Here is a 47,445-nt window from a genome sequence, read left to right as displayed (position 1 = left end):
CGGCCAGCTGCTCGGCGCTGACCAGGCCCTCCCCCCCCATGTTGCGGATGGCGGCCTTGGCGTTCTCGATGTCGCGCTTGCGCTGCCGGTCGCGTTCGCGGGCAGCGGGATCGGGCCGGCCCGGGAAGTCGCCGAGCAGCTCGGCGGCCTCGTCGAGCAGCGGCACGTCCGAGACGGTGAACGGCGCCGAACGGTCGCGCTGGAGGGCGGCGCGCTGCGCGTCGGTCCACCGCGGAGTCAGCTCCGCGAGCCACGCCGGACGTGCGTACAGGTCCTGCAGGAGCTTCTGCGGGGTGAGCGGGAGCCAGGCCGTGTTGAGCAGGACGCGGATGTCGTACGAGGTGCGCAGGTCCTCCCGCAGCACCTTCAGATCCGCGTCGTCGAGCGTGGAGCCGGACGCGCGCAGCTGGGCGGCGAGCTGGTCCGTCAGCTCGGCGAGCGCGTGCTTGACGAACGTGACGCGCGCGACGTTGTGCGGCTTGCCGGAGCGCTGGGCCTTGGCGATGGCGCGCTGGATGAGATCGGGCTGCACCACGAGGCGCTCGTTGTCGACGACCACGGTCTGGGGCTCGTCGGGCGCCTTCTGCCGGGAGCGCACGGCCCGCGAGAGCAGCCGCGCCATCTGCGCCGAGCCCTTCAGGCGCGCGGCCTCGGCCTCGTCGTCCGTCGTCGCCTCCACCCCCGGGAACAGCTCGCCGAGCGTCTGCAGCACGACGCCGGTCTCGCCGAGGGAGGGCAGCACGGCCTCGATGTAGCGCAGGAACGCGGTCGACGGGCCCACCACGAGCACACCGGACGACCCCAGCCGCTGCCGGTTCGCGTAGAGCAGGAAGGCGGCGCGGTGCAGCGCGACGGCGGTCTTGCCGGTGCCGGGGCCGCCCTGCACGACGAGCGCGCCACGCAGGTCGGAGCGGATGATGCGGTCCTGCTCGGCCTGGATGGTCGCGACGATGTCGCCCATGCGGCCGGTGCGCTGCGCGCTCAGGGCGGCGAGGAGGGCGCCCTCGCCCTGCACGCTCTCCCCCGCCTCGCGGTCGCCGGAGAGCAGGGCCTCGTCGAAGACCTCGTCGTCGATCCGGACGACCTCCCGGCCGGTCATGGTGAGGTGGCGACGTGCGCGCACGCCCATCCGCTCGTTCGCGGTCGCCTGGTAGAACGCGCCGGCCTGCTGCGCACGCCAATCGACCAGCAGGGAGCGCTGGTCGTCGTCGCGCAGACCGATGCGGCCGATGTACCGGTGGGCGGAGCCGTCGACGGGCTCCTCCAGCAGCAGGCGGCCGAAGACCAGGCGGGCGTCCACGTCGCGCAGCTGGATGAGCTGATCCTCATACAGCCGGGCGAACGCGTCCCGTTCGCTGCGGGCCTGGTGGTTGCCGCCGACCGATTCGCGGCGCACGCGGGTCAGCCGATCCGCCGTCTCGGCGCGGAGCGCGTCCAGACGCTCGTACAGGCCCTCGACGACCGCGCGTTCGCGATCGAGTTCCGATTCGTGCACCCGATGACCGCCTCTCGATTCCGGGCCGAAAGTCTACGACCTCCACCCGGGACTGCGCTCTCAGCCAGACACGGTAGGATGGAGTCACTGCGAGCCATCCGACGGCTCCTGCGTCGTAGAACGCACCGCGCAAGCGACGGGCCCCGCCCCGCCTGCGCCACTTTCTCACGGCGAACGAAACGTGCATCCCGCACCTTCGCCACTACGTCCCGTGCGTCCGACAACCCGCGCCGGGGCCTTATGCCCGAAAGGCACCAGTGACCACCACGACCTTCGCCGATCTCGGCGTGCCCGCTCCCCTCGTCGCCGTTCTCGCGGCCGACGGCAAGACCGAGGCGTTCCCCATCCAGGCCGACACCCTCCCCGACACCCTGTCGGGCCGCGACGTGCTCGGACGCGGCAAGACCGGCTCCGGCAAGACCATCGCGTTCAGCCTCCCCCTCGTCGCCCGTCTCTCCGACGGCGCGCCGAGCCGCGGCCGCAGCAGCCGCCCGCGCGGCCTCGTGCTCGCCCCGACCCGCGAGCTCGCCACGCAGATCGCCGCGACCCTCAAGCCGCTCGCCGACTCGGCCGGCCTCGCCATCACCACGATCTTCGGCGGCGTCTCGCAGAGCCGTCAGGTCTCGGCGCTGCGCGCCGGCGTCGACATCGTCGTCGCCTGCCCCGGCCGCCTCGACGACCTGATGAAGCAGGGCGAGATCTCGCTCGACCGGATCGAGATCACCGTGCTCGACGAGGCCGACCACATGGCCGACCTCGGCTTCCTGCCCGTCGTCACGCGCATCATGGACAAGACGCCCACCGGCGGCCAGCGCATGCTGTTCTCCGCCACGCTCGACAACGGCGTGGACAAGCTCGTGAAGCGGTTCCTGCAGAACGAGGCGATGCACTCCGTCGACGAGGCCACCAGCCACGTCGCGGCGATGACCCACCACGTCTTCGAGGTGCGGGACGCCGACGCCAAGAAGGACCTCGTGACGGCCCTGGCCTCGGGCCGCGGCCGCCGCATCCTCTTCACCCGCACGAAGCACCAGGCCAAGCGCCTCGCCAAGCAGCTCACCTCGTCGGGCGTGCCCGCGGTCGACCTGCACGGCAACCTGTCCCAGCCCGCCCGCGACCGCAACCTGGCCGCGTTCGGCTCGGGCGAGGTGCGCGTGCTCGTCGCCACCGACGTCGCCGCGCGCGGCGTGCACGTGGACGACGTCGAGCTCGTCGTGCACGTGGACCCGCCGGCGGAGCACAAGGCGTACCTCCACCGCTCCGGCCGCACCGCGCGTGCGGGCAGCGCGGGCGACGTGGTCACCGTCATGCTCACCGAGCAGGCCGGCGACGTGAAGGTCCTCCTGCGCAACGCCGCCATCACCGTGACCCCGCAGAAGGTCACCGCCGACTCCCCCGCCGTCACCGACCTCGTCGGCGAGCGGGCCGAGCGCATCGCCCCCGCCGACGCCCCCGCGGCGTCGGGTGGCGGACGCCAGGGCGGCGCACCGGCCGGCGGCGGACGCTCCGGCGCGCAGAAGTCGGGCGGCCAGCGCCGCACGCAGGCGCCTTCCGGCGAGTCGGCCGGCGGCGGCGGTCGCCGTCGCCGCGGACGCGGGAACGGCTCGGCCGGTGACGGCGCGGGCGCGGTCGCGGGTCAGCAGCGCGACGGTCAGCAGGGCGGCCAGGGGCGTCGCCGCGGCGGCCAGGGCGGCCAGGGCCAGAACGGCCAGGGCGGTCAGGGTCGCGGCGGTCAGTCCGGCAACGGCTCGCACGGCGGTCGCGGACGCGACGCGGTCGACGGCGGCCGTCACGGCACCGAGCGTTCGTCGGCGAAGCAGTCGCCGTCGCGCGGTGGCGACAACCGTCGCTCCGGCGGGCAGATCCGCATGGGCGACCTGGTCAACGGCAGCACCAGCCGGGGCCTCGGCTCGCGCCGCGCGCGCGGCTGAGCCCGGCACCCGGCACTCCACGCAGAGCGGGGTCGCGACACGCCATCCGGTCATCACGACCGGGGCGCGTCGCGGCCCCGCTCTCGTTCGTCTCCGGCCGCTTCGGCCGCTACGCGGGCCGCGGCTCCGCGGCCCGCTGTCCGGCCATCGCCTCCAGGCCCGCCACGAGCACGTCGACCAGACGGTCGAACGTGCGATCCAGGTCGTCCGGGAGGCCGAATCCGCCACCCAGCTCCAGACTGACGAAGCCGTGGAGGGAGCTGCGCAGGATGCGGATCGCATCCACGTTCGAGTCGTCCGGCAGCCCGAAGGCGCGGAGGGCGGCCGAGAGCACCCGCAGGGTCTCCTCCGCCCGGGAGGCGAGCTCGGCGTCCGCCGGGTCGGCGAGGTCCGGTGCGATCTGCGTGGCGGCGTACCGGCCGGGATGCACGCGCGCGTAGCCGCGGATGGCGACGGCCGCCGCACGCACCGCGTCCACGCCCGACCGCCCGATGGTGGCCGCCGCGAGCGTGCGGGTGAGCTCGGACACGGCCTCCGTCGCGACCAGCCGACGCAGGTCGTCGAGGGAGGAGACGTGCTTGTAGAGGCTCGGCACCGCGACGCCCGCACGCGCGGCGACGGCAGCGAGGGTGAGGCGGTCGAAGCCGTTCACCCCGCCCTCGTCGACGAGGTCGAGCGCGACGGCGGTGACCGCGGAGCGGCTGAGGCCGGCCCTAGGCACGCGCGCCCGCCCATCCCGCCGCGCGGCGCTCCTGCAGGAACTCCAGAGTGGCCGGGACGGTGACGTCCGGGCGCTGCGCGTGCGGATAGTGGGCGGCGTCGGAGACGCGGACGACGCGGGCGCCGAGCGACTCGATCCAGTCGGCCTCCGCCGCCGCGTCGGGGAAGTCGGGATCGAACTCGCCGACGAAGGCGATCATCGGCGCCTGCACCTGGGGCAGGCGCGGCTCGACGACGGAGTGCGTCAGCTGCAGGGCGAGCCGCCGGAAATCGCGCAGCCGCCCGGGCTCGCGCAGGTTCGCACGGATGGCGGCGACGTGCTCGTCGAGCCACGGCGCCGCGTGCCCTTTGTTGAGGGGCTTCTTGTAGTAGCCGGCCCAGAATGCGGCGCCCCACGGGCGGGCCAGGACGACGCCGAACAGCGCCTTCTGGAACGCGGCGGTCGCCCGGCTCGCGGCGGGATCGCGCAGCAGCGGCCCGTAGAGCGCCAGCCCCGCGATCGCGTCGGGCCGCTCGGCCGCGGCCCAGGCGGCGGCCGCCGCGCCCATGGAGTTGCCCAGCACGACCGCCGGGCCGCCGAGCTCGTCGATCAGCGCGATCAGATCCTCACCCGTCGCGATGTCGCCGAACGTGCGGAATCCGGTGTCCGAGTCCCCGTGCGAACGGAGGTCGGTGACGGCCACGCGGTAGCCGGCCTGGACCAGGGGTCCGAGCAGCTCGCGGTAGCTGGAGCGCAGGTCGCCCATCCCCGGGACGGCGACCACGAGCGGGCCGGAGCCCTCGACAGTGTAGCTGATGCGTCCCTCGGGGCGCTGCAGGAAGTGGACCTGCGAGGCGATGGAAGTGTTCATAGCCGTAAAGCTAATGCCATTAGCCACGGAGCGCAAGAGCTGATTCCGTGGTCGCGGCTTCCGCGGGCCTCAGCGGGCTTCAGCGGGCTCGGCGGCGCTCAGCTGCGCCCCGTGCCCCTCAGCGGCGCTCAGCGGACCTCGCCGGCGAGCGGGACCGGGTACTCCTCGCCGGGGAGCGGGACCGGGTACTCCTCGCCGCTGTCGGCGGAGATGCTGACGTCGCTCCAGGCCCGCGCCTCCTCCAGCTGCCGCTCGGAGTAGTCGATCGCCATGGCCTGCGCCGTGCGGCCGAGGAGCAGATGCGATGGCTGCTCGTCCGCGTGCGCCACCCGCACCAGGATCTCGGCCGCGCGCACCGGGTCGCCGGCCATGACGCGCGTGCCGCGCATCGCGCCCATCGCACCGACCGTCTGCTCGTAGTCGGCGGGGATGTCGTCCACACCCATGGATGACCCGGCCCAGTCGGTCGCGAACCCGCTGGGCTCGACGACCATCACCCGCACGCCGAACGGGGCCGTCTCCGCGGCGAGCACGCGACTGAAGCCGTCGACGGCGAACTTCGCCGCCTGGTAGGAGCCGATGCCCGGCGACCCGCCGACCCGGCCGCCGACCGACGAGAACTGCACGACGAGGCCGCCTCCCTGCTCGCGGAGCAGCGGGATGGCCGCGGTCGAGACGGTGTAGACGCCCCAGAAGTTGGTCTCGAACTGGGTGCGGAAATCGGCGGGGGAACCCGTCTCGATCGGAGCGACATTGGCGTAGCCCGCGTTATTGACCAGCACGTCGATGCGGCCGAAGCGGTCGCGGGCGGCGGCGAGCGCGGACGCGGCTGCGGCGGGATCGGTGACGTCGAGGGGCAGGGCGACGACGCGGTCCGCGCCGTACTCGGCGACGAGGTCGGCGAGCTGCTCGGGGGTGCGCGCCGTGGCGGCGACGCGGTCGCCGTGGCGCAGGGCGGCCTCGGCGAGGGCGCGGCCGAAGCCACGCGACGAACCGGTGATGAACCAGGTGAACTCAGTCATGCGAGTTAGTACAACACTGTTTCGTTAATAACGCAACCTCGTTGCGCTAGGATGGCACCATGACGACGGCACCGTTCGAGCGAGCGCGCTCCGCCGATGCCAAGCTGGCGCGCGAGGAGGCGATCCTGGCCGCCGCGCGCGCGGAGGCGGAACGCCGCGGCACCCGGGAGGTCACCCTCACCGACATCGCCGACGCCGTCGGCATGCACAAGTCCGGGCTGCTGCGGTACTTCGAGACCCGGGAGCAGATCTTCCTGCGCCTCACCGCGGAGGAGTGGCGGTCGTGGGCGGGCTGGCTCCTGCCGCTGCTGTCGTCGTGGCGCACCGCGTCGCCGCTGCGTCTCGCGTCGGCGCTCAGCGACACGCTCGTGGCTCGCCCGCTGTTCTGCGACCTCCTGGCCCACACCCCGCTCAACCTCGAACGGAACGTGTCGGTCGAGACGGTACGCGACTTCAAGCTCGACGTGCACGTGCACGTGGAGGCCATCGCCGGCGAACTGCGGCGCCTGCGGCCGGGACTCACCGAACTGCAGGCGATCGACGTGATCGCCACCGCGACGAGCATGGCCGGCGCCCAGTGGCAGATGGCGACGCCCGGGCCGGAGCTGGAGGCCGTCTACCGCAGCGACCCGCGGCTCCGCCACGCGATCGTCGAGGTCGGCCCACGGCTCACCCGGGTGCTCACCGCGCTGCTGGCGGGCATGGACGCGGACGCCTGAACGGACGTCCGCGCGCGGAGGCTACGGCGCGACGCACCCCACCGACGCCATGGCGGTCTTGACCAGGGCGCCCCGGCCGCCCTCCATCTCTTCGGCGACCGTCGGCGACACGGCCTCCTCCGGCGTCATCCAGGTGAGCTCGAGCGCATCCTGACGCGGCTCGCAGGTGCCGGTGACGGGGACGACATAGGCCAGCGACACGGCGTGCTGACGCTCGTCGGTGTAGGCGGTGACCCCCGGCATCGGGAAGTACTCCGCCACCTGGAACGGCACGGGGCTCGCCGGCAGCAGGGGGAACGCCATCGGGCCGAGGTCCTTCTCGAGGTGCCGGAACAGCGCCTCCCGCAGGGTCTCCCCGTACATGACGCGCCCCGAGACGAGCGTGCGCGTCATCTCCCCCATCGCGTTGGCGCGCAGCAGGATGCCGACCTGCGTCACTTGGCCGAGCCCGTCGACGCGCACCGGCACCGCCTCGACGTAGAGCAGCGGAAGCCGGCGCCGGATCTGCTCCAGCTCGATGTCGCTCAGCCAGGCCGGGCCGGGCTGGCCGCCGTTGCCCGGCAGCGGATCGGGGGTCGGATCGGGATCCGGGGTGCGCACGCTCATGGGTCGATAGTACGGAACGCACGCCCGCACGGCCTCCCGGACCCGAGGATCTGTGGACAAGCGGCACGCGATCGGGGGCTGTGAAGCGATTCGGCAGGGGGACAGAATGGTCGGTGTGCCGATCCCCACACCCGACCTCCACATCGACCGCGATGCCGTGCTCTGGTCCGCCGGTGAGAAGGACCGGGAGGGCCGGCCCCTCCTGGTGCTCCTCCACGGCTACGCGTCGGACGAGGCGGACCTCTTCGGGATCGCCGCCTACCTGCCGCTGGAGCCGGTGATCGCGTCGCTGCGCGCCCCCATCCCCGAAGGCCCCGGCTTCGCCTGGTTCTCCCGCTTCACGAACGTGCCGAGCGATCCTCTCGCCGGCAACGCCGACGCCGCCGCCCGCGCCGTGCTCGCGTGGCTCGACGAGCAGCCGGCCGCCCCGACCGGCCTGCTCGGCTTCTCGCAGGGCGGCGCGATGGCGCTGCAGCTGCTGCGGCTCGCCCCGGAGCGCTTCGACTACGCCGTGCAGCTCTCGGGCTTCGTCGTGCAGGGCGCGCAGGAGGGCGACGCCGCACTCACGCGCGACCCCGTCCCCGTGTTCTGGGGGCGCGGGACGATGGACGACACCATCCCCGCCGCCTCCATCGACCGCACGGCCGCGTGGCTGCCCGGCCACTCGGCGCTCGACGCCCGCATCTACGAGGGCCTCGGCCACGGCATCTCCCCCCTGGAGCTCGGCGACATCTCCACCTTCATCCGCGCGCAGCTGCCCCGCTGACGCTCGCGCCTGCCCTTCCTGCCTCCCGACATCCGGGACGCGACCCGGGATACGGCCCGCGCCCCAAGAGCCGGCGAGATTTGGTACAAATCGCGGGAAACGGCGCGGCAAAGGCGACATTTGGCACAAATCGCGAGGGGCGGTGCGCGCCACGCGAGCCCACGAGATTCGGCTCGAGTAGTGGAAGGCGGCGCACCCCCACGAGAGCCGGCGAGATTTGGAACAAATCGCGGGAAACGGCGCGGCAAAGGCGACATTTGGCACAAATGTGGCGGAGGGGATCCGGGTGTCGGGGGTCGGGGGCAGGATGGAGGGGATGGGCGACGTGCTCGAGCGGTTCTCCCCCGCGACCCGTGAATGGTTCCGCGGGGCGTTCGCCGCGCCCACTCCCGCGCAAGAGGGAGCCTGGGAGGCGATCGCGCACGGCCGGCACGCCCTCGTCATCGCGCCGACCGGTTCGGGCAAGACGCTGGCGTCGTTCCTCTGGGCGATCGACCGGCTCGCGAGCGAGCAGCGGGCTCCCGACGCCCCGAAGGGCACGCGGGTCCTCTACATCTCGCCGCTGAAGGCGCTGGGTGTCGACGTGGAGCGCAACCTGCGCGCGCCGCTCGTGGGCGTGACGCAGACGGCGAAGCGGCTCGGGGCGGAGCCGCCGCATGTGACGGTCGGTGTGCGCTCGGGCGACACTCCGTCGTCCGACCGACGTGCGCTCGTGACGAACCCGCCGGACATCCTGATCACGACGCCCGAGTCGCTGTTCCTCATGCTGACCTCGCAGGCGCGCGAGACGCTGACGTCGGTCGAGACGGTGATCGTCGACGAGGTGCACGCCGTCGCGTCGACCAAGCGCGGGGCGCACCTCGCGCTGTCCCTGGAGCGCCTCGATGCGCTGCTGCCGAAGCCGGCGCAGCGGATCGGGCTCTCCGCGACGGTGCGGCCGCCCGAGGAGGTCGCGCGCTTCCTCGGCGGGCGCGGACCGGTGGAGGTCGTGGCGCCGCCGTCGGGCAAGCGGTTCGACCTGCGCGTGGTCGTGCCGGTCGAGGACATGAGCGAGCTCGGCACCTCCACCTTCGCCAGTGGCAACGACGACGGTTCGCCGCCGCAGGCCGGGTCGATCTGGCCGCACGTGGAGGAGGCGATCGTGGACCGGGTCGTCGAGCACCGCTCCTCGATCGTGTTCACGAACTCGCGACGGCTGGCCGAGCGGCTGACGGCGCGCCTCAACGAGATCTACGAGGAGCGCGTGCTGGGCGGCGAGCTCGACGCGGGAGCGCAACGGCGCCCGCCGGCCGAGCTGATGGGCGGTTCCGGGCAGACGCGCGGCGCGCAGGCCGTCGCGGACGACGCCGACGCCCTCGTGCTCGCGCGCGCGCACCACGGCTCGGTCAGCAAGGAGCAGCGCGCGCTCATCGAGGACGACCTCAAGACCGGGCGCCTGCGCTGCGTCGTGGCGACCTCCAGCCTGGAGCTGGGCATCGACATGGGCGCGGTCGACCTGGTCATCCAGGTGGAGGCCCCGCCGTCCGTCGCGAGCGGGCTGCAGCGCGTCGGCCGCGCCGGCCACCAGGTGGGCGAGGTGAGCCGCGGCGTCGTCTTCCCGAAGCATCGCGCCGACCTGATCCACTCGGCCGTCGCCACCGAGCGGATGACCGCGGGGCTGATCGAGACGCTCCGGGTTCCGGCGAACCCGCTCGACATCCTGGCCCAGCAGACCGTCGCGGCCTGCGCGCTCGAGCCGATCGACGCGGACGACTGGTTCGACATGGTGCGCCGCAGCGCACCGTTCGCGACGCTCCCCCGCAGCGCCTACGACGCGACGCTCGACCTGCTGGCCGGGCGCTATCCGTCCGACGAGTTCGCCGAACTGCGGCCGCGCGTGGTCTGGGACCGCGACACCGGCGCGATCACCGGGCGCCCGGGCGCGCAGCGACTCGCGGTGACGAGCGGCGGCACCATCCCGGACCGTGGCCTCTTCGGCGTCTACATGGTGGGCGAGAAGGCCAGCCGCGTCGGCGAGCTCGACGAGGAGATGGTCTACGAGTCACGTGTCGGCGACGTGTTCGCGCTCGGCTCGACCAGCTGGCGCATCCAGGAGATCACCCACGACCGCGTGCTGGTGACCCCCGCATTCGGCGAGCCGGGGCGCCTGCCGTTCTGGAAGGGCGACGGACTCGGCCGCCCGGTGGAGCTGGGGCGCGCGGTCGGCGCCTTCCAGCGCGAGCTGAGCACGGCCTCCCCCGCCGACGCCGAATTGCGCTGCGTGGAGGCGGGGCTCGACGCGTGGGCGACGAACAACCTCCTGTCGTTCCTCGCCGAGCAGAAGACGGCGACGGGTTATGTGCCGACCGACCGCACGCTGGTCGTCGAGCGGTTCCGCGACGAGCTCGGCGACTGGCGCGTCATCCTGCATTCCCCGTACGGCATGCAGATCCACTCGCCGTGGGCGCTGGCAGTGCAGGCGCGCGTGCGGGAGCGCTACGGGATCGACGCGGGCGCGATGGCCGCGGACGACGGCATCATCGTGCGTATTCCCGACACGGAATCCCAGCCTCCGGGCGGCGAGCTGTTCGTCTTCGACCCGCAGGAGCTCGACGAGCTGGTGACCAACGAGGTGGGCGGCTCCGCGCTGTTCGCCTCCCGCTTCCGCGAGTGCGCGGCCCGCGCCCTGCTGCTGCCCAAGTACAACCCGGGCAAGCGGTCGCCGCTCTGGCAGCAGCGGCAGAAGGCGTCGCAGCTGCTGGATGTGGCGCGCAAGTACCCGAGCTTCCCGATCATCCTCGAGACCATCCGCGAGTGCCTGCAGGATGTGTACGACCTCCCCGCGCTGGACGAGATCGCCAAGCAGATCGAGCAGCGGAGCATCCGGATCGTGGAGGCCGCGACCGAGATCGCCTCGCCGTTCGCGCGGTCGCTGCTCTTCGGCTACGTCGCGGCGTTCATGTACGAGGGCGACAGCCCGCTCGCCGAGCGCCGCGCCGCCGCGCTCTCGCTCGACACCGGGCTGCTGGCCGAACTGCTGGGCCGCGCCGAGCTGCGGGAGCTGCTCGACCCCGCGGTGATCGACCGGGTCGAGCTGCAGCTGCAGCGCCTCGACCCCGAGCGCCGCGTGCGGGGAGTGGAGGGCGTCGCCGACCTGCTGCGCCTGCTCGGACCGCTGAACGCCGAGGAGGTCGCGGCGCGTTCCGAGAGCGAGAGCCTCGCCGAGGCGTCCGCGCATCTGGCCGCGCTGGTCGACACGAAGCGCGCCCTCGCCGTGACGATCGCCGGCGTCGAGCGCTACTCCGCCATCGAGGACGCCAGCCGGTTGCGGGATGCGCTGGGCGTCCCCCTGCCGATCGGCGTGCCCGTCGCCTTCATCGAGCCCGTCGACGACCCGCTGGGCGACCTCGTCAGCCGCTTCGCGCGCACCCACGGGCCGTTCGAGACGTCGGACGTCGCGTCTCGGTTCGGCCTCGGCACCGCCATCGTGCACGACGCGCTGCGCCGGCTGGCGCACGACGGCCGCGTGGTCGAGGGCGAGTTCCGGCCGCACGCGCACGGCAGCGAGTGGAGCGACGCGGAGGTGCTCCGGCGGCTGCGGCGGATGTCGCTCGCCGCGCTGCGCCACGAGGTCGAGCCGGTCGACACCGCCACGTTCGCGCGGTTCCTGCCCGACTGGCAGCACGTCGGGTCGACGTTGCGCGGCGTGGATGCGGTGGCCTCGGTGATCGAGCAGCTCGCCGGGGCGCGCATCCCAGCGTCGGCGTGGGAGTCGCTGATCCTGCCGAGCCGCGTCGCGGACTACAGCCCGACCATGCTGGATGAGCTCACCGCGACCGGCGAGGTCATCTGGGCGGGCGACGGCTCGCTGCCCGGCTCGGACGGCTGGACGAGCCTCCACCTCGCCGACAGCGCCCCGCTCACCCTGGCGCCTCCGGGCGACCACGAGACCGACGAGCTGCAGCGCGGTGTGCTGGACGCGCTGGCGCGCGGCGGCGGCTTCTTCTTCCGCCAGCTGTCGGACGCGATGGGGGTCGCCGCCGGCGAGCCCGTCGACGACACCGCGCTGGTGACCGCCCTCTGGGATCTGGTGTGGGCGGGCCTCGTCACGAACGACACGCTCGCCCCGCTCCGCACGCTCACGGGCGGCGGCTCCGGTGCGCACAAGCGTCCACGGCAGCCGACCCGCGCCCGCATGTACCGCGGGCGCGCGGCGGTCCGGTCGGCGATGGTGACGCGGATGGGGCCGCCCACCGTCGCCGGGCGCTGGTCGCTGCTGCCCGAGCGCGACCTCGACTCCACAGTGCGCGCGCACGGGCAGGCCGAGACGCTGCTCGACCGCTACGGGGTGGTGACCCGCGGCTCGGTCATGAACGAGGGGACGCCGGGAGGTTTCGCCCTCGCCTACAAGGTGCTCAGCGGCTTCGAGGAGACCGGGCGCGCCCGGCGCGGATACTTCGTGGAGACCCTGGGCGCCGCGCAGTTCGCGACCGGCGCCACGGTGGACCGGCTGCGCGGCTTCACCCGTGACCCCCTGCAGGAGCGGGAGCACGCCGCGATCGCGCTGGCGGCGACCGATCCTGCCAACCCGTACGGCGCTGCGCTCCCGTGGCCGGCGGTGCCGGGCGAGGCCGGAACCGGGCACCGCCCCGGCCGCAAGGCGGGGGCGCTCGTCGTGCTCGTCGACGGCGAGCTGGCCCTGTACGTCGAGCGCGGCGGCAAGAGCCTGCTCTCCTTCGCCGACCCGGAGGATGCGGAGGCGACCGCGACTCTCGCCGCCGCCTCCCGGGCCCTCGCCGCGCTCGTCACGAGCCGGCGCGTCGACAAGCTCGCGGTCGAGACCGTGAACGGCGGCTTCGTCCTGGGCACGCCCACCGGTGACGCCCTGGCCGAGGCCGGCTTCCTGCCGATCCCGCGCGGGCTGCGGCTGCGCTCGTGAGGGGTGTGTTCGGGACGGCTGCGTTCGGGATGGCTGCGCCCGTGATGGCTGTGCCCGGGACCGCTGAGCCCGCGACCGCCGCGCCCGTCGCCCCCGGAGCGAGGAGGCCGCGTGCCCGAGGGTGACACCGTCTACCAGGCGGCGCGGCGGCTGCGGGAGGCCCTGGCCGGGCGGGTGCTGACGGCGACCGACTTCCGCGTCCCGGCGTACGCGACGGTCGACCTCTCCGGCGAGCGCGTGGACGAAGTGGTGAGCCGGGGCAAGCACCTGCTGATGCGCGTCGGCGAGCACACCATCCACTCGCACCTGAAGATGGAGGGCTCGTGGGAGGTGTACCGCGCCGGCGAGCGCTGGCGGCATCCCGCGTTCCAGGCGCGCGCGGTGCTGCGCACGGAGGAGTCGGAGGCGGTGGGGTTCCTGCTCGGCGTGCTCGAGGTGCTGCCGAGGTCCCGCGAGGAGGAGACGGTCGGGTATCTCGGACCGGACCTGCTCGGTGCCGACTGGGATGCGGAGGAGGCCGTGCGGCGCATCACCGCGCATCCCGAGACCCCGATCGCGGTCGCATTGCTCGACCAGCGCAACCTCGCCGGGCTGGGGAACGTCTACGCGAACGAGCTGTGCTTCCTGCGCGGGATGCTGCCCACCCGTCCCGTCGGCGAGGTGGATGTGCCCGCGGCCGTCGACCTCGGCCACCGGCTGATCGTCGCCAACCGCGACCGGCCCCGCCGGGTGACGACGGGCGACACGCGCCGCGGCCGCAACACCTGGGTGTACGGCCGCGGCGGGCAGCCCTGCCGCCGCTGCGGGACGCGCATCCGGCGCACCGAGCTCGGCCGCACCGAGCTCGAGGAGCGCGTCACCTACTTCTGCCCTGTCTGCCAGACCTAGCCGCGGGGGGCGTCGAGACGGCGCGACGTGCACGCGAAACCGCCGAGAGGGCGGACTGTTCGCCCTCTCGGCGGTGGGAGGTCAGCGTGCGCGGGTCAGGCGGCGGCGTCCTCGGCAGGGGCGGCGGGTGCGGCGGCAGCCGTGCGGACGGGCTCGAGGGCGGCCGCCCAGGACTCGAGCTGGGCGAAGAGCGGGGTGAGGGCCGCCTCCTGCTGCGCGGTGGGCTTCAGCGACCAGTTCTCGAAGTCGTGCGCGAGGCTCAGGCCGACGAAGGCGCTGACGGTCGCGACCTGCAGCTGCGACAGCACGAGGCGCAGGTGCTCGACGGCGCGGGCGCCGCCGAAGACGCCGTAGCTGACGAAGCCCGCGGCCTTGTTGGCCCACTCGGCGCCGACGAAGTCGATCGCGTTCTTGAGGGCGCCGGAGGTGCTGTGGTTGTACTCGGGCGTCACGAACAGGTAGCCGTCGAACTCGGCGATCTTCGCCGCCCACGCCTTGGTGTGGTCGTTCGCGTACTGCCCCATCGCGGCGGGCATCGCCTCGTCGAGGTGCGGGAGGTTCCAGTCGGCGAGGTCGACGAGCTCGTACTCGACGCCCGCGCGCTTCGCGGCATGCTCGTAGACCCAGCGGGCGACGGCCTCGCCGTTGCGGCCCGGCCGGGTGCTGCCGATGATGATCGCGATCTTCGTCATTGTCCATCCTTCGTTTTGGGTGACGTGTCACCGAGTGCGAACCGCGCCACGGCCGTCGGCATTCCCGTCCCGTAGGCTTCTCGCATGCCTGCGCGGGATGACGACCGGCCCGATGACACCCGTCTGCCCTCCGACGCGACCGAGGAGCAGCGCCGGCAGGCGGGCGACCGGCTGCGCGAGCGCATCTACGCGACGTTCACGGCCCTGGCCGTGCTGGTGGCGTTGAACGGGCACGGCGAGCACCTCGTCCCGGGCGACGTGCTGTGGACGATGCTGATCTCGGTGGTCGGCGTGCTGCTCGCGGGCCTCGCCTCCGACCTCGTCTCGCACATGATCGTGCACACCACGCTCCCCAGCGCCCTCGAGTTCCGCCACATGGTGGCCGTCGCCTCCCGCGCTCTCGGCGTGCTCGTCGTGCCGGTGATCATGCTGCTGCTCGCGGTCGGGGGCGTCGTGGCCGTCCACACGGCGATGACGGTCGCGATCGTCGCGCTGATCGTGTCGCTCGCCGTCGTGGCGCGGATCGCCGTCTCGCGCACGGGCCTGGCGGGATGGAAGCAGCTGCTCGTGCTCGCCGTGATCGTCGCGCTCGGGGTGCTCGTCGTGTTCCTGGAGCAGCTCGCCCACTGACGGCCGGGGCACGGGTCGTCACCGCCCACCGCGTGCGAGGATGACGTATGCCCACCGCGCGCACCCAGCCAGACCCGCGCAAGCTCAGCGCCGACGAAGAGCGCCTCTTCCACGCGTTCTACCTGATGCGCCGGGGTTTCGACCGCACGCTCGACGTGCAGCTGCAGCGCGACAACGGCATCTCGATCTCCGAGCTGGAGGTGCTGATGGCCCTCGTCCGCTCCCCCGGGCGCCGCTTGCGCGTGCGCGACCTCGTCGCCCTCACTGGCTGGGAGAAGAGCCGCGTCTCGCACCAGGTGACCCGCATGGCCGGGCGGGGGCTGGTCGAGCGCCAGGACTGCGCGGAGGACCGGCGCGCCAGCTGGATCCAGCTCACCGGCGAGGGCCGTCGCGTCGTCGTGCGGGCGCTGCCGGAGCACACGGCGACCATCCGCCGCATCCTGTACGACGCCATCACGCCCGAGCAGCAGGACGCGCTGCTCGCGATCTCGGAGCGCATGACGGCCGCGATGGGCGACGCGGACTGAGGGTTCTCGCAGAGCCGCCGTCCGGCACCTGAGGCGCGCCTGGGAGGTCGGGGGCGAAACCCTGGCGATTCGTCGGGAACGCCGCGGAAACCAGGCCCTCTTCAGGCGACGCCCTCTAGCGTTCTGATGTGCGACGTCCGAACCTCCCCGACACCCCCGGCGCCGACGACCGCGGCGAAGACCGCGAGCCGGCGACCGAGGCCTTCGGCCGTGCGCCCGCCGCCGACCCGCGCCGGCCGGTGCGGGCGACGCGCCCCGCGTCGCAGGTGCGATCGGGCGCGGCCGGGAGCGGAGCCGCGGCGGCAGGCGGGGCGGCCGCAGGCGGCGGGTTCGACCCGTTCGGCAGCGGCGCGAGCGCGGGCGAGCCGTACGACGCGGTCCGCAGCGGTGGACGCGGCGGGCGCGGGAGCGGCGGACGCGGCAACGGCGGACGCGGCGGCGATGGCGGGCGCGGCGACGACGGCGGCCCGGGCGGCAGCGGCCCCGGCAAGCGCGGCCGTGGGCGCGACCCGCGCAAGCGCCGGCGCACCAAGCGGATCATCGCGTGGACGGCCGGCACCCTCGCCGTGCTCCTCGTGGTGCTCGGCGGCTATGCGGCCTACAGCTACTTCCGCTTCGTCAACGGCGTGAGCCATGTCGACGTGATCTCGAAGTCGGGCAAGGATGTCGACGGCACCGACCAGAACATCCTCCTCGTCGGCGACGACCACCGCCCCGAGGGGGCGAGCCAGGCCGAGCTCGACCAGCTGAGCACGACCGACGACGGCGGCGGCACGAACACCGACACGATGATGATCCTGCACATCCCGGCGGACGGGAAGTCGGCGACCCTCATCTCGCTGCCCCGCGACTCCTGGGTGGATGTGCCGGGCCACGGCATGAACAAGCTCAACGCCGCGTTCTCCCTCGGCGGCGGCGGGACCGATCCGACCAGCGGCGCGAAGCTCCTGATCCAGACGGTCCAGAACCTCACCGGTCTGTCGATCGACCACTACGTGCGCGTCTCCCTGCTCGGCTTCTACACGATCGCCCAGGCCCTCGGCCCGGTGCAGGTGTGCCTCAACGAGGCGGTCGACGACCCGTACTCGGGAGCGAACTTCCCCGCCGGCGTCTCGACGCTCGACGCCAAGCAGGCGCTGTCGTTCGTGCGCCAGCGGCACGGGCTGCCGCGCGGTGACCTCGACCGCGTCGTGCGCCAGCAGTACTTCCTCTCCGTGGAGGCGCACAAGTTCCTCTCGGCCGGGACCCTGCTCAACCCGGGCAAGCTGACCAACGTCCTCGATGCGGTCAGCGGCTCGCTCGAGACCGACCCCGGACTGAACTTCCTCCAGCTCGGCGCCCAGTTGCAAGGCCTCACCGGCGGCAAGATCCAGTCGGCGACCATCCCGATCTCGGGCACCCCGACGATCACCGTCGACGGCGAGGACCTCTCCATCGTGCAGGTGGACACGGCCGCGATGCCCGCGTTCATCCAGAGCCTGATGGGCACCCCGAGCGCCTACGAGAAGGCGACCGCGGCGAAGCCGGCCGACACGACCGTGACGGTGCTGAACGGCGGCAGCCAGAACGGTGCGGCCGCCACCGCCACCCAGGCGTTCGCCGCCGCCGGCTTCAAGACCGGCAACCCCGGCGACGCCGACACCACCGCGACGACGACCATCCAGTACCCGTCCGGCCAGGAGGCGCAGGCGAAGGCCGTGGCGGCGCTCCTCCCCGGCGCGGCCGTGCAGGAGACGAGCAGCGTCTCCGGCGTGACCGTGGTGCTCGGCGACGACGGCATCATGCCCGGCGCGGGCGGCGCGTCCAGCGGCTCCGGCTCCGGCTCCGGCTCCGGCTCGTCCTCCGGTTCGGGATCGTCGGGCTCGGGATCGGCGCCCGCGCCGACGCCGTCGTCCCCGGCGACCAGCTACAGCGACACGGTCTGCATCAACTGACGCTGAGCCGCAGCTGATATCCAGAATTGAGAATTCTTGCTCTAGTGCTCCTGTGGCCGAACTGGGATGCTAGGCCTATGCCCGGACAGGAGATCCTGCGACGCCCTTACGTCCCGACAGCAGCATCGTCGGCGGTTCTGCTGCTCGGGGTGCTGGTGGTGGTCACCGCCGCGCCGGCCGTGTTCCTCGCGCGAGAGGAAACCCCTCCGGTTGGCCTCACCGCCGCGTCCTTCGCCCTCGTGTTCGCTGCGTTCCTGGTCGTGCCGGCGCTGAATCGGCGTGCGCCGGCCGCTCCCCGGGCGCAGCGGACCATCATCCTGGTCGCGATCACCGCGGCGATCGTCGTGCCGTTGGCGCTGCTGTATCCGGCGGTCGCCATCGCCGGCCTCGGGTGGCTGCTCGTCGTCGGGGTGGCGGTGCAGGCGCTGCTGCTGATCGCCGTCGCGATCGGCGCGGCCCGGCGCCGGAGCCGCTGACCCACGGCGGACGGCCTCGGAACCCTTCACGACCGCTCGACTCGGGATCCGCTACCGCGACCGCCTCGTCCTCCCGGCGATGAGCTACAGCGACACGGTCTGCATCACCGACGTCGGACGCCCTCGCGCGGACGACTGCCTCGCGCCGGTACTTCTGCGGCGGCTCGCCGCGCAGCGGACGTACCAAGCGAGCGCAGTCATCCACGCACCCGGGCACCCGGGCGGGCGCGGCCTCAGTCGAACAGGCGCCGGAAGATGTTCGTGTCCGCGAGGTCGACGAGCTCGTCGCCGCGGCCGGACATGATGGTGCGCAGCGCGTAGAGCGTGAAGCCCTTGACCTGCTCGGCGGTGATCGCCGGCGGGATGCTGAGCTCCTGGCGCGCGGTCACGACGTCGATCAGCGCGGGGCCGTCGTGCGCGAACGCGGTGCGCAGGGCGCTCTCGAGCTCGTCCGGCTTCTCCACCCGCTGCCCGTGCAGCCCGATGGCCTGGGCGACCTGGGCGAAGTCGGGGTTCTCGAGGCCGGTGCCGAAGTTGACGAACCCGGCGGCCTTCATCTCCACCTCGACGAAGTTGAGGGAGGAGTTGTTGAACACCACGATCTTCACCGGCAGCTTGTTCTGCCGCAGGGTCAGCAGCTCGCCGAGCAGCATGGCGAGTCCGCCGTCTCCGGCGAGCGCGACGACCTGGCGGTCGGGGAAGGCGGCCTGAGCGCCGATCGCGTGCGGAACGGCGTTGGCCATCGACCCGTGCGAGAACGACCCGATGAGGCGACGCTTGCCGTTCATCCGCAGGTAGCGGGCGGCCCAGACGACCGGCGAGCCGACATCGGGGATGAAGACGGCGTCGTCGGTGGCCAGCTCGCTGATGAGCCGGGCTACGTACTGGGGGTGGATGGGCGTGCGGTTGTGGTCGTTGACGGCCAGCTCGTCCAGGCTCTTGCGGGCCTTGGCGTAGTGGGCGGTCGAGGAGTCCAGGTGCTTGGTGTCCGAGCGCTCCGTGAGCAGCGGGATCAGCGCCTCCGCGGTGTCCTTCACGCTGCCGACCAGACCGAGGTCGACGGGCGTGCGGCGGCCGAGGTTCTCGCCGCGGAGATCGACCTGGATGATCTTCGCCTTGGACGGATAGAACTGCTGGTACGGGAAGTCGGTTCCCAGCATCAGCAGCGCGTCGCACGACTCCATCGCGCGGTAGCCGGAGGAGAAGCCGAGCAGGCCGGTCATCCCGACGTCGTACGGGTTGTCGTACTCGATGAACTCCTTGCCGCGGAGGGCGTGGACGACCGGGGCCTTGAGCGCGCCGGCCAGACGGATCAGCTCGGGGTGGCCTCCCTCGACGCCCGCGCCGGCGAGGATGGTGACCTTCTTGGCACCGTTCAGGATGTCGGCGGCGGCGCGCAGTTCGGCGTCAGCCGGGCGGGTGACGCGCGGCGAGTACAGGATGGGCGCGGACTTGCGGCGACCGGCGCTCTCCTTCAGGAAGATCTCGCCCGGCACGACGACCACGGCGACGCCGCGGCGCTCGACCGCGGTGCGCATCGCGATCTCCAGCACGCGCGGCAGCTGCTCCGGGATGGACACGAGCTCGGTGTAGACGGCCGCCTCGCGGAACATGTCCTGCGGGTGGGTCTCCTGGAAGTAGGTGCTCCCGATCTCGGGGCCGGGGATCTGCGCGGCGATCGCGAGCACGGGCACCCGGCTGCGGTTGGCGTCGAAGAGGCCGTTGATGAGGTGCAGGTTACCGGGGCCGCAGCTGCCGGCGCACACAGCCAGCTCGCCGGTCAGTGCCGCCTCCGCCGCCGCGGCGAAGGCCGCCGCCTCCTCGTGCCGCACGTGCTCCCAGGCGACGTCGCCGGCGCGGCGCAGGGCGTCGGTGAACCCGTTGAGGGAGTCGCCCGGGATGCCGTAGACGCGCTTCACCCCCGCGTCCCGGATGATCTCCACGATGGTGTCGGCGACGGTCGGCATAGGGATGCTCCTCACGTTCGGCGGGCGATGCTCCCCACGCTACGCCCCCGCCCACGGCCCTGACGAGGGGTTGCGCGGCGGGCGGTTAGACTGTGCCGAGGGGACTGTCCCGCGTTACGGGACGGCAGTGTTCGGGGAGGTGTCCGGGGATGTCGGCACGCAAGAAGCAGTCGAAGCGAGCCGTCATGCGCCTCGTCTACATCGACTTCTGGTCGGCGCTCAAGATGTCGTTCCTGGTCAGCCTGATCGTGGCGGCGATCACCGTCGTCATCGCGCTCCTGCTCTGGGCCGCGCTGGACAAGTTCGGTGCGGTCGGGCTCGCCCGCAGCTTCCTGGAGGATGTCGCCGGCTCGCAGGGGGCCCAGCTCGTCGCGGGTATCACGTTCCCGAACTTCATGACGTTCACGCTGGTGGTCGCGCTGCTCGAACTGATCGTGGTGTCGGCGCTGGGCGCGATCTTCGCCGCGCTGTTCAACCTCGCGACCAACGTGGTCGGCGGCTGGAAGGTCACCTTCGGGGGCGACTGAGTTCCCCTGTCCGGAGGAGCTCGAGGCCGCCGGCGAAGAGGTCGACGCCGAAGGCGAAATCGGTCGCGGGATCGTCCGCTCGCCCGGAGCCGCCGTCGGCCCCGGCGGCGACGGGATCCGTGGGATCCGCCAGCACCCCGAGGCTGTCGTACTGCAGGCGCTGCTGCTCGTGCGAGACGTGGCCGAGCACGAAGTGCAGCAGTGCGGTCGCGGCACGCCGGGCGGTCGCCTCGTCGAAGCCGCCCCGGGTGACCGCGCCCGCCAGGCGGTCGAGGGCGACTCCGGAGCCGAGCCCGAGCGCGAGGGTGCTCGCCACGACCTCCGCGCCGTCGCGGTAGGCGAGCAGGGCGTCGCGGAGGGCGGCGGCCTCGGTGCGGAGGGCGTCCGTCCACTCGTCGTCCGGTGCGGGAGGGGCGGCGGGGCCGGCGACGATGCGGTCGGCGAGCTCGGCGAGCAGGGACTGCTTGTTCGGGAAGTGCCAGTAGAGGGCGCTCGGCTGCACGTCGAGCGCAGCGGCGAGCCGGCGCATCGTGAGATCGGGCAGGCCGTGGTCGTCGAGGATGCGCAGCGCCGTGCGCGCCACATCGTCGCGTGTGTGCCTGCGTCCGCTTTCGATCCCGCTCACGATCCCACTATAGTGAACGCTGTTCAGGTGAACAGTGTTCAGGTGAGGATCCGACAATGACCGATGCCCCGACCCCAGCCCCGCGCCGTCGTCTCGACGCGACCGATCTGGCGCGCGTCGCCGTGTTCGCCGCGATCGTGGCCGTGCTCGGCCTGCCGGGCGGCTTCACGTTCTTCGGCGGCGTGCCGATCACCGCGCAGACCCTCGGCGTGATGCTCGCCGGCGCCATCCTGGGCCCGTGGCTCGGGGCGCTCTCGATGGCGGTGCTGCTCGCGCTCGTCGCCGCGGGCCTCCCCCTGCTCGCCGGCGGTCGCGGCGGCATCGGCGTCTTCCTCGGCCCGTCGGCCGGATACGCCCTGGGCTGGATCGTCGGTGCCCTGGTCATCGGGCTGATCGTGCACGCGGCGGCACGCAAGCCCGTCTGGTGGCGCACGCTGCTCGGGATGATCGTGGGCGGCATCCTCGTGATCTACGCCGTCGGCATCCCGGTGCAGAGCCTCGTCACCCGCCTGCCGCTCGGCGAGACCGCGCTGACCAGCCTGGTGTTCCTGCCGGGCGACCTCGTGAAGGCGGTGCTCGCGACGCTGATCGTGACCACGCTCGTCCGGACCTACCCGCGGGCCTTCCGCCGGACCTGGAGGGCGGCGCCCCGGCCCGCCACCCCCGAGCCCGTCGCCGCGGGGACGCCGGCGCCGTGACGTCGCCCCGGATCGTCCCTCTGCGCGGGCCGGCGCGCACGCTGCTCGACCGGGTGGGCGCGGTGCGCGCGGCGGGTGACGTTCCGCTCGTCGGCGACGACCGGGCTCCGGAGTCGCAGTGGTCGACGCTGGTATCGGTCGCGGAGGGTGCGGAGGCGCATCCCGACGCGGGCTGGGCGACGCTCACCTCCGGCAGCAGCGGGGCGCCGCGCATCGTGCAGCGCACCGCCGCATCCTGGGCAGACTCGTTCGCCGCCGTCGCGGAGCTGCTCGACGCGGGTGCGGACGACGCCGTGGCGCTCCCCGCACCTCCCGCGTCGTCGTTGACGCTGTTCTCGTTCGCGCACGCGCTCGCGGGCGGCCCGCGCCCGGTGCTGCCGCGCGACCACGTGCTCACCGCGGACGACGCCGCGGAGGCGACCTGCTTCCACGGCACGCCGCACGCGCTGCGGGCGCTGCTCGACGCCGGTGCGCCGCCGCGGCTGCGCGCCGCACTCGTCGGCGGCTCGCACCTCGACCCCGCGCTGCGTGGGCGCGCCGAGGCCGCGGGCATCCGCGTCGCCGCATACTACGGCGCCGCCGAGCTCTCGTACGTGGCGGTCGACACCGGCGACGGGCTGCGCGCGTTCCCGGGAGTGGAGCTGGAGGTGCGGGACGGCGAGCTGTGGGTGCGGTCGCCCTTCATCGCGCTCGGCTACCTGGGCTCGGCCGGCGGCGCCTCCGCCGCCGGACCGCTGCGGCGCGACGGCGACTGGGCCTCCGTCGGCGACCGGGCGGAGCTGGTCGACGGCCGGCTGCGGCTGCTCGGGAGGGCGGACGACGCCATCCTGAGCGCCTCGGCGACCGTGGTGCCGGAAGAGGTGGAGGCCGTCCTCCGCACGGTGCCGGGAGTGCGCGACGCCGTCGTGTTCGCGCTGCCGCGCGAGCGCGTGGGGGCCTTCGTGGCCGCGGTGATCGAGCCGGAGGCCGGCGACGGCCCCAGCCTCGCCGCGCTGCGGACGGCGGCCGAGGCGCAGCTCGCGCCCGCCCACCGGCCGCGGCACTGGTTCGCCGCTCCCTTGCCCCGTACCGCGTCGGGCAAGCCCGCACGCGCCGAGGCCGCCCGCCGCGCGGCCGCCGGGGAGGTGCCGCGCCTTGGCTGACCCCGTGATCGTCGCCGCCCGCCGCACCCCCATCGGGACGCGCGGGCGCGCCCTCGCCGGGCTGCGGGTGGAGGAGCTGGCCGCGCCGGTGATCCGGGCGGTGCTGGAGGATGCGGGCGGCGTCGTTTCCACCGTCACTGCGGGATCCGGCGCGGGTTCGGGTTCCGCCTCCCACGACGGCCCGCCATTCGACGTGGCGGATGTCGTGCTCGGCAACTGCATGGGTCCCGGCGGCAATCCGGCGCGCGTCGCCGCGCTGGCGGCCGGGCTGGGCGCCGGGGTGCCCGGCGCCACCATCGACCGCCAGTGCGGGAGCGGGCTGGCGGCGGTGATCGACGCGGCGACGGCCATCCGGGCCGGGGATGCGCGTCCGCGCGTCGCGGGTGGGGTCGAGAGCGCCTCGACCGCGCCCGTCCGGTCGGTCGACGGTGTCGCCTACGATCGGGCGGCGTTCGCACCGGAGGGCTGGCCCGACCCGGACATGACGCGGGCCGCGGAGGATCTCGCGCGGCACGACGGCATCCCCCGCTCGCGGCAGGACGCGCACGCCGCGCGCAGTCACGCCCGCGCGCGGGCGGCCCTCGTGGCCGGGCGGTTCGCGGGCGAGCTCGTCCCGCTCGCCGGGATGACGGCCGACGACGCGATCGGCGGCGCCGAACGGCTGCTGCCGCGACTGCCGGCGCTCTTCCCGGAGGGGACGCTCACCGCGGGGACCTCGACGCGGATCGGCGACGGGGCCGCGGCGATCGTGGTGGTGCCGGGAGGTGGGAGCGGCGGACTGGGACACGGCGTCAGCCTCCCGGGCCTGGCGATCCGCGCGCACGCGATCGTGGGCTGCGACCCGGCCCTCCCGGGGATCGGCGCGGCCCCGGCCGTGCTCGCGGCGCTCGACCGCGCGGGCCTGGGGACGGACGATGTGGCGGCGTTCGAGATCGTGGAGGCGTTCGCCGCGCAGAGCCTCGCGGTGCTCGATCGGCTGGGCATCGCCGACGACGACGCGCGCGTCTGCGCCGACGGCGGGGCGCTCGCGCTCGGCCACCCGTGGGGCGCGAGCGGGGCGGTCAGTGTGGTGCGCCTGTTCAGCCGGCTCGTGCGGGGAGGCGCTGCGGCCGGTACGATCGGCGTCGCCGCAGCCTCCGTCGGCGGCGGGCTCGGCGTGGCGGCGGTGCTGGAGGTGGTCCGATGAGCGACATCGCGCTCGACGGTGTCTCCGTGCGCCTCGGCGACGCGGACATCCTGCAGGACGTCACGCTGGACCTCGATGCGCGCACGATCGCGGTCATCGGCGAGAACGGGTCGGGCAAGTCGACCTTCGCCCGGCTGCTCGGCGGGCTCACTCCCCCGACGGGCGGGTCGCTCCGCGTGCTCGGGCTCGACCCGGTGCGGCAGGCGGCGGAACTGCGGCGGCAGGTCGCGGTGGTGTTCAGCAATCCCGACGCGCAGATCGTGCTGCCGACCGTCGCGGAAGATGTCGCCTTCTCGCTGCGGGCCGAGAAGCCATCGCGTGCCGAGGCGGCCGAGCGGGTCGCGCGCGCGCTCGACCGGTTCGGGCTGACCGCGCTGGCCGAGCATCCCTCGCACGACCTCTCGGGAGGCCAGAAGCAGCTGCTCGCACTGTGCGGCGCCTTCATCCGCAACCCCGGCCTGGTGATCGCGGACGAGCCGACCGCTTACCTCGACGCCCGCAACGCGCGCCGCGTCGCCGATCACCTCTTCGCCGAGGAGCACGGCCACCGGCTGGTGCTCGTGACGCACGACCTGGCGCTGGCGGAGCGCTGCGACGTGGCGGTGCTGTTCGCCGGCGGCCGGGTCGCGGGTGTCGGCGCGCCCTCCGAGATCATCGCCGAGTACGAGGCGGCGCTCCGGTGGTGATGCGACGATGGTGACGCTCTACCGGCCGGGCGACGGCCTCCTGCACCGGATGCCGGCCGGGCCGAAGACCCTGCTGCTGCTGGCGCTGGTGCTGGCCGTCTCGGTCCTGCCCTCCCTGTGGTGGACGGCCGCGGCCGCAGCGGCGGTGTGCGTGGTCGCCTACCTCGTCTCCGGACTCGGGATCGCGGAGCTCGGCCGGCAGGTCGTGGCCGTGCGCTGGGTGGTCGTCGTGACGCTCGCCGGGCAGCTGATCTTCCTCGGCACGGAGGCCGCCGTCGCGAACACCGCGCGGGTCACCGGCGCCGTGGTGCTGGCTGCACTGCTCGTGCTGACGACGCGGGTCACGGCGCTGCTCGACGCGATCGAGCGCGGGATGGGGCCGCTCGCGCGGATCCGCATCGACCCGCAGCGGGTCGCGCTCCTCCTGACGGTCACGCTGAGCACCCTCCCGGTGCTGGCGCGGCTCGCCCACGACGTGCGGGAAGCGCAGCGGGCGCGCGGCGGGCGGGCCAGCCTCCGCCTGTTCGCCGTCCCGTTCCTGGTGGTCGCGCTGAAGCACGCCGACCAGCTCGGCGACGCCCTCACCGCGCGGGGAGTGCGATGAGGCCCCGCGTGCTCGGCCCGACGGTCGACGACGAGACGCGCTGCATCCACTACCGGACCGACCTCGATGTCATCGCCATCCGCTTCGCCTGCTGCGGCGAGTACTACCCGTGCCACCTGTGCCACGCGGAGGCCGCCGACCATCCCGCGCGGCCCTGGCCGGAGGGCTCGGGCGCCGAGCGCGCCGTGCTCTGCGGCGTGTGCGGCGCGGAGCTGACGATCGACGCGTACCTCGGGGTGGAGGGATGCCCGGCGTGCGGCGCGCCCTTCAACCCCGGCTGCAAACTCCACCGCCACCTCTACTTCGACTGAGCGCGCGGCGCCGGCGTCGAGAGGGCGAATCCTCTGCCGCCTCGGCGCATTCCCGGGCGATTCGTGCCGCCTCACGGTGTGCGAGAGTGGAGGGATGGCGCACGGATTCGATGAGGCGACCCTGGCGGGCGTGCTCGGGCACATGAACGCGGACCACACCGGGGACAACCTCCTGATCGTGCGGGCCTTCGGCCGGCCCGAGGCGGTGTCGGCCACGATGACCGGCTTCGACGGCGACGGCGGCGACTGGCGGGTGGAGCTGGCGGACGGATCGAGCGCCGAGCTGCGCGTGCCGTGGCCGGGCGGTCCGATCACGGAGCGGCCCGAGGTGCGCCGGGAGGTCGTGGCACTGCACGAGGAGGCGGTCCGCCGCCTCGGCTGAGCGTCGGGAGCGGAGGAGATCCGCACCGCGCGACCCCGGAAACGCGAGGAACGGAGGGGATTCCCACCGGGATGGTGGGGATCCCCTCCGTTCGCGTCACGGAGCGATCAGCCGGTCAGCAGATCAGCCGGTCACCAGCCGAACAGCTTGTGGAACCAGTCCCACAGCCAGCCGAGGTCGCAGATCCAGTCCCACCAGCCGCCGCCGGAGGACTTCACCTGGAAGGCGCTCCAGCCGACCACGGCGTCCGACGCGTTCTGGACGGAGAGCTTGTGGTCGCCCTTGTCCAGCTTGGTCGGGAGGGTGAGCTTCAGGATGCCGTCGGCCGGCACCTTCGCCCATCCGGCCGAGATGTTCTTCGGCGTGGAGTACACCCAGACCGAGACCCACTGGCCGGCGAGCTTCGTGTCCACGGTCACCTGGACCGGGTCTCCCGCCTTGTAGCTGGTCTTGTCGAGGGTGATCCTGCCGAAGAGCGCCTTGGTGAGCGCCGACTCCTTGGCGGCCTTCGGGTCCTTCGTCGGCTTCGGGTTCTCCGCCGGTTTGTCCGCGACGGTCAGCGCCACCGTGACGGTGGTGCCCGACTCCGGAGCGGTCAGCACGAGCGTGCTCGCGCCGGCCGCGTCGGCCGGGACGGTGAACGCGACGGTCGCACTGCCGGAGGCGTCCACCGGGACGCTGCCGAGGCTGGTGCCGCTGCCCGTCCACGACAGCGTCAGCGAGGTGTTCGCCGGGCTGCCGAGGGAAGTCAGGTTCAGCTTCGACACGGTGAAGGACACCTGCTGGCCGGGCTGCAGGGTGCCGGTCGGCACGCCGCTGACGGCGACGCCACGGCGGGCGAAGCTCGGCGACACCGGGCTGTTCTGCTGCAGGTAGCTGATCCAGGCGTCCCGGTCGATGAGACCGGAGTCCTTGGTGTCCTTCCCGGCCGCGAAGGCACGGAAGTTGTCACCGCCCTGGATCAGGAACGAGAACGAGCCGATCCGGTACGACTTCGCCGGGTCGATGGGCTTGCCGTTCACGAGGATGCTCGTGATCCGGTCGCCCGCCGCGCGGCTCGCGTCGTACGTGTAGCTGACGTTCTTCGACAGGCCGAGGTTGAGGAACGGCCGGCTCGGCACGGTGCCGTCGGCGTTCGTCTGCCACTGCTGCTCCAGCGCCTGCTTGAACTGCGCGCCGGTCAGGCTCGTGGTCCACAGGTTGTTCACGAACGGCAGGACGGCGTTCGCCTGCGCGTAGGTGACGGAGCCGTCGGCGCCGTACAGCAGCTCGGCGCGCAGGCCGCCCGGGTTCACGACGCCGATCTCGGCGCCGCCGAGCTCGGCCGGCGACAGGGTCGACAGCAGGGAGTCCGCGACGAGGTTGCCGAGGGTGGACTCGCTGGAGCGGTCGTCGCGCGCGCCGCCGAGGTAGGCGGTGGTGATGTCCTTCGTCACGGAGCCGATCTTCTGGCTGCCGATGACGTCGGCCGCGGCGAGCGCCTTGTCGACGATCGTCTTGACCTGCGCGACCCGCGGGTACGCCGCCACGAGGTCCGCGTCGGCGTCCGTGGTGCGGGCGACGTTGCGGAGGGTGTGGCCCGTGACCGTGTCGGTCTCGGGGTCGACCGTGAGGGTCACCTGGCCGATGTTCTCGCCGTAGCTGCCGGTCTGGACGACGGGGCGGGTGGCGCCGTCGACTCCGGGGACCGGGGCGTCCCACGCGTACTGCTTGTGCGTGTGACCGGTGAAGATGGCGGACACCTTCGGGCTCGTCTTGGTGACGATGTCGGCGAACGCGCCGCCGGCCGCGACCTCCTGCTCGAGCGTGGCGCCGTCCGGCGTGCCGGCTCCTGCGCCCTCGTGGTACTCGGCCACGAGCACATCGGCCTCGCCGTTCGACGGGTCGCCGTCGGTGAGCTCGCCCGCGACGCGGTTGACCGCCTCCACCGGGTCGCCGAAGTCGAGCGACGAGATGCCGCCCGGCGAGACGAGGGTCGGGGTCTCCTGGGTGACCGCGCCGATGACGCCGACCTTCACGCCGTTCACGTCGAACACCGCGTACTCCGGCAGGGCCGGGTTCTTGGTGCCCTTGGTGTAGACGTTCGCGCCGAGGTAGCTGAAGTCCGCCGCGTCCTTCACGCGACCGGTCAGGTCGGAGAAGCCCTTGTCGAACTCGTGGTTGCCCACCGCGCTGGTCTTGAGGCCCAGCGCGTTCAGCACGTCGATGGTCGGGATGTCACCGGCCGAGGCCGAGGCGAACAGGGAGGCGCCGATGTTGTCGCCGTCGGAGAGGAAGAGGGTGTTGCCCTCGCCGCCCTCCGCGCGCAGCTTCTCGATCGTGCCCGCGAACTTCACGGTGTTGGCGTCGATGCGCCCGTGGAAGTCGTTGATGTTCAGCAGGTTGAGCGTCACCGGCTTCGCGGTCAGGCCGAGGCCCACCACGATCGGGTCGTGGTCGCTCGACCGGTACGGGTCGGCGGCGTAGAAGTCGGTGACGTTGTAGTTGTACCGGCTGTACTCGAGCGCGATGGACTCGCCCGAGTTGATGTTCCACACGTCCGCGCCGGTGATCGCCGTGTTGGCGGCCGGGGAGGCGAAGACGTGGTCGAGGGAGCCGACGGTCCCGCCGAACGAGTAGGTGTGCTTGTTCGTGCGGGAGCTGACCTGGTCGACGTAGCCCGCGTCGGTGAGGACCGTGATCGGGTCCTCCTGCAGGTAGGCGTTGAAGTCGCCGATCAGCAGCACCTTGTCGAGGCCGAGCGTGGCCTTGCGCTCGGCGGCGAACGCGACCAGCGCCTTCGCCTGCTTGACGCGGGAGGCGTTGGAGGCGCCCTGACCGTCGCCCTGGTCGGCGTCGGCGCCGGTTCCGGAGCCCTTCGATTTGAAGTGGTTCACGATGGCGATGAAGGCGTTCGCGTCCTTCGCTCCGACCTTCTTGAAGGCCTGGGCGAGCGGCTGCCGGGCGTTCGTGAACGCCGCGTCGTCGAGGATGCGGGAGGCGCCGACGGGCTCCGCGACGGCCTTCTTGTAGATGAAGGCGGTGCGGATGACGTCCTCGGAGGACGGCAGGGTCGACGGCGACTTCACGTACGCCCAGACCTCGCTGCCGGCCGCGGCGTTGAGCGCGCCGACGAGCGTCTTCAGCGCGTCGTCGCGGTCGAGGCCGAAGCGGGCCGAGTTCTCGATCTCCTCGAGGGAGACGACGTCGGCGGTCAGGCCGTTGATCGCGGCGACGATCTTGTCCTGCTGGCGCTTCAGGCTGGTCGCGTCCGCGGCGCCGCGGGCGTCGCATCCGCTGTTCACGGTGATCTTGTTGCCGTCGCGGTCGGTGTAGAACGTGCAGCCGCTGAGCTGGTCGCCCGTCGTCGTGAAGTAGTTCAGGACGTTGAAGGTGGCGAGCTTGAGGTCGCCGCCGACGTCGGCCGGGGAGGCCGTGCGGGTGTTCGCGAAGGTCGCCGGCTGCACCGCTGCGGCCGTGGCAGGGGTCAGCTCGGCGGTCGGCTGGAACTTCCACGCGTCGTTGCGGTAGTCGAGGACGACCGGCTTCGTGAAGGTCACCGGGGCGCCGACGCGCACGGGGTCCGTCAGGGACAGGTAGGGCAGCGGCTTGGACTTGTTGGCCGCGCTGAGGAAGTTGGTGGAGGCTCCGTCGTCGAGGATGACGCCGCGGGCCTTCACGTCGGCGACCGCGGCCGAGTACTCGGCGGTGCCGGGTCGTGCGACGTCGGTCGGCTGCAGCAGCGGGGTGTCGCCGGCCGCGAGGCCGATCTCGCCGTACTGGTTCGTGGAGTAGGTGTCGGTGACGGTGAACGCGCCCTGCGGTGCGATCAGCATCCCCTCGAGGCTCTCGCGCTGCGCATCCGTGGCCGGAAGGCCGACGGTGGCGGGGGCGGGAGCGGTGACCGTGCTCGCGTCGAGCTTGTCGACCTTCGAGGCGGTGAGCTCGGTGAGGCCGTTGAACTCGCTGACGGCTCCGGTCACCCGCACGTAGTCGCCCGCGGCGACGGAGGCGGCGTACGACGAGCCGTAGACGAAGACGGCGTCGGAGGCGGTGTGGGTGGCGAGGTCGACCGCGCCGCCCGTGCCGGGGGTCTGGATGTAGAACCCGTTGAAGCCGCCGGTGGCGTACTGCGCTGTGACGACGCCGACGGTGGTGACGGTCTGGCCGGCCTTCGGGCTGGTGTCACCGGTTCCCTGGATCTCGGAGATGGCGATCGCGTCGCCCGGCGGACCCGGGTCCGTCCCGGTGCCGGGGTCGGTGCCCTCCCCGGGGTCGGTCGTCCCGCCGCCCGGCGTGGTCGCCGAGTTCTGCGGGGTGATCGTGCCGCTCAGGGTGATGTCGGCGCTGTTGTCGTCCGTGTCGGTGAAGGAGGTGCGGTTCAGCGACTTGACGTCCGTGTTGGCGGTCGGCGCGGGCGCCTTGGCCTTCTCGAACGTGTTCGACGTGCCGTAGCCGACGAGGTCGACGACACCGGGCGCGCTCGTCACGGAGCCCGCGGGCAGGGTGAGGGCGGAGGCGGAGCTGGACAGGATGAGGGTGCCGGTGGTGCCGCTGGGGTTCAGCGCGTTGCTCGCGGCGTCGGGCGTCGGGAGGGCGGCGCCGTTCGTGCCGTTCGAGCCTCCCGCGACGAGGTAGTAGCCCTTCGCGGCGATCGAGCCGGTGAGCGGGACCACGCCGTTCGCCGCACCGGTGCTGGTCGCGGAGCGGTACTGCACGCTCCAGCCGGTGAGGGCGACGGGCGCGTCGCTCGGGTTGTACAGCTCGACGAACTTGTTCGCGTAGGCCGCGCCGGCGCTGCCGCCGCTGAGATAGGCCTCGTTGATGACGACTCCGGTGCCGTCGGTGCTGGCGTACGCCGGCGTCGCGACGAGGGCGCCGGCTGCGAGCCCGGCCCCTACGATCGCGGCCGCGGCGCTGCGCCACACCCTGCCGTTCCTGATTGACATTGCTCTCCCTGGTCGGTGGAAGTGGGATGGATCCGACGGTCAGAGTAGGAACCGCGATCGTCGGGACTCTGTCTCTTGTGTGAACGTACAGAAAACTCGTTCGGGGGTAGACCGCTCATTTGAGCAGACCTGCGCGGCTAACCCCCTTCGCGTGACAGGATGACCGCCCTCCGGAGGCCCGTGCCGGGCCGGATCGGCGCGCGTACGTCATGATGGGTCACATGCGGATCGACGAGATCGCCCACTTCCGGGCGCTGGCGGCCGAAGGGCACCTGGCGCTCGCGGCGCAGTCCCTGGGCGTCTCGCAGTCGACCCTCTCGCGTTCGCTGGCGCGGCTGGAGGCCGAGGCCGGCGTCGAGCTGCTCGACCGCCGACGCGGCCATCTGGAGCTCAACCAGTACGGGGAGATCCTGCTCGCGCACGCGGCGCGCGCCGAGATGGAGCTCGAGAACGCCCGCGCCCGCATCGCCGCCCTGCGCGACCCGGCGGCGGGGATCGTGTCGATCGCGTACGTGTCGTCGTTCGGCGGCTGGCTCATCCCGCGCGTGGTGAGCGAGTACCGGGCACTGTTCCCCGACATCCGGTTCGTGCTGCGCGGCGGCACCGCCGACACCGTGCTCGACGCACTGCGGGAGGGATCGGCGGACGTCGCGTTCCTCAGCCCCGACCCGCGCGACCCCGAGATCGACTGGCACCCGCTCACGGCCGAGCGGCTGGTGCTGGGCGTGCCGCTCGGGCATCCTCTCGCCGAGCGCGAGCACGTGACCGTCGACGACCTCGCCCCGTACGAACTCGTCTCGCTGCGGCCCGGATCGGGTCTGCGGCACATCGCGGACGCCTACTTCTCGGCCCACGGCGTCGTGATGGCGCCGGTGATCGAGGTGACCGAGCTGGCGACGCTGCGGGCGCTCGTGCGCGACGGAGTCGGCGTCGCGCTCATCCCGGACACCCCGGCGGAGCCCGGGCTCGTGGCGGTGCCGCTGACGGACGAGGCGACCCGCGTCATCGGCCTGGCTCGCAACCGCACGCGGTCGGAGTCGGCCGCGGCGGCGCAGTTCGCGCGGTTCGTGCGCGAGGAGCTCGGCCCGCTGGAGTGATCGGCCCGGCGGGAGGTCGTCGTCCTTCTTTGCTTAAATGCAACAGCACTGTTATAACAGCACTGTGACGAATTCCTCCTCCGGCGACCCCACCCGCCTTCCCGCCCGCTGGGACGCGCTCTTCGCCCTGCTGCGCCGCCTCGACGACGACATCGACGGCCTCTACGCACGCCGCGGAGTGACGGGGATGCGCTCGCGTTTCGCCCGGCCGATGATGCGCCTCGCCCACGAGGGACCGCTGACGATCCGCGAGCTGGCCGCCTCCCTCGAGCGCACGCACTCCGCCGTGAGTCAGACGGTCGCCGGGATGCGCCAGGCCGGTTTCGTGACGACCGAGCCGGGCCCCGACGCGCGCACGCGTGTGATCAGCCTCACCGACCGCGGCCGCGAGATCGTCCCGCTGCTGGAGGCGGAGTGGCGCGCCACCGACGCCGCCATCGCCGAGCTCGACGACGAGACCTCGGTCAGGCTCTCCTCGGTGGTGGCGGAGCTGGAGCGCGCCGTCGACGCCCGGTCGATGGCCGACCGCCTCGACGCCCACCTCGTCGAGCCGGACCCGCCGGTGCCCGCGTGAGCCTGCGCTCCCACGTCACCGATCTGCGACCGCTGCGGTCGAGCCCGGCGTTCCTCGCCCTCTGGGCCGGCACCGCCCTCGCCGGGTTCGGCGGCCAGATCGCCTCCGTCGCCGCCCTCGCCCAGGTGTGGGACCTCACGAAGAGCCCGGTCTGGACCGGGACGCTGGGTCTCGCGAGCGGCGTCGCCATGCTCGCCCTCGGCCCGCTGGGCGGCAGCCTCGCCGACCGGTTCGACCGGCGCACGATCGTGCGGCTCAGCACCGCGGGCCAGGCTGTCGCCGCTCTCGCGCTGACGGCGCAGGCCGCTCTCGGGCTCGGCTCCGTGCCCCTCCTGCTCGCCCTGATCGCGGTGCAGTCGGCGGCCGCCGCCTTCGGCGCGCCCGCTCGCCGCACCCTCCCCCCGCGCCTGCTCCCCGCCGGCGAGGTCGCGGCCGGGCTCGCGCTGCAGAACCTGGCCTTCCAGGGGTCGATGCTCGCCGGTCCGGCGCTCGGCGGGCTGCTCGTCGCGTGGTCGCTCCCGGTGGCGTACTCCGCCGAGGCGGTCGCGATCGGGATCTCGCTGCTGTGCCTGCTCGCCCTCCCGGCGATCCCGCCGCAGCGCGCACCGGGGGCGGCCGGGACGGGGGCGGCCGCAGCGGCGACCGCCCGCCGCAGCCCCGCCGCCGAGCGAGGGGCGTGGATGCACGTGCTCCGGCGCCCGACGCTGTGGGGAGCGTTCGCGGTCGACCTCGCCGCGACCGTGCTCGCCATGCCGATCGCGCTCTTCCCACTGGTGAACGAGGAGCGCTTCGGCGGCGACCCGCGCACGCTGGGACTGTTCCTCTCCGCGATCGCGGTCGGCGGCATCCTCGCCGGTGCGCTCTCGGGCACGGTGACGCGTGCGCGACGGTCCGGGATGCTGCAGCTCGCCGCCGCCTCCGTGTGGGGCGTCGCCCTCGCCGGCTTCGGGCTCGCCGGGCCGCTCTGGCTCGCGCTCGCCTGCCTCGCCGTGGCCGGGGCGGCCGACACCGTCTCGGTGGTCACCCGCGGAGCGCTGGTGCAGCTGGAGACGCCCGACGGGTTCCGGGGGCGGGTCTCGGCGGTGGAGCACGTGATCGGCGTCGCGTGCCCGCAGATCGGCAACTTCCGCGGCGGCGTGCTCGGCGGCCTGCTGGGCGCCCCGATCGCCCTCGCCGTCGGCGGCCTCACGGCGACCGCGGCCGTGCTGGTCATCGGCGCCGTCAACCGGCCGCTGCGCGCCTACCGGATGCCCGACGTGCCGATCGAGCCCGATCTGACCGAAGTCGACCGGGAGGCGGGCCTGCTCCCGGGAACGGGCGCCTGACGCGGCCGGGAACGCTGCAGCGGCGGCTCAGCCGGCGATGACGTCCCAGAGCCGGTCCGCGTCCGCCACCAGGCCGTCGAGGCGCCCGCGCTCGTCGGCGATCATGTACGCGCCGAAGAACGCCTGCACCGCGACGGTGGCGAGCGCCTCCGGGTCCGAGCCGGCCGGCAGGTCGCCGGCGCGCACGGCCTCGGCGAGGTAGCCGGCGATCAACGTCACCCAGCGGACGTAGGGGTCGTCGGCCGGAGCCGGCGGCAGGATCGTCTGGGTGAGCTTCATGGCGGCCCGCACGTGCGCGTCGGTCGCGAACACGGCGGCCACGCGGCGGGTCACCTCGCGCGCGGCGGCGATGCCGGTGAGGCCGGCGTCCGCGACCTCGGCGATGACCGCCGGCCAGTTGCCGTACTTCTCCGCGACGAGGGCCTCGGCGAGATCGTGCTTGGAGCGGAAGTGGAAGTAGACGGCGCCCTTGGTCAGCTGCGTGCGCTCGATGATCCGGTCGAGCCGGGCACCGGCGTACCCGTGGGCGTCGAACTCGTCGGCGGCGGCGTCGAGGATCTCGGCGCGACTGCGTTCGGCGCGCTCCTGGCGTGGCATGAGGCGGGGGATCCTCCGGTCGATGGGACGTGCGGCAGCCCCCCGGCGGTAACTGTACCGCCCCGGACAGGGGGCCGGGTCGGACACGCCGCGTCACACATCCCCCTCCGGGCCCGGGATGCGGTTGACTATCGGCGCCCGGCACCGACCCGCCGGGCGCGCGGCGGGGGGATGCCGGCATCCTCCTCGTGTGCCGCCCACTGAGAGGAATCGACATGACGTACGAACAGCCCGCCCCTCCCGCACCTCCCGCCCCGACGGCCGGACAGGCCGTGCCCCTCTGGGCGCCGCTCTACGGCGCATCGTTCGGGGCCGCCATCAAGCGCTTCTTCTCGAAGTACGCGGACTTCACCGGCCGCGCGAGCCGCAGCGAGTACTGGTGGTGGGTGCTGTTCTCGGTCCTCGTCACCGTCGTCCTCGAAGGGCTGGGGCTCGCGCTCGGCTACGCCGGCGCCACCACCAACGCCGACGGGACCAGCACCCCCGGCCCGCTCTTCGCGGTGGCCGGGATCCTCATCGTCGTCTGGTTCCTCGCGACGATCGTCCCGCACCTGGCCCTGGTCTGGCGCCGGCTGCACGACGCCAACTTCGCCGGGCCCTTCTTCTTCCTGACGTTCGTCCCGGTCGGGAACCTCGTCGTGTTCATCTTCACGCTGCTGCCCTCCAACCCCGAGGGCGCGCGCTTCGACCGCCCGCGGGCGTAGCCGCTCCGGCTCAGCAGGAGTCGGCGAAGAGCCGCCGGGGCCGTGCGGGGTCCGCGTCGTCCAGCAGGACGGACGCGACCTCGCGCGGCGCCCCGAGCGGATCCTTGCGCCCGGTGGCCACGAACGACCAGTCCGGGCTGCGCTCCGGGTCGTGCTCGACCCAGAGCGAGAAGTTCCAGAACCCGCGGAAGGCGGGCGTGAGCAGAGCGGGCCCGTCGACGACGAGCACCCCCTCCCGCTGCCGGAAGGGCGCGACGACCTCGGCCCGGAACGCGTCCGCGTCGGTGCCGTCCGCGGCGCTCGCGCGCTCGACGGTCTCCCCCGCGGCGCGCAGAGCGTCCGCGAGCGCGTCCGCCGCTCCCGCGACATCCGCCTCCGGGACGCCCGTGACCGCGACGAACCGCGGACCGCGCGTGTAGTGCTGCCGGAACTCCGCCGCGACGCCGTCGTAGAACGCGCCGCGCTCGGTGGTCGTGCTGCCCATCGTCGCCTCCTGCTGTCTCTCACGGGGAACGCTACGCGCGCCCTCGCGATTCCACAGCACGAGATTTGGCCCAAATGTCGGGAAAGCGGGAGCGATTCCCGACATTTGGGCCAAATGTGGCGGCGGAGGTGCGGCTACTTCAGGGGGCCGTACAGGGAGGCGGTCGCGCGGGCGTGGGTGGCCTGCTCGAAGGCGTACGCCAGCCCGATGATGCCGCTCTCGTCGTAGTCGCGCCCGAGGAACTCGAGGTTGACGTTCGCGCCGACGATCGGGTTGGTGCCGTCGGTCGCGATGGCCTGCCCCATCGGCACGGTGATGGCGGGCATCCCGGTGTTCGGGCTGAGCCGCATGTTCGTGCCGATGGTGTTGTACGGCGAACCGCTCGGGTAGACCAGCGAGTCGAGCTGGTTGTCGTTCATCAGCTGCGTGACGGTGGCGGTCCCGGTCGCGATGGCCGCGGTGTGCGTCCCCGTCGGGCCGGCCCACGCCTGGTACTGCGCATCGGTCACGTTGTTCCGCGCGGTGTAGATGGGGTTGCGGGAGGTGACGTTGCGGCCGGTCGCCAGGATGTCGGTGATCGAGCGGGCGGTCACCACCGGGGCGAGGTGGTTCTGGATGTAGATGTCCAGGTCGTGCTTGAACTCGTTCGTGCTGCCGCTGCCCTCGTTGAGCGTCGCGGTGAACGCGGCCGGGACCGTGCTCAGCTCGACGACGGTCGCGCCCTGCGCCTCCAGCGTCGCCTTCGCCGCCGCCCACAGCCGGACGACCGTCGCGTTGGACCCGAGCATCGAGGTGACGATGCCGATCCGCTTGCCCTTCAGGGCGGTCGGGTCGAGCGCCGCCGTGTACGACGTCGGCACCTTGCCGGTCTGCTCGGCGGTGATCGGGTCGGCCGCATCCACTCCCGTCACGGCGTCGAGGGCGACGGCCGCGTCGGTGACGCTGCGCGCGATCGGGCCGCCGGTGTCCTGGCTGAGCGCGAGCGGGATGATGCCGTCGCGGCTGGTCAGGCCGACGGTCGGGCGGATGCCGACGAGGGAGTTGTAGGTCGACGGGACGCGGATGGAGCCTCCCGTGTCGGTGCCGAAGCCGATGCCCGCCAGGTTCGCGGCGATGGCAGCACCCGTTCCGCCGCTCGACCCGCCCGCCGTCTTCGTGGTGTTGAGCGGGCTGGCGACCAGGAGGGTCTTGCCCGGGTCCTGGAACGAGGAGAACTCCGAGACGAAGCCGTACGCGAACTCGTCCAGGCTGGCCTTGGCGAGGATGACGGCGCCCGCCGCGCGGAGGCCCTTCACCATCGTGGCGTCGTCGCTGGTCTGGTTGCCGTCCCAGCAGCCGCAGCCGCCGGTGGTGGGCATGTCGACGGTGTCGTAGTTGTCCTTTACCGCGATGGGGACGCCGAGGAGCATGCTCGTCATCCCCTTCTGCGCGCGGGTGGCGTCGGCCTGGGCCGCGATCGTCAGCGCCTGCGGGTTCTTCGAGATGATCGAGTTGAGCGCGCGGCCGCCGGTGCCGGTGTCGACGACCGTGCGGTCGAGGGCGGCGATCCGGTCGAGGTACTCCTGGGTGATCTTCACCGAGGTGGTCACGCCGGCGTTCATCGCGGCCTGCATGTCGAGGGCGGAGGCCTCCACCAGCTGGAAGGGGCCGTCGTCGTAGATCATGCGCTGCGAGAGCGCGACGAGGTCCTTCACGGTGATGGTGCCGTCCCCGTCGATGTCGGCCGCGGCGGACCAGCCGGCGGAGGCGGAGGTCTCGCCGAGGTGCTTCGTCAGCACGGCCAGGTCGGCGGTGGTCACCTGCTTGTCGCCGGTCAGATCGTGCGCGGTGTAGTACGGCGCGAGGAAGGCGGCCGTGGGTGCGACGGCGGCCGGCGCGGCGGAGGCGGCGGGTGCGACGACGACGCCGGTGGCGACCAGCGCGGCCAGAGCGGCGAGCGTGCCGGCGGCGGTCGCCGCGCGGCGGCCCTTCGAACGGGAGTGCATGGCGGTGGTGCTCCTCGGGGTCAGGCGGGCGGTCATCGGGCGTCTCCCGCGCGGCGGCGGCGGACGGTGAACAGCACGGCGGCGGCGCCGGCGACGAGCAGGGCCAGCGCGGCGATCACGAACGGCACGGCGTTGGAGCCGGTGGAGGCGAGGCCGTCGGCCGAGGTCGACGACAGGGAGCCACCCGTCCCGCTGCTGCCGGCCCCGGAGACGCCGGTCGACGGGCTCGGGCTCGGGGACGGCGAGGTCACCGCGGCGGGAGCGATCGCGACCGCCTGGCTGGTCGCCGCGTCCGTCGATGCGGTGACGGCAGAGGCGGAGTCGACCAGGGAGAGGGAGCGGACGGTGAACGCCGTCGAGCCCGCCGCGGTCGCCGTGAAGGTCAGCGTGTAGGCGATGTCGCCCGACAGCGCCGGGGACGTGCCGAGCCGGGTGTAGACGAGATCGACGGTGCCGGAACCGGTGCGGACCGAGTCGAAGCCGCCCGCGGTGACGACCGCGCTTCCGTCGACGTAGGAGGCGACCGCCGGGTCGAAGGCGAGCACGGACTCGTAGCCGTACACGTCGGCCGCGCCGGACAGAGTCACGGTGACGTCGAACGTGTCGCCGGCGGTGGCGGTGGCCGGCGCGGAGACGGAGACGCCCGCCACGGCCGGGGCGGCGACGGCGGGCGCCGCAGCACCGACCGCGAGCCCGAGGCCGGCGAGCGAGGCCGCGGCGACGGCGAGGAGGCGCACGAGTCGCCTGGGGTTCTGATGCATTCGGGTGGAGCCTTCCTCTGGGGGCGAAAGGGGACGCCGACGAGACCGCCGTCAGCGGGGAGGAAGGGGAGACTCGAGGCGCCGGGGAGCACGACCTGCGAACGGTCCAGGGCCGGCTCCGGGGGTGGGCCAGCGGCTGAGGAAGCGGCGCCATCGACAGGGCCGACGTTACGGAACCGCTGTTTCCGGCAGCGCGCGATCGTGTTTCTGAGACGTTACACAGGGTGGGAACGGCCCCGTGCACGTCCTCCCACCGGTCACGTCACCCCTGTCGCTCCGGTAGCGCCGTCGGTAGAATGGAGACGAACTTGCACTCCATTGTGCAAGTTATTTGGAGTACTCGAACGGAGAGGGAGGTCCGCATGTACTACTCGAAGGGGAATTTCGAAGCGTTCGCGCGTCCGCGCAAGCCGGAGCGGTCGGAGCGGGTGTCGGCGTATCTGGTGGGCGGAGGGCTGGCGTCGCTCGCGGCCGCCGCCTTCCTGATCCGCGACGGCCAAGTGCCGGGCGAACGGATCACGATCCTGGAGGCGTCCGCGATCGGCGGCGGCGCCCTCGACGGAGCCGGCGACGCGGAGACCGGCTGGCTGATCCGCGGCGGCCGCGAGATGGAGGACCACTTCGAGTGCCTCTGGGACCTGTACCGCTCCATCCCCTCGCTCGAGGTCGACGGCTCGGTGCTGGACGAGTTCTACTGGCTCAACAAGGACGACCCCAACTACTCGCTGCAGCGCGCGACCGTCGACCGCGGCCAGGACGCCAAGACCGGGATGACGTTCACCCTCGACAAGAAGGCGACGAAGGACCTCGTCGACCTCGTGCTCGCCCTGCCCGAGGCGCTGTACGACAAGCGCATCGACGAGGTGATGGGGCCGGACTTCCTCGCCTCCAACTTCTGGCTGTACTGGCGCACCATGTTCGCCTTCGAGGAGTGGCACAGCGCTCTGGAGATGAAGCTGTACGTGCAGCGGTTCATCCACCACATCGACGGCCTGCCGGACTTCAGCGCCCTCAAGTTCACGAAGTACAACCAGTACGAGTCGCTGGTGCTGCCGCTCATCAACTGGCTGCGCGAGCACGGCGTCACCGTGCAGTTCGACACCCGGGTGATGGACGTCGCCTTCGACATCGCCCCCGATCGCAAGACCGCGCGCCGGATCGAGTGGATCCGCGAGGGCGTGGAGGGCGGCGTCGACCTCGGCGACGACGACCTCGTGTTCGTGACCAACGGATCCCTCGTCGAGAACTCGCGCTGGGGCGACCACCACACGAAGGCGGAGTGGGACCCGGTGGTCCACGACGGCGGCAGCTGGCACCTCTGGCGCAACATCGCCGCGCAGGATCCGTCGTTCGGGCACCCGGACAAGTTCTGCACCTTCCCGGAGAAGTCGCAGTGGGAGTCCGCGTCGATCACCACGCTCGACGAGCGCATCCCGGCCCACATCGAGCGGATCGCCAAGCGCCCGACGCGCAGCGGCAAGGTCGTGACCGGCGGCATCGTCACCGCGCGGGACTCCGCGTGGCTGCTGAGCTGGACGGTCAACCGCCAGCCGCACTTCTCGAAGCAGCCGGACGACCAGACCGTCGTGTGGTTCTACGGGCTGTTCACGGACGTGCCCGGCGACTACGTGAAGAAGCCGATGCGCGAGTGCACCGGCGAGGAGATCACCCAGGAGTGGCTCTACCACCTGGGCGTCCCCCTGGACGAGATCGACGAGCTCGCCGCCACCGGCGCGATCACCCGGCCGTGCATGATGCCGTTCGTCACCGCGTTCTTCCTGCCGCGCACCGCGGGCGACCGGCCGGCCGTGGTGCCGGAGGGCGTGACGAACTTCGCCTTCATCGGCCAGTTCGCCGAGTCGAGCCGCGACTGCATCTTCACCACCGAGTACTCGGTGCGCACGGCGATGGAGGCGGTCTACCAGCTCCTCGACGTCGAGCGCGGGGTGCCGGAGGTGTTCGGCTCGGTCTACGACGTGCGCGAGCTCATCAAGTCGACGCGATACCTGCGCGACGGCAAGAAGCTCCCCATCCCCGGCTTCGCGAAGCGGTTCGTGGAGCGCACGGAGATCGGGCGCCTGCTCGAGGAGTACGAGGTCATCTGACCCGGAGCGGGGCGGCGGACTACCGCCGCCCCGCTTTCCAGTACCCGCAGAAGAGGATGTCCTCCTTCGCCACGCCCGCGGCGATCCAGTGCCGCCGCATCGCGGTCGCGAGGGCCGACTCGCCGACGGCCCAGCCGGCGAAGCGCTCGCCCGGCGGCGGGAGGAGCCGCGCGCGGGTGCCCGCGGCGACCCCCGGGACCGCGTGGGCGTCCTCGCGGACGACCCAGACGACCTCGACCCCGGCGGGTGCCGCCAGCTCCTGCGCGTCGTCGGCGTGCGGGACCTCGAGGACGGCGATGCCGCGCATCCCGGCATCGAGCGACGCGAGGATGTTCGCGGCGGCCGGCACGCCGGTCTCGTCGGCGACCAGCCGGACCTGCGCGACGCCGGGCGCCGGCACGAACGAGATGCCCTCGTCGATGATCGCGACGGCGTCGCCGACCGCGCAGGTCTCGGCCCACGTGGCGGCGGGGCCGCTGGTGCCGTCCGCCGCGGACCCGTGGAGCACGAAGTCGACGTCGAGCTCCGGGCCGCTCGAACCCTCCGGCCGATAGGCGCGCACCGAGTAGTTGCGGAGCACCGGGCGGACGGCCTTCGACATCGTCAGGTAGCGCGCGAAGGCGAGGGTGTCGAGCTTCGCTGGAAGCCGGCTGAGCGCCTCCTCGTCGCCGCCGACCGGGAGGAAGAGCCGGAACCACTGGTCGGAGCCGAGCGGAGCGAAGCCCGCGATGTCTCCGCCGCCGAGGGTGACCCGGGCGAAGCCGGAGGAGATCCGCTCCCGTCGGAGCACGTGCAGCACCAGCAGTTCCGAGCGTTCCGGCTTGACGCGGGTGGACTGCATATTGGTGCGAGCCATGGGTTTGTCCCTCCAAGACGGGTCACGGAAAAGCCTACATATTTAGGTAAGGCTAACCTAATACAACTAAGGGTGTACTCGTCGTATCACCCGTAGGGGGTGATGGACCCATCCGTAATGCGCGCTTAGCATCCATAGCACGTGGTCTGTTTGCACGGCGTTCTTTCGTCGGGGGATGCGGATGATCGGATTCGGGATGCGCGATGACGCCTAGCGGTGCGGCCGTGGTGGATCGGCGAGGTCTCCGCCGGGTCCTCGACGAGGGCGAGGGACGCGCGGCGGTCGTCTCGATCGTGGCCTCGGGCGGCACGGGCAAGACCTCCCTGCTGCGCGCCTGGTGCGACCTCGAACCGCGGGACCGCGTGCTGGTGGAGGTCGAGGGCGACGCGCTCCGGTCGGTGGGCTCGACCGGCGGCGACTGGCGCGACCGGCTGGACGCGATCCGCGGGCAGCGCACGGGCGCCACCACGGTGATCGACGGCATCGAGCGCATCAGCAGCCACAGCGACCGCGAGCTGCTGCAGGAGGCGGTCGCCGGCGCCGGGAGCGCGATCGTGCTCAGCGGGCGTTCGCAGCCCGTCGCGCTCGACTCCCTCGCGCCCGAGCGCGCCCTCATCATGGTCGGCGTCGCCGATCTGGCCTTCGGGCAGCGCGAGGCGGACGAGCTGCTGCGCGCGGCCGGCGTGCTGCTGCCGCCGCAGGACGTGTTCGAGCTGCTCGACCGCACGGGCGGCCGGGCGATGACCCTCACCCTGGCGGTCGCCGCGCTCGCCCGCACGGTGGACCCCCGTGAGGCGATCCACCGGCTCGCCCACTCCCCCGTCAGCCCGGACGAGTACTTCGTCGGCGCGCTGCTCGCGACGCTCGACCCCGACGATGCCGACCTGCTGCTCGCGCTGGCCGCCGTCCCGTCGTTCGGCGTCGGCCTGGCGGCGGAACTCACCGGTCATCCCGACGCCGGCGCCACCGTGGAGCGGCTGCGCGACGGCAACGATCTGCTGCAGCGCATCGACGGCGGCGAGGAAGGCAACGAGTACCGCTTCGACGAGTCCCTGCGCCGCACGCTCCTCACGGAGCTGACCCGGCGGGACGCACGGCGGCTGGACGACCTGCGCCGCACGGCGGCCCGCTGGTACCTCGAGGGCGGCAACGTGCACGAAGGCCTCGCCCACGCCGTCGCCGCGCGCTCCACCGACCTCGTCGAGGAGATCCTGCGGCGCCACGGCCTCGGGATGGTGTTCTCCGGGGACACGGGGCCGGTCCGCGACGCGCTCGCCGCGCTGGAGGACCGCGGCGTCGTGTCGGGCACGACCGGCCTGCTCGCCGCGCTCGTCACCTCCCCCACCCGTTTCGACTCGGTGCGGACGGACCACTTCCTCGCCCTCGCAGAGGAGGAGGCCGCCCGCTCACCGGAGTCCGAGCTCGTGCTGGCGAGCATCCTCGGCCTCCGCACCGACGGGGACGGGCAGCAGGCCCGCGACCGCGCCCTCACCCGCATCGAGAACGCGGTCCGCCTCTCCCTGCGCCGGCCGGCGGGCGACGGCGGGGCGCTGGCCGTGCTCGACGCCCGCATCTTCGCCGAGGCGGCGCGCGCCTCCCTGCTCCTGCGCTCGGGGAACGTCGCCGAGGCGCTCACGGTCGCGGAGGGAGCGGCGGCGAGCGCCGAGGAGACGGCGCTGCCCTGGCTCCAGATGCTCTGCCTCGAACTCGCCGCCGGAGCCGCGGCGGCGCAGCGGTCGTGGCCCCTCGTTCACCTCTTCGAGCGCCGGATCGCCGGGCTGGCCGGAGCCGAGCCGCGGACCGACAGCATCGTCGCCGCGAGCGCCCTGCTGCGCGCCGCGTCCGCCGCCTACCAGTCGTGCGAGCCGTTCCGGTCGGCGCACGTCGCCGACATCGTGCAGGCGCGCTGGCGCGGCCTCGACACCGGCGATGTCGTCGCCCCGCGCGCGCTCCACCTCCTCTTCCGGCTGGACGAAGAGAAGGACACGCGCTCGGTCTTCGAGCAGATGGAGCACCTCTTCTCGGTGGCCGTGCGACGCAACCCGCGCACCATCGCGATCGGGGCCTTCCGTTTCCTCGACCTGACCATGCACTACCGCGGGCGCGCGGCCGTCAGGGATCTGGTGGACACGGTGGAGGAGCTGCTCAGCAGTCGCTCGATCGAGGCGGCGCTCGGCGGGTCGATCGTGCGCGAGGGCACCGTGACCCAGGACGCGGACGACGGCACGCTGGAGCTCCTGCTGCGCACCGGGGCCCCAGCCTGGCACGGCAGCAACATCGTCTTCGGCTGGCTGCTGCTGGCCGAGCACGCCGCCGACCGCGGCCGCGAGGACCTCGCGCAGGCGCGCCTGATGGAGGCGCTGGCCATCGCCGCGCGGACCGACACCCGCCGCCCGTTCCTGGCCCGCGGCGGCGCGTTCGCCCGCCTGGTCTCCGACCGGATCGGCGGTTTCGGCGAGCACGAGGAGTTCGCCCGCTCCGTGCTGGCCGTCACGGGCGCCCTCGACGACCGGGTCGACGGACCGGAGAACTCCCCCATGCTCACGGCGAAGGAGCGCGAACTCCTGCGCGAGCTGCCGCTGCACCAGAGCATCGGGCAGATCGCCGCCAAGCACAGCGTCAGCGCCAACACGGTGAAGACGCACCTGCGCTCCATCTACGCCAAGCTCGACGCCCGCGATCGCGCGCACGCCGTCGACAACGCGCGCGCCCTCGGCCTGCTCTGATCCGCGCGGCCCGCGCGCCGCCTCCCCCGAGATCACCCGTTCCGGGCGATTGGCACATCCCCTCCCCCCAGAGAGCATCCGAGGAAGGTCTCTCAATCTCGCTGGGGGTATGCATCGTGGCAATCGGTCTCGACGTCGGCAATGGAGCACGCAGAGCGCGCGAGAGGAGGAAGGGAGGCCGCAGGCTGCTCGGCACGACCGCGGCCGGTGCGGCCGTCGCGCTGACGCTCGCGGGCGCCGGCCTCTGGGCCATCCCGGCCCAGGCCGCCCCCGGGGACACCTCGAACGCGACCGGGCAGTACCTCAGCGGCACGCTCATCGGCCTGGACGCCGGCCTCGTCGCCTCGCTCGGCGGGGAGGCGGCCACCAGCAACGGGACAGCCGACCAGACGAACGCGAACAACCTCGACGTCGGCGTGCTCGGGGTCGTGAACATCGCGGCGCCGGGCGGCATCCAGATCCCGCTGAACCTCGGCGGCGCGGGCGTCGTCTCGCAGTACGCGTCCGCCCTCCAGAACGGCACGTCCGTCGGCGCCTCCGGCCTCACCTCGGCGAGCGGCGACATCGGCACCGGCATCACCCCCAAGCCCGGGATCGCCCCGGGACCGCTGCACGTCAACCTGGCGCAGGCGGTCTCGTCGCTCGGGCTGCCGACGGCGACCCTGAACGAACTGGCCCAGCTCGACCTCTCGGTCGGCGTCACCGGAGCGCGCGCCGCCCAGACGGCGCCCGGCGCGCCGACCGGCTCCTACTCGCTCGCCGGAACGGGCCTGACCTTCCACAGCGCGACGGTCGCGGGACTCACCGCGGCGATCAACACGCAGGTCGGGAACGTGCAGACGGTCGTCAACGGCCTCGCCGGATCGGGCGGCACGCTCGCACAGGCCCTCAACCTGATCAACCTCGGGCCCGTCCTCAGCACGACGGCATCCGTGACCGCGTCGAACCTGCAGGCCGCGGTCGCGCCGCTGCTGACCGGGACGCTCACCGACCCGGCCTACCCCGGTGTGAGCATCGACCTCGGAACGGGTGACGTCTCCGTCGATCTCGGCGCGATCACCACGCTCGAGGGACTGGCGCCGAACACCAACCTGCTCAGCGCCGCCACGCTCACCGGCATCGAGACCAGCGTCAGCGGTCTGCTGGGCTCGCTGGTCTCGCGCGTGCAGACGGTGCTCACGAACACGACGAACGCCCTCACGGTCACCGCGCAGGTGAGCGCCCTCGGCCTCCCCGTCATCAACGTGAACGAGTCGATCGGGCAGCTCCTGGCGGGCAACACGAGCGGCATCAGCGTCGCCGGCATCGCCCTCGGCCTGCCGCTCAGCACCGTGCTCAGCGCCCTGCTCGGCCCGTTGGGCGGCATCGGGACGGCGATCACCACGCTCGGCACCTCGGTGCTCGCACCCGTGACCGCGACACTGGTCCCGGCGATCGCGCCCGTGCTCAACGGCGTCGTCTCGCTCACCGCCAACAACCAGTCCACCGCGGGCGGGGTGTTCACCGAGACCGCACTGCGCGCCTCCGTGCTCCCCGGCACCCAGGCACTGACGCTCAACGTCGCGAACGCCACCGTCGGGCCGAACGCGCTGGCCGTCCCGCCGGTCCTCGGCTCGCTCACCCCGACCAGCGGTCCGGCGACCGGCGGGACACCGGTGACGATCACCGGTAGCGGGTTCACCGGCACCACCGGGGTCACCTTCGGCGGCACGCCCGGCACGGCCTTCACGGTCGTCGACGACACGACCATCACCGTGACCACCCCGGCGCACGCACCGGGAGCGACGGACGTCGTCGTCACGGGGCCGAACGGCGACTCGGGCCCCGGCACCTTCACCTTCCTGGCCGCGCCGACCGTCACCTCCCTCACTCCGACCAGTGGTCCCGAGACCGGAGGGACGGCGGTCACCATCACCGGCACCGGCTTCACCGGAGGGACGGGAGTGACCTTCGGCGGCACCGCCGGCACCGCGTTCACCGTCGTGAACGACACCACGATCACGGCCACCACCCCGGCGCACGCGCCCGGGGCGACGGACGTCGTCGTGCAGAGCCCCAACGGCGACTCCGGCCCCGGCACCTTCACCTTCGTGGCGCTGCCGGCCATCTCGTCGATCACCCCGCCGAGCGGCCCGGTGACCGGCGGCACCCCCGTCACCATCACCGGCACCGGCTTCACCGGAGCGACCGGCGTGACCTTCGACGGGACGCCCGGCGTCGGATTCAGCGTGACGAACGACACCACCATCACCGTCGCGACCCCCGCCCACGCGCAGGGACCCGTGGACGTCGTGATCCAGCACCCGATCGGGAACTCCGCTCCGGGGACGTTCACCTACCTCCCGCTGCCCGTCATCACCTCGGTGACGCCCGCCAGCGGGCCGGAGACCGGCGGCACCGCCGTCACCATCACCGGCAGCGGCTTCACGGGAGCGACGGGCGTCACCTTCGGGGGCACCCCGGGCGCGAACGTGACCGTCGTGGACGACACGACGATCACCGTCACCACCCCGGGCCACGCGCCCGGCGCCGTCGACGTGGTCGTGACCACGCCGGCCGGGCCCTCCGCACCGGGCGGCTTCACGTTCACCCCGGTGGTCGGTCCGCCGGCGATCGGCACGATCACGCCCGATCACGGCCCCGAGACCGGCGGCACCGCCGTCACCATCACCGGCAGCGGCTTCACCGGCGCGACCGGCGTGACGTTCGACGGCATCGCGGGCACGGCCTTCACCGTCGTCGACCCGAACACCATCACCGTCACGACGCCGGCGCACGCCGCCGGCCCGTCCGACGTGATCGTGCAGAGCCCCAACGGCGAGTCCGCCCCCGGCGCCTTCACGTTCGACCCGATCCCGACCATCAGCTCGGTCGCACCGACCAGCGGACCGGAGACGGGCGGCACAGAGGTGACGGTCACCGGGACGAACTTCACGGGGGCGACCGGCGTGACCTTCGGCGGGGACGCGGGGACGGCCTTCACCGTGGTGAACGACACCA

The 47,445-nt window shown here is 72.9% G+C and carries 38 protein-coding genes; 24 read left to right on the top strand and 14 right to left on the bottom strand.

Annotated features, from left to right (window positions below):
* Positions 1 to 1,495, bottom strand: a 1,495-nt coding sequence (locus tag BGO91_RS05190; protein ID WP_290471807.1) for an AAA family ATPase, incomplete at its 3' end; no start/stop codon positions are given.
* A 257-nt stretch (positions 1,496 to 1,752) separates the two neighbouring features.
* Between BGO91_RS05190 and BGO91_RS05185 the strand changes: the two genes are divergently transcribed.
* Positions 1,753 to 3,426, top strand: a complete 1,674-nt coding sequence (locus BGO91_RS05185; RefSeq protein ID WP_290471806.1) for a DEAD/DEAH box helicase — start codon at positions 1,753 to 1,755, stop codon at positions 3,424 to 3,426.
* Between the two features lie 109 nt (positions 3,427 to 3,535).
* On the opposite strand, the gene BGO91_RS05180 is transcribed toward BGO91_RS05185, so the two are convergent.
* From BGO91_RS05180 to BGO91_RS05170, 3 genes are all read right to left on the bottom strand, one after another.
* Positions 3,536 to 4,147 (bottom strand): TetR/AcrR family transcriptional regulator, encoded by a 612-nt coding sequence (locus BGO91_RS05180; RefSeq protein WP_290471805.1) that lies wholly within the window; start codon positions 4,145 to 4,147, stop codon positions 3,536 to 3,538.
* Complete coding sequence (locus BGO91_RS05175) at positions 4,140 to 4,997, bottom strand: alpha/beta hydrolase (protein ID WP_290471804.1); 858 nt, start codon at positions 4,995 to 4,997, stop codon at positions 4,140 to 4,142. The genes BGO91_RS05180 and BGO91_RS05175 overlap by 8 nt, the downstream gene beginning before the upstream one ends.
* A 128-nt stretch (positions 4,998 to 5,125) precedes the next feature.
* On the bottom strand, positions 5,126 to 6,019 hold the full coding sequence (locus BGO91_RS05170; protein WP_290471803.1) for an SDR family NAD(P)-dependent oxidoreductase: 894 nt from the start codon (positions 6,017 to 6,019) through the stop codon (positions 5,126 to 5,128).
* A 59-nt stretch (positions 6,020 to 6,078) separates the two neighbouring features.
* Here BGO91_RS05170 and BGO91_RS05165 point away from each other — a divergent pair, with 59 nt between their 5' ends.
* Positions 6,079 to 6,738, top strand: a complete 660-nt coding sequence (locus BGO91_RS05165) for a TetR family transcriptional regulator (protein WP_290471802.1) — start codon at positions 6,079 to 6,081, stop codon at positions 6,736 to 6,738.
* 21 nt (positions 6,739 to 6,759) lie between these two features.
* On the opposite strand, the gene BGO91_RS05160 is transcribed toward BGO91_RS05165, so the two are convergent.
* Positions 6,760 to 7,344 (bottom strand): NUDIX hydrolase family protein, encoded by a 585-nt coding sequence (locus BGO91_RS05160; RefSeq protein WP_290471801.1) that lies wholly within the window; start codon positions 7,342 to 7,344, stop codon positions 6,760 to 6,762.
* Between the two features lie 115 nt (positions 7,345 to 7,459).
* Here BGO91_RS05160 and BGO91_RS05155 point away from each other — a divergent pair, with 115 nt between their 5' ends.
* The 3 genes from BGO91_RS05155 to BGO91_RS05145 all read left to right on the top strand — a co-directional run bounded on the left by BGO91_RS05155 (position 7,460) and on the right by BGO91_RS05145 (position 13,916).
* Positions 7,460 to 8,110 carry an alpha/beta hydrolase-fold protein gene (locus BGO91_RS05155; RefSeq protein ID WP_290471800.1) on the top strand — a complete coding sequence of 217 codons (651 nt, stop codon included), beginning with the start codon at positions 7,460 to 7,462 and terminating at the stop codon, positions 8,108 to 8,110.
* Positions 8,111 to 8,426: 316 nt separating this feature from the next.
* A complete protein-coding gene (locus BGO91_RS05150; RefSeq protein ID WP_290471799.1) occupies positions 8,427 to 13,028 on the top strand; it encodes an ATP-dependent helicase in 4,602 nt (1,533 codons plus the stop codon).
* A gap of 111 nt (positions 13,029 to 13,139) precedes the next feature.
* Positions 13,140 to 13,916: a DNA-formamidopyrimidine glycosylase family protein gene (locus BGO91_RS05145; protein ID WP_290471798.1), complete on the top strand. Its 777-nt coding sequence runs from the start codon at positions 13,140 to 13,142 to the stop codon at positions 13,914 to 13,916.
* Positions 13,917 to 14,011: 95 nt separating this feature from the next.
* On the opposite strand, the gene BGO91_RS05140 is transcribed toward BGO91_RS05145, so the two are convergent.
* Positions 14,012 to 14,608, bottom strand: coding sequence for an NAD(P)H-dependent oxidoreductase (locus tag BGO91_RS05140; RefSeq protein WP_290471797.1), 597 nt, complete (start codon positions 14,606 to 14,608; stop codon positions 14,012 to 14,014).
* Positions 14,609 to 14,692: 84 nt separating this feature from the next.
* Between BGO91_RS05140 and BGO91_RS05135 the strand changes: the two genes are divergently transcribed.
* From BGO91_RS05135 to BGO91_RS05120, 4 genes are all read left to right on the top strand, one after another.
* Positions 14,693 to 15,238, top strand: coding sequence for a hypothetical protein (locus BGO91_RS05135; protein ID WP_290471796.1), 546 nt, complete (start codon positions 14,693 to 14,695; stop codon positions 15,236 to 15,238).
* Between the two features lie 47 nt (positions 15,239 to 15,285).
* Positions 15,286 to 15,765: a MarR family transcriptional regulator gene (locus BGO91_RS05130; protein ID WP_290471795.1), complete on the top strand. Its 480-nt coding sequence runs from the start codon at positions 15,286 to 15,288 to the stop codon at positions 15,763 to 15,765.
* A gap of 128 nt (positions 15,766 to 15,893) precedes the next feature.
* Positions 15,894 to 17,699, top strand: coding sequence for an LCP family protein (locus tag BGO91_RS05125; RefSeq protein ID WP_290471794.1), 1,806 nt, complete (start codon positions 15,894 to 15,896; stop codon positions 17,697 to 17,699).
* Between the two features lie 77 nt (positions 17,700 to 17,776).
* On the top strand, positions 17,777 to 18,175 hold the full coding sequence (locus BGO91_RS05120) for a hypothetical protein (protein WP_290471793.1): 399 nt from the start codon (positions 17,777 to 17,779) through the stop codon (positions 18,173 to 18,175).
* A 233-nt stretch (positions 18,176 to 18,408) separates the two neighbouring features.
* On the opposite strand, the gene poxB is transcribed toward BGO91_RS05120, so the two are convergent.
* Positions 18,409 to 20,142: a ubiquinone-dependent pyruvate dehydrogenase gene (poxB, locus tag BGO91_RS05115; protein ID WP_290471792.1), complete on the bottom strand. Its 1,734-nt coding sequence runs from the start codon at positions 20,140 to 20,142 to the stop codon at positions 18,409 to 18,411.
* Between the two features lie 149 nt (positions 20,143 to 20,291).
* Here poxB and BGO91_RS05110 point away from each other — a divergent pair, with 149 nt between their 5' ends.
* Complete coding sequence (locus tag BGO91_RS05110; protein WP_290471791.1) at positions 20,292 to 20,669, top strand: DUF3566 domain-containing protein; 378 nt, start codon at positions 20,292 to 20,294, stop codon at positions 20,667 to 20,669.
* On the opposite strand, the gene BGO91_RS05105 is transcribed toward BGO91_RS05110, so the two are convergent.
* Entirely contained in the window at positions 20,650 to 21,294 is a 645-nt protein-coding gene (locus BGO91_RS05105; RefSeq protein ID WP_290471790.1) for a TetR/AcrR family transcriptional regulator C-terminal domain-containing protein, read from the bottom strand. The genes BGO91_RS05110 and BGO91_RS05105 overlap by 20 nt on opposite strands.
* A gap of 56 nt (positions 21,295 to 21,350) precedes the next feature.
* Here BGO91_RS05105 and BGO91_RS05100 point away from each other — a divergent pair, with 56 nt between their 5' ends.
* The 7 genes from BGO91_RS05100 (at position 21,351) to BGO91_RS05070 (ending at position 26,303) form a co-directional block, all read left to right on the top strand.
* Entirely contained in the window at positions 21,351 to 21,992 is a 642-nt protein-coding gene (locus BGO91_RS05100) for a biotin transporter BioY (RefSeq protein ID WP_290471789.1), read from the top strand.
* Positions 21,989 to 23,134, top strand: coding sequence for a fatty acid--CoA ligase family protein (locus BGO91_RS05095; RefSeq protein WP_290471788.1), 1,146 nt, complete (start codon positions 21,989 to 21,991; stop codon positions 23,132 to 23,134). Before BGO91_RS05100 ends, BGO91_RS05095 begins: the two co-directional genes overlap by 4 nt.
* The gene (locus tag BGO91_RS05090; protein ID WP_290471787.1) at positions 23,127 to 24,320 is read left to right on the top strand and encodes a thiolase family protein; all 1,194 of its coding nucleotides are present in this window, start codon (positions 23,127 to 23,129) and stop codon (positions 24,318 to 24,320) included. The genes BGO91_RS05095 and BGO91_RS05090 overlap by 8 nt, the downstream gene beginning before the upstream one ends.
* Positions 24,317 to 25,006, top strand: a complete 690-nt coding sequence (locus BGO91_RS05085; RefSeq protein ID WP_290471786.1) for an ABC transporter ATP-binding protein — start codon at positions 24,317 to 24,319, stop codon at positions 25,004 to 25,006. The genes BGO91_RS05090 and BGO91_RS05085 overlap by 4 nt, the downstream gene beginning before the upstream one ends.
* Before the next feature lie 7 nt (positions 25,007 to 25,013).
* Positions 25,014 to 25,610: a CbiQ family ECF transporter T component gene (locus BGO91_RS05080; RefSeq protein ID WP_290471785.1), complete on the top strand. Its 597-nt coding sequence runs from the start codon at positions 25,014 to 25,016 to the stop codon at positions 25,608 to 25,610.
* Complete coding sequence (locus BGO91_RS05075) at positions 25,607 to 25,921, top strand: CHY zinc finger protein (RefSeq protein ID WP_290471784.1); 315 nt, start codon at positions 25,607 to 25,609, stop codon at positions 25,919 to 25,921. Before BGO91_RS05080 ends, BGO91_RS05075 begins: the two co-directional genes overlap by 4 nt.
* A gap of 94 nt (positions 25,922 to 26,015) precedes the next feature.
* Complete coding sequence (locus tag BGO91_RS05070) at positions 26,016 to 26,303, top strand: DUF2470 domain-containing protein (protein WP_290471783.1); 288 nt, start codon at positions 26,016 to 26,018, stop codon at positions 26,301 to 26,303.
* A 131-nt stretch (positions 26,304 to 26,434) separates the two neighbouring features.
* On the opposite strand, the gene BGO91_RS05065 is transcribed toward BGO91_RS05070, so the two are convergent.
* Positions 26,435 to 31,231, bottom strand: a complete 4,797-nt coding sequence (locus tag BGO91_RS05065; RefSeq protein WP_290471782.1) for an ExeM/NucH family extracellular endonuclease — start codon at positions 31,229 to 31,231, stop codon at positions 26,435 to 26,437.
* Between the two features lie 221 nt (positions 31,232 to 31,452).
* Between BGO91_RS05065 and BGO91_RS05060 the strand changes: the two genes are divergently transcribed.
* The 3 genes from BGO91_RS05060 to BGO91_RS05050 all read left to right on the top strand — a co-directional run bounded on the left by BGO91_RS05060 (position 31,453) and on the right by BGO91_RS05050 (position 34,227).
* Entirely contained in the window at positions 31,453 to 32,328 is an 876-nt protein-coding gene (locus tag BGO91_RS05060; protein ID WP_039923724.1) for a LysR substrate-binding domain-containing protein, read from the top strand.
* A gap of 64 nt (positions 32,329 to 32,392) precedes the next feature.
* Entirely contained in the window at positions 32,393 to 32,902 is a 510-nt protein-coding gene (locus BGO91_RS05055) for a MarR family transcriptional regulator (protein WP_290471781.1), read from the top strand.
* Positions 32,899 to 34,227 (top strand): MFS transporter, encoded by a 1,329-nt coding sequence (locus BGO91_RS05050; protein WP_290471780.1) that lies wholly within the window; start codon positions 32,899 to 32,901, stop codon positions 34,225 to 34,227. The genes BGO91_RS05055 and BGO91_RS05050 overlap by 4 nt, the downstream gene beginning before the upstream one ends.
* 27 nt (positions 34,228 to 34,254) lie before the next feature.
* On the opposite strand, the gene BGO91_RS05045 is transcribed toward BGO91_RS05050, so the two are convergent.
* Positions 34,255 to 34,824, bottom strand: coding sequence for a ScbR family autoregulator-binding transcription factor (locus BGO91_RS05045; protein WP_290471779.1), 570 nt, complete (start codon positions 34,822 to 34,824; stop codon positions 34,255 to 34,257).
* Positions 34,825 to 35,039: 215 nt separating this feature from the next.
* Between BGO91_RS05045 and BGO91_RS05040 the strand changes: the two genes are divergently transcribed.
* On the top strand, positions 35,040 to 35,528 hold the full coding sequence (locus BGO91_RS05040; protein ID WP_290471778.1) for a DUF805 domain-containing protein: 489 nt from the start codon (positions 35,040 to 35,042) through the stop codon (positions 35,526 to 35,528).
* Positions 35,529 to 35,538: 10 nt separating this feature from the next.
* Here the strand turns inward: BGO91_RS05040 and BGO91_RS05035 are convergent, their stop codons facing one another.
* The 3 genes from BGO91_RS05035 to BGO91_RS05025 all read right to left on the bottom strand — a co-directional run bounded on the left by BGO91_RS05035 (position 35,539) and on the right by BGO91_RS05025 (position 38,758).
* Positions 35,539 to 36,012: a hypothetical protein gene (locus BGO91_RS05035; protein WP_290471777.1), complete on the bottom strand. Its 474-nt coding sequence runs from the start codon at positions 36,010 to 36,012 to the stop codon at positions 35,539 to 35,541.
* Between the two features lie 134 nt (positions 36,013 to 36,146).
* On the bottom strand, positions 36,147 to 38,033 hold the full coding sequence (locus BGO91_RS05030; protein WP_290471776.1) for an amidase family protein: 1,887 nt from the start codon (positions 38,031 to 38,033) through the stop codon (positions 36,147 to 36,149).
* Positions 38,030 to 38,758 carry a cohesin domain-containing protein gene (locus tag BGO91_RS05025; RefSeq protein WP_290471775.1) on the bottom strand — a complete coding sequence of 243 codons (729 nt, stop codon included), beginning with the start codon at positions 38,756 to 38,758 and terminating at the stop codon, positions 38,030 to 38,032. Before BGO91_RS05025 ends, BGO91_RS05030 begins: the two co-directional genes overlap by 4 nt.
* 362 nt (positions 38,759 to 39,120) lie before the next feature.
* On the opposite strand from BGO91_RS05025, the gene BGO91_RS05020 reads away from it, so the two are divergent.
* The gene (locus BGO91_RS05020) at positions 39,121 to 40,863 is read left to right on the top strand and encodes an oleate hydratase (protein ID WP_290471774.1); all 1,743 of its coding nucleotides are present in this window, start codon (positions 39,121 to 39,123) and stop codon (positions 40,861 to 40,863) included.
* 19 nt (positions 40,864 to 40,882) lie between these two features.
* Here BGO91_RS05020 and BGO91_RS05015 read toward each other — a convergent pair whose 3' ends face one another.
* A complete protein-coding gene (locus tag BGO91_RS05015) occupies positions 40,883 to 41,719 on the bottom strand; it encodes a siderophore-interacting protein (protein ID WP_290471773.1) in 837 nt (278 codons plus the stop codon).
* 224 nt (positions 41,720 to 41,943) lie between these two features.
* Between BGO91_RS05015 and BGO91_RS05010 the strand changes: the two genes are divergently transcribed.
* Positions 41,944 to 44,445 carry a LuxR C-terminal-related transcriptional regulator gene (locus BGO91_RS05010; RefSeq protein ID WP_290471772.1) on the top strand — a complete coding sequence of 834 codons (2,502 nt, stop codon included), beginning with the start codon at positions 41,944 to 41,946 and terminating at the stop codon, positions 44,443 to 44,445.
* A gap of 116 nt (positions 44,446 to 44,561) precedes the next feature.
* On the top strand, positions 44,562 to 47,445 hold a 2,884-nt coding region (locus BGO91_RS05005; protein ID WP_290471771.1), incomplete at its 3' end, for an IPT/TIG domain-containing protein.

The sequence above is a fragment of the Leifsonia sp. 71-9 genome (assembly GCF_001898805.1).
Lineage (GTDB): Bacteria > Actinomycetota > Actinomycetes > Actinomycetales > Microbacteriaceae > Leifsonia.
This window is presented reverse-complemented; position numbering and strand designations above follow the sequence as displayed.

Bases quoted from the DNA above. Each gene is read 5' to 3' on its own strand.
- BGO91_RS05175 (WP_290471804.1), bottom strand. From the start codon at position 4,997: ATGAACACTTCCATCGCCTCGCAGGTCCACTTCCTGCAGCGCCCCGAG.
- BGO91_RS05170 (WP_290471803.1), bottom strand. From the start codon at position 6,019: ATGACTGAGTTCACCTGGTTCATCACCGGTTCGTCGCGTGGCTTCGGC.
- BGO91_RS05165 (WP_290471802.1), top strand. From the start codon at position 6,079: ATGACGACGGCACCGTTCGAGCGAGCGCGCTCCGCCGATGCCAAGCTG.
- BGO91_RS05160 (WP_290471801.1), bottom strand. From the start codon at position 7,344: ATGAGCGTGCGCACCCCGGATCCCGATCCGACCCCCGATCCGCTGCCG.
- BGO91_RS05150 (WP_290471799.1), top strand. From the start codon at position 8,427: ATGGGCGACGTGCTCGAGCGGTTCTCCCCCGCGACCCGTGAATGGTTC.
- BGO91_RS05140 (WP_290471797.1), bottom strand. From the start codon at position 14,608: ATGACGAAGATCGCGATCATCATCGGCAGCACCCGGCCGGGCCGCAAC.
- BGO91_RS05135 (WP_290471796.1), top strand. From the start codon at position 14,693: ATGCCTGCGCGGGATGACGACCGGCCCGATGACACCCGTCTGCCCTCC.
- BGO91_RS05130 (WP_290471795.1), top strand. From the start codon at position 15,286: ATGCCCACCGCGCGCACCCAGCCAGACCCGCGCAAGCTCAGCGCCGAC.
- BGO91_RS05120 (WP_290471793.1), top strand. From the start codon at position 17,777: ATGCCCGGACAGGAGATCCTGCGACGCCCTTACGTCCCGACAGCAGCA.
- poxB (WP_290471792.1), bottom strand. From the start codon at position 20,142: ATGCCGACCGTCGCCGACACCATCGTGGAGATCATCCGGGACGCGGGG.
- BGO91_RS05110 (WP_290471791.1), top strand. From the start codon at position 20,292: ATGTCGGCACGCAAGAAGCAGTCGAAGCGAGCCGTCATGCGCCTCGTC.
- BGO91_RS05100 (WP_290471789.1), top strand. From the start codon at position 21,351: ATGACCGATGCCCCGACCCCAGCCCCGCGCCGTCGTCTCGACGCGACC.
- BGO91_RS05085 (WP_290471786.1), top strand. From the start codon at position 24,317: ATGAGCGACATCGCGCTCGACGGTGTCTCCGTGCGCCTCGGCGACGCG.
- BGO91_RS05080 (WP_290471785.1), top strand. From the start codon at position 25,014: ATGGTGACGCTCTACCGGCCGGGCGACGGCCTCCTGCACCGGATGCCG.
- BGO91_RS05075 (WP_290471784.1), top strand. From the start codon at position 25,607: ATGAGGCCCCGCGTGCTCGGCCCGACGGTCGACGACGAGACGCGCTGC.
- BGO91_RS05070 (WP_290471783.1), top strand. From the start codon at position 26,016: ATGGCGCACGGATTCGATGAGGCGACCCTGGCGGGCGTGCTCGGGCAC.
- BGO91_RS05065 (WP_290471782.1), bottom strand. From the start codon at position 31,231: ATGTCAATCAGGAACGGCAGGGTGTGGCGCAGCGCCGCGGCCGCGATC.
- BGO91_RS05060 (WP_039923724.1), top strand. From the start codon at position 31,453: ATGCGGATCGACGAGATCGCCCACTTCCGGGCGCTGGCGGCCGAAGGG.
- BGO91_RS05045 (WP_290471779.1), bottom strand. From the start codon at position 34,824: ATGCCACGCCAGGAGCGCGCCGAACGCAGTCGCGCCGAGATCCTCGAC.
- BGO91_RS05040 (WP_290471778.1), top strand. From the start codon at position 35,040: ATGACGTACGAACAGCCCGCCCCTCCCGCACCTCCCGCCCCGACGGCC.
- BGO91_RS05035 (WP_290471777.1), bottom strand. From the start codon at position 36,012: ATGGGCAGCACGACCACCGAGCGCGGCGCGTTCTACGACGGCGTCGCG.
- BGO91_RS05030 (WP_290471776.1), bottom strand. From the start codon at position 38,033: ATGACCGCCCGCCTGACCCCGAGGAGCACCACCGCCATGCACTCCCGT.
- BGO91_RS05025 (WP_290471775.1), bottom strand. From the start codon at position 38,758: ATGCATCAGAACCCCAGGCGACTCGTGCGCCTCCTCGCCGTCGCCGCG.
- BGO91_RS05020 (WP_290471774.1), top strand. From the start codon at position 39,121: ATGTACTACTCGAAGGGGAATTTCGAAGCGTTCGCGCGTCCGCGCAAG.
- BGO91_RS05015 (WP_290471773.1), bottom strand. From the start codon at position 41,719: ATGGCTCGCACCAATATGCAGTCCACCCGCGTCAAGCCGGAACGCTCG.